At 45.1% G+C, this 57671-nt stretch carries 49 protein-coding genes (2 of these 49 running past the window's edge); 25 read left to right on the forward strand and 24 right to left on the reverse strand.

The features are described 5' to 3' along the window. Positions 1 to 110, reverse strand: partial view of an MATE family efflux transporter gene (locus AC1DCV_RS10710; protein ID WP_477023173.1) — the beginning only. The gene continues 1237 nt to the left of window position 1, outside the view; only the first 110 of its 1347 coding nucleotides appear in the window; its start codon is at positions 108 to 110; its stop codon lies beyond the left edge, outside the window. A gap of 150 nt (positions 111 to 260) precedes the next feature. After that, on the reverse strand, positions 261 to 1835 hold the full coding sequence (gene dnaB, locus AC1DCV_RS10715; protein WP_441573435.1) for a replicative DNA helicase: 1575 nt from the start codon (positions 1833 to 1835) through the stop codon (positions 261 to 263). A 554-nt stretch (positions 1836 to 2389) separates the two neighbouring features. Between dnaB and pheT the strand changes: the two genes are divergently transcribed. The 7 genes from pheT to AC1DCV_RS10750 all read left to right on the forward strand — a co-directional run bounded on the left by pheT (position 2390) and on the right by AC1DCV_RS10750 (position 9388). After that, a complete protein-coding gene (gene pheT, locus AC1DCV_RS10720) occupies positions 2390 to 4819 on the forward strand; it encodes a phenylalanine--tRNA ligase subunit beta (RefSeq protein WP_477023174.1) in 2430 nt (809 codons plus the stop codon). A 9-nt stretch (positions 4820 to 4828) separates the two neighbouring features. Next, entirely contained in the window at positions 4829 to 5137 is a 309-nt protein-coding gene (locus AC1DCV_RS10725) for a hypothetical protein (RefSeq protein WP_477023175.1), read from the forward strand. A gap of 13 nt (positions 5138 to 5150) precedes the next feature. Beyond that, entirely contained in the window at positions 5151 to 5447 is a 297-nt protein-coding gene (locus AC1DCV_RS10730; protein WP_477023176.1) for a cell division protein ZapA, read from the forward strand. Between the two features lie 171 nt (positions 5448 to 5618). Then, positions 5619 to 7184, forward strand: a complete 1566-nt coding sequence (gene rny / locus AC1DCV_RS10735; RefSeq protein WP_477023177.1) for a ribonuclease Y — start codon at positions 5619 to 5621, stop codon at positions 7182 to 7184. A 108-nt stretch (positions 7185 to 7292) separates the two neighbouring features. Continuing rightward, on the forward strand, positions 7293 to 7907 hold the full coding sequence (locus tag AC1DCV_RS10740; protein WP_477023178.1) for a 3-keto-disaccharide hydrolase: 615 nt from the start codon (positions 7293 to 7295) through the stop codon (positions 7905 to 7907). 14 nt (positions 7908 to 7921) lie between these two features. Beyond that, positions 7922 to 8710 (forward strand): SDR family oxidoreductase, encoded by a 789-nt coding sequence (locus tag AC1DCV_RS10745; protein WP_477023179.1) that lies wholly within the window; start codon positions 7922 to 7924, stop codon positions 8708 to 8710. Positions 8711 to 8761: 51 nt separating this feature from the next. Beyond that, entirely contained in the window at positions 8762 to 9388 is a 627-nt protein-coding gene (locus AC1DCV_RS10750; protein ID WP_477023180.1) for a hypothetical protein, read from the forward strand. Between the two features lie 73 nt (positions 9389 to 9461). Here the strand turns inward: AC1DCV_RS10750 and scpB are convergent, their stop codons facing one another. The 5 genes from scpB to AC1DCV_RS10775 form a co-directional block, all read right to left on the reverse strand. Continuing rightward, complete coding sequence (scpB, locus tag AC1DCV_RS10755; protein ID WP_477023181.1) at positions 9462 to 10727, reverse strand: SMC-Scp complex subunit ScpB; 1266 nt, start codon at positions 10725 to 10727, stop codon at positions 9462 to 9464. A 120-nt stretch (positions 10728 to 10847) separates the two neighbouring features. After that, a complete protein-coding gene (gene atpG, locus AC1DCV_RS10760; protein ID WP_477023182.1) occupies positions 10848 to 11732 on the reverse strand; it encodes an ATP synthase F1 subunit gamma in 885 nt (294 codons plus the stop codon). 168 nt (positions 11733 to 11900) lie between these two features. Next, complete coding sequence (locus tag AC1DCV_RS10765) at positions 11901 to 12482, reverse strand: DJ-1/PfpI family protein (protein WP_477023183.1); 582 nt, start codon at positions 12480 to 12482, stop codon at positions 11901 to 11903. A gap of 147 nt (positions 12483 to 12629) precedes the next feature. Next, positions 12630 to 14243 carry a RagB/SusD family nutrient uptake outer membrane protein gene (locus AC1DCV_RS10770; RefSeq protein ID WP_477023184.1) on the reverse strand — a complete coding sequence of 538 codons (1614 nt, stop codon included), beginning with the start codon at positions 14241 to 14243 and terminating at the stop codon, positions 12630 to 12632. A gap of 41 nt (positions 14244 to 14284) precedes the next feature. After that, positions 14285 to 17293, reverse strand: coding sequence for a SusC/RagA family TonB-linked outer membrane protein (locus tag AC1DCV_RS10775; RefSeq protein ID WP_477023185.1), 3009 nt, complete (start codon positions 17291 to 17293; stop codon positions 14285 to 14287). A gap of 252 nt (positions 17294 to 17545) precedes the next feature. On the opposite strand from AC1DCV_RS10775, the gene AC1DCV_RS10780 reads away from it, so the two are divergent. From AC1DCV_RS10780 to AC1DCV_RS10790, 3 genes are all read left to right on the forward strand, one after another. Next, entirely contained in the window at positions 17546 to 18913 is a 1368-nt protein-coding gene (locus tag AC1DCV_RS10780) for a 3-keto-disaccharide hydrolase (protein ID WP_477023186.1), read from the forward strand. Between the two features lie 115 nt (positions 18914 to 19028). Then, positions 19029 to 20819: a DUF885 domain-containing protein gene (locus AC1DCV_RS10785; RefSeq protein ID WP_477023187.1), complete on the forward strand. Its 1791-nt coding sequence runs from the start codon at positions 19029 to 19031 to the stop codon at positions 20817 to 20819. Positions 20820 to 21200: 381 nt separating this feature from the next. Next, positions 21201 to 21557 carry an MmcQ/YjbR family DNA-binding protein gene (locus AC1DCV_RS10790; protein WP_441573420.1) on the forward strand — a complete coding sequence of 119 codons (357 nt, stop codon included), beginning with the start codon at positions 21201 to 21203 and terminating at the stop codon, positions 21555 to 21557. Here the strand turns inward: AC1DCV_RS10790 and AC1DCV_RS10795 are convergent, their stop codons facing one another. The 6 genes from AC1DCV_RS10795 to AC1DCV_RS10820 form a co-directional block, all read right to left on the reverse strand. Continuing rightward, the gene (locus AC1DCV_RS10795; RefSeq protein WP_477023188.1) at positions 21558 to 22340 is read right to left on the reverse strand and encodes a sulfite exporter TauE/SafE family protein; all 783 of its coding nucleotides are present in this window, start codon (positions 22338 to 22340) and stop codon (positions 21558 to 21560) included. Positions 22341 to 22636: 296 nt separating this feature from the next. Next, a complete protein-coding gene (locus AC1DCV_RS10800) occupies positions 22637 to 23974 on the reverse strand; it encodes a Gfo/Idh/MocA family protein (RefSeq protein WP_477023189.1) in 1338 nt (445 codons plus the stop codon). A 164-nt stretch (positions 23975 to 24138) separates the two neighbouring features. After that, a complete protein-coding gene (locus tag AC1DCV_RS10805) occupies positions 24139 to 24744 on the reverse strand; it encodes a DUF6992 family protein (RefSeq protein WP_477023190.1) in 606 nt (201 codons plus the stop codon). 5 nt (positions 24745 to 24749) lie between these two features. Continuing rightward, a complete protein-coding gene (locus AC1DCV_RS10810; protein WP_477023191.1) occupies positions 24750 to 26117 on the reverse strand; it encodes an alkaline phosphatase family protein in 1368 nt (455 codons plus the stop codon). 170 nt (positions 26118 to 26287) lie between these two features. After that, the gene (eboE, locus tag AC1DCV_RS10815; protein ID WP_477023192.1) at positions 26288 to 27511 is read right to left on the reverse strand and encodes a metabolite traffic protein EboE; all 1224 of its coding nucleotides are present in this window, start codon (positions 27509 to 27511) and stop codon (positions 26288 to 26290) included. Next, on the reverse strand, positions 27511 to 28665 hold the full coding sequence (locus tag AC1DCV_RS10820; protein ID WP_477023193.1) for a 3-dehydroquinate synthase: 1155 nt from the start codon (positions 28663 to 28665) through the stop codon (positions 27511 to 27513). Before AC1DCV_RS10820 ends, eboE begins: the two co-directional genes overlap by 1 nt. Positions 28666 to 29263: 598 nt before the next feature. On the opposite strand from AC1DCV_RS10820, the gene AC1DCV_RS10825 reads away from it, so the two are divergent. Then, positions 29264 to 30307 carry a sensor histidine kinase gene (locus AC1DCV_RS10825; RefSeq protein WP_477023194.1) on the forward strand — a complete coding sequence of 348 codons (1044 nt, stop codon included), beginning with the start codon at positions 29264 to 29266 and terminating at the stop codon, positions 30305 to 30307. Positions 30308 to 30318: 11 nt separating this feature from the next. After that, entirely contained in the window at positions 30319 to 30957 is a 639-nt protein-coding gene (locus AC1DCV_RS10830) for a response regulator (protein ID WP_477023195.1), read from the forward strand. A 100-nt stretch (positions 30958 to 31057) separates the two neighbouring features. Here AC1DCV_RS10830 and eboC read toward each other — a convergent pair whose 3' ends face one another. The 6 genes from eboC to AC1DCV_RS10860 form a co-directional block, all read right to left on the reverse strand. Continuing rightward, positions 31058 to 31978: a UbiA-like protein EboC gene (gene eboC / locus AC1DCV_RS10835; RefSeq protein WP_477023196.1), complete on the reverse strand. Its 921-nt coding sequence runs from the start codon at positions 31976 to 31978 to the stop codon at positions 31058 to 31060. A gap of 54 nt (positions 31979 to 32032) precedes the next feature. After that, positions 32033 to 33019 (reverse strand): TatD family hydrolase, encoded by a 987-nt coding sequence (locus tag AC1DCV_RS10840; RefSeq protein ID WP_441573410.1) that lies wholly within the window; start codon positions 33017 to 33019, stop codon positions 32033 to 32035. A 20-nt stretch (positions 33020 to 33039) separates the two neighbouring features. Next, positions 33040 to 33933 carry an EboA domain-containing protein gene (locus AC1DCV_RS10845; protein ID WP_477023197.1) on the reverse strand — a complete coding sequence of 298 codons (894 nt, stop codon included), beginning with the start codon at positions 33931 to 33933 and terminating at the stop codon, positions 33040 to 33042. Positions 33934 to 34371: 438 nt separating this feature from the next. After that, on the reverse strand, positions 34372 to 35907 hold the full coding sequence (locus AC1DCV_RS10850; RefSeq protein WP_477023198.1) for an FG-GAP-like repeat-containing protein: 1536 nt from the start codon (positions 35905 to 35907) through the stop codon (positions 34372 to 34374). 141 nt (positions 35908 to 36048) lie between these two features. Beyond that, entirely contained in the window at positions 36049 to 37824 is a 1776-nt protein-coding gene (locus AC1DCV_RS10855) for a RagB/SusD family nutrient uptake outer membrane protein (RefSeq protein ID WP_477023199.1), read from the reverse strand. Between the two features lie 31 nt (positions 37825 to 37855). Beyond that, the gene (locus AC1DCV_RS10860) at positions 37856 to 41080 is read right to left on the reverse strand and encodes a SusC/RagA family TonB-linked outer membrane protein (RefSeq protein WP_477023200.1); all 3225 of its coding nucleotides are present in this window, start codon (positions 41078 to 41080) and stop codon (positions 37856 to 37858) included. Positions 41081 to 41802: 722 nt separating this feature from the next. Between AC1DCV_RS10860 and AC1DCV_RS10865 the strand changes: the two genes are divergently transcribed. After that, positions 41803 to 42177: a transmembrane 220 family protein gene (locus AC1DCV_RS10865; protein WP_477023201.1), complete on the forward strand. Its 375-nt coding sequence runs from the start codon at positions 41803 to 41805 to the stop codon at positions 42175 to 42177. Between the two features lie 112 nt (positions 42178 to 42289). Here the strand turns inward: AC1DCV_RS10865 and AC1DCV_RS10870 are convergent, their stop codons facing one another. Next, positions 42290 to 44536, reverse strand: coding sequence for an alpha-L-rhamnosidase N-terminal domain-containing protein (locus tag AC1DCV_RS10870; RefSeq protein ID WP_477023202.1), 2247 nt, complete (start codon positions 44534 to 44536; stop codon positions 42290 to 42292). A gap of 145 nt (positions 44537 to 44681) precedes the next feature. Here AC1DCV_RS10870 and AC1DCV_RS10875 point away from each other — a divergent pair, with 145 nt between their 5' ends. Beyond that, positions 44682 to 45224, forward strand: a complete 543-nt coding sequence (locus AC1DCV_RS10875; protein WP_477023203.1) for a DinB family protein — start codon at positions 44682 to 44684, stop codon at positions 45222 to 45224. An 85-nt stretch (positions 45225 to 45309) separates the two neighbouring features. Continuing rightward, positions 45310 to 46050 (forward strand): SDR family NAD(P)-dependent oxidoreductase, encoded by a 741-nt coding sequence (locus AC1DCV_RS10880; RefSeq protein WP_477023204.1) that lies wholly within the window; start codon positions 45310 to 45312, stop codon positions 46048 to 46050. A 53-nt stretch (positions 46051 to 46103) separates the two neighbouring features. Here AC1DCV_RS10880 and AC1DCV_RS10885 read toward each other — a convergent pair whose 3' ends face one another. Then, positions 46104 to 46634, reverse strand: a complete 531-nt coding sequence (locus AC1DCV_RS10885) for a DinB family protein (RefSeq protein WP_477023205.1) — start codon at positions 46632 to 46634, stop codon at positions 46104 to 46106. A gap of 185 nt (positions 46635 to 46819) precedes the next feature. On the opposite strand from AC1DCV_RS10885, the gene AC1DCV_RS10890 reads away from it, so the two are divergent. The 4 genes from AC1DCV_RS10890 to AC1DCV_RS10905 all read left to right on the forward strand — a co-directional run bounded on the left by AC1DCV_RS10890 (position 46820) and on the right by AC1DCV_RS10905 (position 51020). Further along, complete coding sequence (locus AC1DCV_RS10890) at positions 46820 to 49255, forward strand: TonB-dependent receptor domain-containing protein (RefSeq protein ID WP_477023206.1); 2436 nt, start codon at positions 46820 to 46822, stop codon at positions 49253 to 49255. 198 nt (positions 49256 to 49453) lie between these two features. Continuing rightward, positions 49454 to 49906 carry a MarR family winged helix-turn-helix transcriptional regulator gene (locus tag AC1DCV_RS10895; RefSeq protein WP_441573399.1) on the forward strand — a complete coding sequence of 151 codons (453 nt, stop codon included), beginning with the start codon at positions 49454 to 49456 and terminating at the stop codon, positions 49904 to 49906. Positions 49907 to 49969: 63 nt separating this feature from the next. Then, entirely contained in the window at positions 49970 to 50404 is a 435-nt protein-coding gene (locus tag AC1DCV_RS10900) for a DoxX family protein (RefSeq protein WP_477023207.1), read from the forward strand. A gap of 28 nt (positions 50405 to 50432) precedes the next feature. Continuing rightward, positions 50433 to 51020 (forward strand): YceI family protein, encoded by a 588-nt coding sequence (locus AC1DCV_RS10905; protein WP_477023208.1) that lies wholly within the window; start codon positions 50433 to 50435, stop codon positions 51018 to 51020. Positions 51021 to 51150: 130 nt separating this feature from the next. Here AC1DCV_RS10905 and AC1DCV_RS10910 read toward each other — a convergent pair whose 3' ends face one another. After that, positions 51151 to 52434, reverse strand: coding sequence for a DEAD/DEAH box helicase (locus AC1DCV_RS10910; protein ID WP_477023209.1), 1284 nt, complete (start codon positions 52432 to 52434; stop codon positions 51151 to 51153). 153 nt (positions 52435 to 52587) lie between these two features. After that, entirely contained in the window at positions 52588 to 53112 is a 525-nt protein-coding gene (locus AC1DCV_RS10915; protein ID WP_441573395.1) for a YceI family protein, read from the reverse strand. 171 nt (positions 53113 to 53283) lie between these two features. Between AC1DCV_RS10915 and AC1DCV_RS10920 the strand changes: the two genes are divergently transcribed. Then, the gene (locus AC1DCV_RS10920) at positions 53284 to 54039 is read left to right on the forward strand and encodes a DUF4184 family protein (protein WP_477023210.1); all 756 of its coding nucleotides are present in this window, start codon (positions 53284 to 53286) and stop codon (positions 54037 to 54039) included. Here AC1DCV_RS10920 and AC1DCV_RS10925 read toward each other — a convergent pair. Continuing rightward, positions 54015 to 54689 (reverse strand): SMI1/KNR4 family protein, encoded by a 675-nt coding sequence (locus tag AC1DCV_RS10925; protein WP_477023211.1) that lies wholly within the window; start codon positions 54687 to 54689, stop codon positions 54015 to 54017. The genes AC1DCV_RS10920 and AC1DCV_RS10925 overlap by 25 nt on opposite strands. 36 nt (positions 54690 to 54725) lie before the next feature. On the opposite strand from AC1DCV_RS10925, the gene AC1DCV_RS10930 reads away from it, so the two are divergent. The 5 genes from AC1DCV_RS10930 to AC1DCV_RS10950 form a co-directional block, all read left to right on the forward strand. Beyond that, positions 54726 to 55256: a DUF1697 domain-containing protein gene (locus tag AC1DCV_RS10930; RefSeq protein ID WP_477023212.1), complete on the forward strand. Its 531-nt coding sequence runs from the start codon at positions 54726 to 54728 to the stop codon at positions 55254 to 55256. Between the two features lie 62 nt (positions 55257 to 55318). Next, positions 55319 to 55792: an RNA polymerase sigma factor gene (locus tag AC1DCV_RS10935; protein WP_477023213.1), complete on the forward strand. Its 474-nt coding sequence runs from the start codon at positions 55319 to 55321 to the stop codon at positions 55790 to 55792. 2 nt (positions 55793 to 55794) lie between these two features. Beyond that, positions 55795 to 56334: a hypothetical protein gene (locus AC1DCV_RS10940; RefSeq protein WP_477023214.1), complete on the forward strand. Its 540-nt coding sequence runs from the start codon at positions 55795 to 55797 to the stop codon at positions 56332 to 56334. A gap of 94 nt (positions 56335 to 56428) precedes the next feature. After that, positions 56429 to 57493: a sensor histidine kinase gene (locus AC1DCV_RS10945; protein ID WP_477023215.1), complete on the forward strand. Its 1065-nt coding sequence runs from the start codon at positions 56429 to 56431 to the stop codon at positions 57491 to 57493. 5 nt (positions 57494 to 57498) lie between these two features. Then, on the forward strand, positions 57499 to 57671 hold the 5' portion of the coding sequence (locus tag AC1DCV_RS10950; RefSeq protein ID WP_477023216.1) for a LytR/AlgR family response regulator transcription factor. The gene runs 505 nt beyond the window's last position; the window shows 173 of its 678 coding nt (coding positions 1-173); the start codon lies at positions 57499 to 57501; its stop codon lies off the right edge, out of view.

Raw genomic sequence — 57671 nt, forward strand, 5'->3', positions numbered from 1 at the left:
CTATCCGATAATGCTACCAGGGTATGACCCAATTGAGAGATAACTACAGGGTAGGCTAAACTGAAATTGTCTTTGTAATGACCTTTGTATTTTAAGTACAGCTGTTTCATTGATTAATCTTATTATTCTTTATGTATTTAGGTTCCCATTTAAGTAAATACTTCTGCTGTATTTACTATGCTGACAGTTACGGGAGGGATAAAAGCTAAAAAGCCGGCGATCGATATCGATGCCGGCTTTTTAGCAAAATTTTTTATGCGCTAAAAGGGTGCATCTTCAAAGCCTTCATCGAAGTTCATGTCATTCATCTTGGATCCTTTCTGTATATACAGTTTGGCTTCATCGTTGCCGCCACCACCGCCTTGCTGCGAGCGACTGATACCTGCGAAAGGACTGCCACCACCACCGGGATTTTCAAGACTTCCATCATCTTCAAATCGTTGGTATTCCAGTACGGCTCTCAGTTTGATGGTGTCCAGCTGACCATTACGGTGCTTGGCTATACGAACGTGGGTTTCACCTTTATTGGATTCGCCCATTTCATTGGTGTTGATTTCATAATATTCAGGACGATAGAGGAACATTACCATGTCCGCATCCTGCTCGATCGCTCCGGATTCACGGAGATCACTCAACTGCGGCATTTTGTTACCGTCTTTTCGTTTTTCCACATCACGGCTCAACTGCGAGAGGGCGATAATAGGTACCTGTAACTCCTTTGCCAATCCTTTCAGGTCACGGGAAATTTTACTGATTTCCTGTTCGCGGTTGGATCCTTTACCATCACTGCTACCACTCATCAGCTGCAGGTAGTCGATGATGATAACGCCTACACCGTGGTTATGTACCAGTCTGCGGCACTTGGCGCGCAACTCAAAGATGTTGAGTGCCGGGGTATCATCAATGAAGATGGGTGCTTTTGCCAGGCGTTCAATACCGTGGGTCATCAGCTTCTTCATTTCATACTCTTCCAATTTACCACGGGAAATCTTTTCCAGCTTTATTTCTGACTCGGCCGAGAGAATACGTTGTACTATCTGACCGGAGGACATTTCCAATGAAAATACCGCGGCTCCTTTCGGGAAGCGGGGATGAAGCGCCGCATTACGCGCAAGGTTCAGCGCGAAGGCGGTTTTACCCACAGAAGGACGGGCAGCTATAATGATCAGATCCGTAGATTGCCAGCCATAGGTTACCTTATCCAGTGAAGGAAAACCGGAAGGCACCCCGGTAATATCATCTCCTTTGTTACGCAGATCCTCAATACGCTTCATGGTATTTACCAGTACGCGGTCAATAGAATCATAGTTTTTACGGAGGTGATTATTAGTTACCTCAAATAGTTTAGACTCCGCGCTGTCCAGCAGATCAAATACATCGGCCGTGTCTTCATAAGACTCCGTCAGTATTTCTCCGGAAATACGGATCAGTTCACGCTGTATAAATTTCTGGAGAATAATACGGGCATGTGCTTCAATGTTGGCCGAAGACACCACCATATTCGTGAGTTTCATCACGGTAAACGGGCCACCGATTTGTTCCAGGGAGCCCATTGATTTGAGCTCTTCTGTTACGGTGAGGATATCTACGGGCATTGACTTACCTGCCAGGCGGGTCATGGCGCTAAATATAATCTGGTGTGCTTCTACGTAAAAGCACTCCCCTTTTAATATCTCAATTACGGAGTCAAAAGCTCCTTTTTCCAGCATTACGGCTCCCAAAACAGCTTCTTCCAATTCTTTAGCCTGTGGTGGTATCTTGCCATACACCAAGGATGACACATCAATGGACGGTTTTCTACGCACATTGCGGTCCTTCTTAAGATTGAGATCCATTTATGGTTAGTGTATTAAAAAAAGTTAATAAAAGGTTACTGTCAATGGGCCCTTCCAGTTGTTTTTACAATCGATATCTGCATTTTTCCCGCATTCATCAGGGTGATAGCTACTTTAAGAAATTGTAAACTTTTGCAAGCCGTACAAACTAAGGTAAAGGCATTTTTTCGATTAACACCCTTCCGTTAGTTATTAAATTTATTAAGCCTCATACACAGGTTATCCACAAGCAAAATGTCAGTTATCCACTGACAGCATCATGGTTATCCACCAAAACACCAGAAATTCCCAAGCAAAGGTCCGATTATTCACACACATTGTGTAAAAAGATTTTCCACATACTGCAAAAACATCACACCATGGCAAAGGATAAAGCATAAAGGATAAAGCAAAAAGCTATTGTAGCGGAGATTTAAGGGGATCACAGAAAACTTTAGCTGACCGGAATATTCGCTCAAATCTCCGCTACAATAGCTTTTTGCTTTATCCTTTATGCTTTATCCTTTGCTCATTAGTTGTTAACTTTACGCCACTTATATAAACCGAGCAGATAAATGACGATTTCATACAACTGGCTATGTGATTATTTACCGGTGAAGCCTACACCGGAGGAACTATCTACCATTTTAACCAGAATTGGTCTGGAAGTAGAGAACCTGGAAAAATTTGAAGCTGTAAAGGGAAGTCTGGCTGGATTGGTGATCGGAGAAGTACTGACGGCAGAAAAGCACCCCAATGCGGATAAACTGAGACTGACCACCGTTAACACCGGCAACGGTGAGCCCCTGCACATTGTATGTGGCGCTCCTAACGTAGCGGTGGGCCAGAAAGTTGTGGTAGCCCCCATTGGCACCACCATCTACCCACTGGGTGGAGAACCACTGACCATGAAAAAAGCAAAGATCCGTGGAGAAGAAAGCCAGGGAATGATTTGCGCCGAAGATGAAATAGGACTGGGCAACAGTCATGACGGCATCATGGTACTCGATGCCTCCCTGCAACCCGGCACCCCTGCCAGCGAAGTGTTTAAACCTGCTAACGATTACATCTACGAAATAGGACTCACCCCCAACCGTATGGACGCAATGAGCCATATAGGCGTAGCTAAAGACGTATGCGCGTTCCTCAATAACATAGAAAATACGCATAAATACCAGGTAAAACTGCCGGAAATAAAGGCACTGCCTAAAGCAGCTACTCCTTTACCCATCAGCGTTACCATTGAAAATACAGATGCCTGCCCCCGTTACAGTGGTATATCTATTACCGGTATACAGGTGGCGCCATCTCCTGAATGGTTGAAAGCCAAAGTGACTGCCATCGGCGTTCGCTCTATCAACAACATCGTGGATATCACCAACTTCATCCTGCATGAAACCGGGCAACCGCTCCATGCGTTTGATGTGGCAGCCATCAAAGGCAATGCCGTGGTAGTAAAGAACCTGCCAACCGGCACACCATTTATTACCCTCGATGAAAAAGAAAGGAAACTGGACGCTACGGACCTGATGATCTGCAATGGTGCAGGCGAAGGCATGTCTATTGCCGGTGTATTTGGAGGTTTACATTCTGGCGTTTCCGATACCACCCACAGCATTTTCCTGGAAAGCGCCATTTTCAACGCCGGTGGTATCCGTACCACTTCTTTCCGTCATGGATTACGCACCGATGCAGCCTCCCGCTTTGAAAAAGGAGTAGATATCTCCAATGCCGTATTTGCCCTGCAGCGTGCGGCCGATCTCATCTGCGAACTCGGCGGCGGACAGGTAGCATCCGATATCATTGATATATACCCTGCCGTAAAAGTAAAAACACAGATAGAGACTACGTATAGCTATATCCGTAAGCTCAGCGGCAGCAACTATCCGGAAGATAAAATCAAAAACATCCTACGCAGCCTCGGTTTCGAGATACTGTCTGAATCCGCGGGAGGATTTCGTGTATCCGTACCATTCAGCAAACCGGATATCAGTCTCCCGGCCGACCTGGTAGAAGAAGTTATGCGGATAGATGGATTGGATAATATCGAGATCCCTTCTAAAATTGCCATTTCCCCCGCCCTTTCTGCCCAACCGGATGCAGAAAGTGTAAAGGAAAAAGTGGCCGATTATCTCGCTGGCAACGGTTTCAACGAAATTTTTACCAATTCCATTACTAACAGCAAATACTATACGCCGGAAGTACTGGAAACTGCGGTAAAAATGATGAACAGTCTCACTGTAGAACTGGACATCATGCGCCCTTCCATGCTGGAAACCGGTCTGGAAAGCATTTCACATAACCTGAACCGCAAAAACGAAGACCTGATGTTCTTCGAATTCGGGAAAACTTACCAGGTGCTGGAAAAAGGCTACGGTGAAAACAATCACCTGGTACTGTACCTGACAGGTAAACAAACGACCGAAACCTGGATGCATGCATCCAGGCCGGTAGACTTTTACTTCCTGAAAGGTTTTGTTATTAACATACTCAAACAACTGGGTTACAAGCAGCTAACCTGGGCAGAAAGCACCGAACCGGGCTTACAACCGGCCTGGGAAATCAAGGTAAAAAACCAGGTGGTAGTTACCCTAGGAGGCGTTCCCACAGCGAAACTCAAGCAGTTTGATATCAGGCAGGCTGTATGGTTTGCTACCTTCAATTGGGATAAAATACTGGGACTCTTGCAAAAAAGTGATAACTTTTACAAAGAAATCCCGCGTTTCCCGGCAGTTCGCAGGGACCTGGCACTCGTACTGGACAAACAGGTGAAGTTTGCCGCAGTAGAAGCAGCTGCCCGTAGCGTGAAATCCGGCCTGTTACAACAGGTGAATCTGTTCGATGTATTTGAGAGCGAAAAACTAGGCACTAACAAGAAGTCTTACGCAGTAAGCTTTACCTTCCTGGATGCTCAGAAAACACTCACTGACAAAGAAATTGATGGTGTAATGGAAAAACTCATCAAAACATTCGAAACGCAGTTACAGGCAGAGATTAGAAAATAAGATATTGAAATGGTTTTAGAGCAATACATTCAACGCGTAGAAGAGAAACTGCACCTGCTGGTAAAAAAGCTCCAGCAGGTGCAGGCGGAGAATGTATTGCTGAAAGACGAAGTTAAAGTACAACAACAGGAGCTGCAACAGCAGCAACAATCGTTACAGGTACTGGAGGACAGGTTGCAACTCATGAAAATTGCATCCACCGCCCAGGGAGGTACCACCATAGCAGCAGAAGACGAAGCTTTCAAAAAAGAGATTCGCGGCAAAATCAATGATTACATTAAAGAAATTGACCGTTGTATCGCTTTGCTGAACAGCTGATATAAAATCATACATGATGGAACAACTCATTCCTATTAACATAATCGTATCAGACCGCTCTTACCGGATAAAGATAAAACCGGAAGAAGAAGCGGAAGTACGTCGTATTATGAAAGAAGTGAATGAGAAAATTGTCGATTTTAAAACTTCTTATGCAGGAAAAGACCTGCAGGACTATATCGCTATGGCCCTTATCATGTACGCCACACACCCTGTAACCAGCGGCGGAAAAGCCCAGGCAAGCACTGCACCTTTTTTGCAGGAAAAGCTGGAAAAGCTGGAAGAAATTATCAACCAGGCATTGGGTTGATCACGTTACCCATTGCTAAACAATGAATTAGCTAATTGGCTAATTATCACGTATCAAAGACGCTTTAACTGCTATTTTTTTGTATTTTCGCGGGTCAGTTCTCGCCCCTGTTGTGTTTTAGCAGCGACATGGGTATGAGGATACTACATAAATCAAGTATAAATAATTCATATGGATGTTACACTTATCACGACAATAGCTGCAGTAGTGGCATTGATCATTGGGATTGTGCTAGGTAAGGTGATTTTTGCCAAAAATACACAGCATAAAATAGATGAAGCTGAGAACCAGGCTAAAAAAATCATTGCAGATGCACAGATTAGTGCGGAAAATCTCAAGAAAGACAGACTGCTGGAAGCAAAAGAAAAATACCTGCAATTAAAAAGCGAGTACGAGAAAGATGTACTGCTACGTAATCAGAAACTGGGGGAGTCGGAAAATCGCATCAAACAGAAAGAACAAGCCATCAGCCTCAAAAACGAGCAACTTCAGAAGCAATTAAACGAAAACGATGCTATCAAAGAAGGCTTGAACCGTCAGATGGAACTTGTGACCATTAAACGTACAGAACTGGAAAAACACCAGGAAGAACATATCCGCCGCCTTGAAAAAGTAGCCGGATTGACTGCTGATGAAGCGAAACACCAACTGGTAGAAAGTCTGAAAGAAGAAGCCCGCTCACAGGCACTCTCTCATATACAGGAAATCATTGAAGACGCTAAATTAAAAGCGAACAAAGAAGCCAAAAAAATCATCATACAATCTATTCAGCGTACTGCTGCTGAACAAACCATTGAAAATACCATCACTGTATTTACCCTGGAAAGTGATGAAATCAAAGGTCAGATCATTGGGCGTGAGGGCCGTAATATCCGCGCCATTGAAGCGGCTACTGGTGTGGATCTGATCGTAGACGATACCCCTGAAGCTATTGTATTATCTTCCTTCGACCCATTGCGCCGTGAAATAGCGCGTTTATCTCTGCAACGCCTGGTACAGGATGGACGTATCCACCCTGCCCGTATTGAAGAAGTGGTAGAAAAAACCAAGAAACAACTGGAAGAACAGGTAATGGACATTGGTGAAAGAACCGTGATAGAACTGGGTATCCATGGCCTGCATAAAGAATTGGTGCGCCTGGTAGGTAAGATGCGTTTCCGCTCTTCCTACGGACAAAACCTGCTTATGCACTCCAAAGAAACTGCGAATCTTTGCGCAGTGATGGCAGCTGAGCTGGGCTTAAACCCTAAACTGGCCAAACGTGCCGGCTTACTGCACGATATTGGTAAAGTACCTGATGAAGAAACTGAGCTGAGCCACGCCCTCTTAGGTGCTAAACTCGCTGAAAAATATGGTGAACATGCTGCGGTAGTTAATGCTATCGGCGCGCACCACGATGAAATGGAAATGCAATATGTCATTTCTCCGATCGTTCAGGCCTGTGATGCGATCAGCGGTGCCCGCCCAGGTGCGCGTCGTGAAATCATGCAAAGCTACCTGCAACGTATCAAGGACCTGGAAAACCTGGCCCTGGCTCATGATGGTGTGGAAAAAGCATATGCTATCCAGGCTGGTAGAGAACTGCGTATTATTGTAGAAAGTGATAAGGTATCCGATGGCGATGCCGATCGTTTATCTTTCGAAATTGCCAATAAGATACAAACTGAAATGCAGTATCCTGGCCAGATTAAAGTAACGGTGATCCGCGAAAAAAGAGCAGTGAACATTGCGAGATAATTTTCTGATTTAGAAATCCAGGAAATTGAACTTATATTGGAGTCCTCCGGTTTTACCGGGGGACTTTTTTATGAATTAAACTGGTCTTCAATCAATAAATGCAGTGTTATGAAAAAAACCTTCATTAAATTCCTACTGGGTTCCGCCCTCTTACTGGGCACGAGCCAGGTGTTTGCACAAAAAACGCAATCATTATTCAATGGTAAGAACCTGGATGGATGGAAAATCTATGGTACCGAAAAGTGGTATGTAGAAAAAGGGGAACTCATCTGTGAAAGCGGCCCTGACAAAGAATATGGTTACCTGGGTACCGATGGTCAATACAAAGATTTTGAACTGACGGTACAATTCAAACAGGAAGCTAATGGCAACAGCGGTGTATTCTTCCACTCCTCCCTGGATGGAACTAAAATTACTGGCTGGCAGGCAGAAGTAGCCCCCCCTGGCATGCATACCGGTGGTATTTATGAATCTTATGGTCGTGGATGGCTGATACAACCCGACAAGGAAAAAGAAAAATACTTGAAAATGGGCGAATGGAATACCATGAAAGTACGGGTGCAAGGCGACAACGTAACGACCTGGCTCAATGGGCAGGAAATGATCACCCTGAAAGACGATAAAATAGGCGCTGCCAATGGCCAGATCGCCCTGCAGATCCATTCAGGCGGTGGTATCAAGGTAAGATGGAAAAACATCAAGCTGACACCCCTGAAATCGTAAATCAAACTGCTTCAATGCATTTTAAGGATAAAGTAATACTTATTACAGGCGCCAGCTCGGGTATAGGCCATGAGCTGGCGCTTTTACTGGCAAAAGAAAAGGCCAGACTAATTCTGGCCGCTCGTAACCAGGCCGCCCTGGAAGCGGTCCGCAACCAGTGCCTGTTATACACTCCTTACTGCGAAATTGTATTGATGGATGTAACAGATGAAGCCCAGGTAAATGAAGGTGCCCACCGCGCTTTACAATTTTTTGGGAAAATAGATGTACTCGTGAATAATGCCGGCGTAACCCAACGGTCAAAGCTCATAGATACCTCTGTTGCCGCAGTCAGACAACTGATGGAAGTGAATTTTTTTGGCGCCGTCATGCTTACCCAGGCCCTGTTACCCCATTTCAGGGAACAGGCAGGCGGACAAATCATTATTATCAGCAGCATGGCCGGATTAATGGGGTATCCCTGGCGTTCCGGCTACAATGCAGCCAAACATGCCCTGCAGGGATACTTTGAAACCCTGCAAACAGAACAACCTATTCCCCATTTATATACCACCATCGTTTGTCCGGGAAGGATACACACCCCCATTACCTATTCTGCTATCACGGCTAACGGTGACGCCTATGGTAAAATGGATCCTAAACAGGCAAAAGGGTTATCAGTTGCTTTCTGCGCAAGGCGTATACTAAAGGCCATGCATAAACGAAAAAAAGTAGTGTTGATTGCCAGAGAAGAACGGATACTATTGTGGTTCAAAAGGTATTTACCGCCCCTGTTTTATGTGATTGCGCGCAAAGGAAATTGATTTGTACCCCTTTCCCTTATTCATCATTTATCCACTGCATAAAAAGTAAACATGTTACCCAAGAAGAATATCCTGTTATTACTGACTACGATCTTGTTTTCCTGTAATAACAACAGTACTGTCACGGAAGAACAACAGATAACAGATGTTCCCATGGCGTTTTCTTTCCTCAGTACGCGTCCTCCTTACGAAGAGGACATTTCCACTACTATTTTAAAAGTGCTCAATACCGGCAGTATTAACCATGCGGCGGCTAACCGGGAAGACAGTGCCCTGGTGTTTAAGGATGCAAATACTGGTGCGGTTCCGGTATATGCCGATATCTCTTTTTTTCTGGTGCAAAATAAAGACACGCTTGCAAAAGCATGTAGCGGCAGTTTTGGAAAAGAGGCGGACCTGGACAGCATCGCTGGCATAGATTTCAGCCGATATTTCACAATAGTTGTCACACATCCTCCTTCCGGGGAGCTGTCTTATTATGACATCCTTTCACAGGAACATCGGTCGGGGGACACGGTTTTTCTTTCCTTAACATCCCACCCTACAAACAATTCTGACGGATCTTCTGCGGTGGTAAATAATTTCTGGACCACCTGTGTGTATAAGACGCCAAAGGAGCATTACCGCTTATTGGCGCTTGCCTTCAGGAATGATACCACTTTTTATAAGTTGAAATAAACCAATAATTAAAAGCAACGGCTGCACCTTAAATCAGTGCAGCCGTTGCTTTTAATTACAATATAGTGATTCACTATTTCCAGAAGCCTTCATCTTCCTCCTCATCATCTTCCTCTCCCTTCTCTTTATCATCTTCTTTCTTATCTTTTTCTTCCTCTTCCTCCTCTTCTTCCTCATCCACTTCACTCCCCCCCACTACCAGTAGGTTTTCTCCAAGGATGACATCTTCTACCATGTCATCAGGATCCTTATCGCCGTCCTCATCATCAGCAGCATCATCTTCTTCTTCATCATCGTCATCCTCCTCTTCTTCAGCGGCTTCTTCTTCCAATGTCACTTCTTCTGTTTCTTTTCCGGAGATGCTATCCTCTACGATGCCATCCGGATCTTCGTCTCCAGTACCATCGTTTTCATCTGACACAGTATCCACTGGCGGTTCGGCCGGATCTTCTGTAGTCGTGATGTTATCTTCGACTGTATCCTGTTCTGCAGAAATAGTATCTGTTGTAGTTGTATCCGGATCTTCCTCACCACCGAGTTCTTCGTTTACTTCCTCTATGATATCATCAAAGCGAACGATTTCGTCGTCGGGTTCCACTTCTTCATCTTCTGAGGCAGGTTGCTCTTCCTCAGATGGCGTAAGGGTAATATCCAGTTTATGATCGGGGTCCAGTAGTTCTCCATCTTCAGACACCATCAGGGAATGTGCTGTTTCAGCGGCATGGGTGCTGTGTTCACCACGACCCAGGGTCGCTGTTTCATCGCTGATGAGGGTAGGTTGTACCATTTCTTCATCAAACAGTTCCTTCAGTTTAGGTAGATCTGCTACGGAGCTGATACCGAAATAATCCATAAAGGAGCGGGAAACGGCGTATAGCAGGGGTTTACCGGGCTGATCTTCACTACGGCCTGTGATAACGATGAGTTCTTTTTCCAGAAGTTTTTGAATAGAATAATCGGTGCTGACACCACGGATATATTCTATTTCCCCTTTGGAAATAGGCTGACGGTAAGCAATAATGGCCAATGTTTCCAGAGCAGCTGTTGATAAGCGCTTCAGGAATTTGTCACCATTCAGCTGGGCTACTGTCTGATAATATTCTTTTTTGGTAAGGAATTGATAGCCGCCGCCACTGCTGCGCACTTCAAATGCATAAAACTCAGAGCTGTATTTTTCCCTGATGGCCTCCATAGCAGCTTCTACCTGATCCAGGGTAGTACGGTCTTCCAGGAAAGCCAATGCATTGTTGAGCAGATCCACTATTTCCAGCAAAGGCAATGGCCTGTCGGCCGCAAAAATTAATGCTTCCACGTGCGGGATGATCTGTGATATTTCCATACGTTAACAGGAGGTGTGGATGTTACAAAAAAGGTCAAAGACCGAAAATACAGTCTTTGACCCTAATCTGAAAATATTAATTCAGTTGTTGACTTAGTGCTAAAAATTGCCTTACAGTACTTAACTTCCTAATGCTGCAGCACCGCTCACGATTTCCGTCAGCTCGGTGGTAATGGCTGCCTGACGTGCACGGTTATAAGAGATTTTCAGGGAACGCAGCATTTCGCTGGCGTTTTCTGTTGCCTTATCCATCGCAGTCATACGGGCACCATGCTCGGAAGCATGAGAATCCAGGATGGCTTTGAAGAACTGAGTATTCAGGATCTTAGGCATCAGTTCTGTAATCAGTGTATCTTTTTCAGGCTCGAAAATGAAGTCTGCTTTCAGACCGCTATTTTCCTGGTTTTCTACTTTTGCAATTGGCAGGAACTGTTCAGTAACAAATACCTGCGTAGCTGCATTTTTGAATTCGCTGTACACGATTTCAACTGCATCATAGGTACCGTCTGTGAAACCCTTCAAGGCTACAGCAGCTGCTTCTTTCACGTGATCGAAAGTCAGACTACCAAAGATCTGCCAGAATTTATCGTTTACTTTATATCCGTTCTGTACAAAATGATCGTAACCTTTTTTACCGATCGGCAGGATTTCTACATTGCCTTGTTCAAACTGCTCAGCATACTTTTCGCGGATAACGCGTTTAGCAGCCTTGATCAGGTTGGAGTTGAAAGCACCGCACAAACCTCTGTCTGAAGTAATTACCACAATCAGTACTTTTTCAACGGGGCGCTGTGCCGCCAGTGGCGTATCAATATTGCCTTCACTGTTGGAAACAATATTCTGCAACATTTCCTGGAGCTTTACTGCATAAGGGCGCATTAGCAGGATAGCATCCTGTGCACGTCTTAATTTAGCAGCACTCACCATTTTCATGGCTTTCGTGATCTGCTGACCAGATTGAATAGATTTGATTCGGTTACGAACTTCTTTAAGCTGTCCGGACATATATAAAAATCAATTACGAATTACGAATTATCAATAGCCAAAGCAGGGATAGCCTCCTGAATTTGGCTGCAAAGGTAAGCAATGACAGTTTAATTTGAAAATCCGTAGAGAGATAATTTAAACTTTCTTTAAACTATTGGTAATTATATTTTTATAAATAATTAAATACTAAAGTATAATGCTCGTTCCCAGTACCTGTAAAAAGGCTGCCATCCACTGCGGATGAGCTGGCCATGCAGGCGCTGTCACCAACTTACCGTCTACCACTGCCTCATAAACATTCACAGAAACATAAGTGCCCCCGGCAGAGGTAACTTCAGGTGCTACTGCCGGATAAGCCGTTAATTTTTTGCCCCTTACCACATCGGCAGCGGTCAGGATCTGTATACCATGACAAACAGCTGCTACCGGTTTATCCTCCAAAAAGAAATGTTTTACCAGTTCCAATACATTCTTATTTAACCGCAGGTATTCCGGCGCCCGGCCACCGGCTATTACCAGGGCATCATAATCGGCACCGGCAATATCATTAAAGGTGGCATTGAGTACAAAACCATGACCCGGCTTTTCGCTATAGGTCTGGTCACCTTCAAAATCGTGAATCGCTGTTTTGATCTTATCGCCGGCCGCCTTGTCGGGGCATACGGCATGTACATCATGACCTATCATCTGCAACATCTGGAAAGGAACCATTGTTTCGTAGTCTTCTGCATAGTCTCCGGTCAGTAACAATATCTTCTTCTGTGCCATATGATAAAAGGTTTGTTTATGATTAAAGATAAGGCTTTTTTGCAGTTAGCTTTTAGCAGTTAGCCATTAGAAAAAATGCAGCGGAGACCATTATGGATGATCTCCGCTGCATTACCAATAGCTAAAAGCTAATACCTGAAAGCATTATTAATATCCCGGATTCTGGGGAAATTCATTCGTAGTTCTGTCAATCTGATCCTGCGGAATAGGGCGCAATACATGGGTTGGCTTAATATTGTTCCGGGCCTCCTCATTATGCAGCTTTACTCTTTCCAGCAGCTTGTGGGTGCGGGTCAGGTCAAACCAGCGCATTTGTTCTCCTACCAGCTCCCGGGCTCTTTCATCCAGGATAAAATCGATGGTCATATCTGTGGCGGACACAGTCATAGCATCGCGGTTGGCCTGTGTTTCTGCCAGCGTAGCGCCAATACGGGCGGATCTCCAGCGGATCACATTTACGAGATCAGCGGCGGCCTGTTTTTTTCCATCCATCATCAGGGCTTCTGCTTCTATCAGGTAAGTTTCTGCCAGACGCATGGCTATAAAAGGCCGTACACCGGAAGCCTGGTTATCAGGACGCAGTGCATCTGCAAATTTATTCAGGGAAGGATACAGCTTTTCTGTATACTGTCTTGGAGGTACCAGCAGATAAGGCTTGCTGGCAATCACGGCATCAGATACATCATAACCGGGCAGGTAAACAGCAGTATCACCCATCTTCAAATTATCAATAGGTGCATTGGTTGTCCACAGTCTGGTGTAGAATTTCTCGTAACGCACATCATGTGTCCTGTCTTTATACAGCGTATCGATGAGGAACTTTGTAGGCCTGAAACGCTTCCATGGCGTACCATTTGGCAAATCACGTTTCATTCCTTTCAATACATCATACTGCATCAGGAAAAAGCGGCAGGCGTTGTTATCCGGGTAACCATAAATTGGATCGGTGGTATATTGCGCGGCAAAAATAGTTTCATCATTATTTTCTTTACCCTGTGCCCATACCTGTCCTACGTCGGTGAGTAACTTAAATCCGTAGTTCTTGATTACCATGTCAGCATATTTGGCAGCATTCGCATAATCGCCTGCCTTTGCCTGCGGAGAGGAAGCGCGGGTCAGGTAAACCCTTGCCAACAGGTGTTCTGCGGCTGGCTTGGTAGCGCGCCCCCATTCCGGCTGTGTGACAGGTAGATCAGTTTCCGCAGCCAGCAGGTCGCTGATCACCGCATCGTAGATCGCAGATACGGAATCGCGATGTGCCTCTCTTGAAATTTCGGTATTTTCGTGCAGGCGTAAGGGTACGGCACCAAATAGCTGCATCAGGACAAAATGATAATGCGCCCTGCAAAACAACGCTTCTGCTACTCCTTTTTTCCTGGAGGCTTCGTCCAGGTCGGCAATCTTGCCCGCCCGATCTATCGCTACGTTACAGGCGTTGATCGTTTGGTAGAAACTGTTCCATACTTCACGGATATGGTCATAACGGGAGTCCAGCTGTGAAGTATACTGGCTCGTAAATTTGAAGTTCCCATCGGAACCATTTGTAATAATATCTGTACCGGTTTCGGTGAGTGTCATGCCCCGTTCTGTGCTGTAAAAATTGCGCATAGACACATAGGAACCGTTTACAGCCGTCTGAAAGCCGGCCTTTGTATTATAGAAATCATCTGTTACGTTAGTGACTATCTTTTCATCCAGCATTTTATTACAGGAAGTAGCAGCAACGGCCAGCAGCATGATGACAGGAATTATATATCTCATAACATTTTCTTTTAAAGATGTTTAATCAGGACCGGTTGATTTTAAAATTTGGCACTTACTCCGAATTGCAACATCCAGGTAGCGGGAGCATCAATACCGATCACATTTACGTCTTCCGGATCAACTCCTTTCCAGGTTTGGCGGTAGGGCGCCAGGATCATTGGGTTTTTAACGCCCACGTTCACCCGCAGATCCTGCATCCGCATACTTTTCACCAGCGCATCCGGGAAGGCGTAGTTGAGCGTAATACTCCTGATCTTAAAGAAAGAGCCATCGAAATAACTCAGCGACTGGTAGTTGCTTGGTCTTTCCTGGTTGGCATTAGGCCGTGGAAAATCGTTGGTAGGATTAGCCGGTGTATTATAGTCGATATTCAGGTTGTTATAACGTCCAAACAGGGTGTTATAATTCTGGTAGAAATCACTTTTAATCATGCTTCCTACGCGTGCAAAGGCAACGATCGACAATTCAAATCCTTTATAGGAAAAACGTTGGGTGGTACCTGCAGACCATTTAGGCTCCGGAGATCCCAGGATCTGCCGGTCATTCTTAGCATCGATCAGCGTATCGTTATTCACATCTTCCAGCCTGATTTCACCTGGCTTCAGGTTGTAACGTTTGGCCAGTTGGGCATCTTTATCCTGCCAAACACCAACCTTCTTAAAATCATAGTATACATAAGTAGGCTGACCTACAAACCAGGCATTTCCAACATCTGCGGTTCTGCCATCGCCAAGCGACAGGATCTTCGACCGGTTAAAGAACAGGTTAGCATCCATTTTCCAGCTAAATCCTTTCGGATTGTCAATGATGGTAGCACTCACTCCAAATTCAAAACCACGGTTCTGGGAAGAGCCCAGGTTCATCAGCACTTCATTAAATCCATTGCTGAACGGGAGTGATTGAGGCATGAGCAGGTCGGTGGTATGTTGGTTATACCATTCCATCACACCGGTGATACGTCCATTCAGGAATCCGAAGTCAATACCAATGTCGGTAGAAGTAGTGGACTCCCAGGTAAGGTTTGGATTGCGCAGATCGAGTGGTACAAAGCCCAGTACACCTTTATTTCCGAAGGAATAGGGAATCCTGCTCAGGTTACCCTGTGTTGCATATGGGTTAATACCGGTGTTACCAATACGGCCGTAGCTTGCACGCAGTTTCAGGTTATCCAGGATATGCTGACCTTTCATCCAGCTTTCATTGATCATGTTCCATGCTACTGCCACAGAAGGGAAATAACCCCATTTTTTACCGGGCGCGAAACGGGAAGATCCATCAGAGCGCAGGGTAAGCGTAGCGAGATAGCGGTCATCATAGCCATAGTTCAAACGGCCCATGTAGGAAAGAATGGTCCAGGAACTGAGACCACTGGTTACTCCTGTTACGTTGAGTGACTGTCCAAGGTTGTAATACTGTTGTGATTCTACCGGTATACCTCTTACGTTGGTAGTAGAAAAATCGAGGTTCTGACGTTGAACACTGTATAAGCCGGTAAAACCGATCGTATGTTTTTTGATCTCTTTGTTATAGGTCACAATGTTTTCGATAGTGTACGCCATGGTAGACGCATTTCCCTTGCTAGCCGTAGCATCGCCACCGCCAATCAGCAGGTTGGTATTGTTTTTACCCTGGAAAAGGCCATAGTTGTAGTTCTGGATATCCGGCCCTACATTCAGGCGATATTTCAAACCATCTATGATTTCTACTTCGGCAAACAGGCTGGTGAAAATGCGGAAACGTTTCATCAATTCAACACGGTTGCCAGGCACATAATCCAATAGCGGATTAGGTTGCTGACTATCGCCGGTTGGATAGGTGATCAGTTTTCCGTTATCATCGTAAGGATTGGCAATCGGCAGCATCTTCAGCGCATTGTCGATCCCGTTATAGGTTTCGCCGTTACGTTCACTATAGGCGCCCAGGAGGGTAGCTCCTACGCGAACACGATTGCCGATCAGCTGGTCGATCCCAAAATTGAAATTATAGCGCTCATAACTTTGCAGTTTCAGTACACCCTGGTCCTTGAAGTAACCTAATCCTACAGTGTACTTCGTTTTATCTGTACCGCCGGCTACGCTGAGGCCGTGATTGGTTTGATATCCCGGAGAGATCATCAGTTTCTGCCAGTCTACGTTCGTACCTTTCTGGATATTGGCATATTCAACTGTGTTGAATATTTTTTTGTCTGATGCATCCGGATTGGCATCATCGTATTTGCCGATAGTGCGGTTAGCTTCCCGGCGCATATCAATGAAACGTTTGGCGTCCATCATATCTGATTCCCCCAACTGTTGTACATATCCGTAGGAGCCGGTGTAGGAAACCACGGGTTTTCCTTCCTTGCCTTTCTGGGTGGTAATGAGTACCACACCATTGGCACCTCTGGAGCCATAGATAGCCGTTGCGGAGGCATCTTTCAAAATATCCATCGATTGTATTACACCCGTACCGATATCGCTAAGGGTCCCTGCGTAAGGAATACCGTCAACTACATAGAGGGGATCATTACCTGCGCGGAGAGAGCGGCTACCGCGGATACGCACAGTAGGTTCATCACCGGGTTTACTACTGTTGTTGAGTACTTCCACGCCGGGTGCGCGGCCCTGTAAAGCCTGCTGGGGGTTGGTTACCGGTACATCCTGTATAGATTTTGTGCCTACAGAGGAGATGGAGCCGGTTACATCCTTTTTCTTTTGCGAGCCGTAGCCCACTACTACTATTTCCTCGAGTTTTTTACGGTCTTCCTCCATCACCACCGAAATAGTTTTGTTGCCGGTGTAGGGTTCTTCATGTGAAGTGAATCCGATAAAAGTGAATACCAGTACAGCATTGGCAGGCTCCTTAATTTGCAGGCGGTAATGTCCTTTGGCATCAGTTTGGGTACCGGTATTTTTGCCTTTCAGTGACACCGTAACTCCGACGAGTGGAGTTTTCTGGGCGTCCAGCACATTGCCTTCTACAGTAATGATGTTGCCCTGAGACATGGTAAGTTGATGGAATAGCAGACAGGCTACCATACAGACCATACGTGAAAAATACTTTTTCATAACGTTGTTTAATGTGATTGTGGAATAAAGGGTACTTAAGTTAGATTATTGGCTGTCTCTTCAGGTCCTTCCTGGTAGCCAAAATAAGATAATTTTAGATTATTGCAATCGTTTGCATGTATTATTTTCGTGTCAATTACTGCAAATGCCCCAGTGGCCGGATTATCATTCAATTAAAAAATAAAATCTTTTGCAATCGGTTGTAAAAATGAAATTCATTGATTATTTTGGACACCTTATTCCGTTTAAGTTATGAAAAAGACGATCCTTTTATGTGGCTCCCTGCTGTGCATGTACGGTAGCCTTTTTGCTCAGAAAGCCCAGTGGCAGCAGCTTTTCAACGGTAAAGATCTGAAGGGCTGGAAACAGCTGGGGGGTGAAGCAAAATATAATGTGCAGAACGGTGAAATTGTGGGTACTACAGTACTAAACACGCCGAACTCTTTCCTGGCAACGGATAAGGAGTATGGAGACTTTATCCTGGAGCTGGAATTCAAGCTGGGAAAGGAATTTAATTCCGGTATACAGTTCCGCAGCCAAAGCAGATCCGATTATCAGAATGGCCGTGTATTTGGCTACCAGATGGAAATAGATCCTTCCGACCGTAAATGGAGCGGAGGTATATATGAAGAAGGTCGCAGGGGCTGGCAATACCCTATGGAACTGAATCCCGCGGGGCAGAATGCATTCAAAAAAGATGGCTGGAATAAATACCGTATTGAGTGCCGGGGTAATGAAATGCGTACCTGGGTAAATGGTGTACCTACCGCTCACCTGGTAGATACTGCGCTGCCAAAGGGTTTCATCGCATTACAGGTGCATGGTATCGGTAAAAATGCAGCAGATGACAACAAAAATATCTACTGGAAAAATATCCGCCTGATAGAAAATCCCGCGGCTTCCCAGTATTCTTCTTATGACAACATTTACGTAGTCAATAATGTAGACAATACCATTTCCGGTCAGGAAAAGAAAAATGGGTACCAGTTATTGTGGGATGGCCAAACCAGCAAAGGCTGGAGGGGTGTTTACAAAAAGGATTTCCCTACCAAAGGCTGGCATATGGAGAATGGAATATTAACCATTGGCCATTCTACGGGAGATGAGGAAGGCAGCGGCGGAGACATTATCACCGATAAACAATACGGTGCTTTCGAGCTGGAATTTACCTTCAAACTCACGCCAGGTGCGAACAGTGGGGTAAAATACTTTGTAAGCGAAACCTATGAAACAGGGGGGAAGTCGGCCATCGGGCTGGAGTACCAGGTACTGGATGACGAAAAGCACCCGGATGCAAAATTAGGACGCGACGGAAACCGCACGTTAGCAAGTCTTTACGACCTCATGACAAGAAAACAGGAAAAACGTGCCATCAACCCTATTGGAGAATGGAACAAAGGTCGTATTATTGTGTATCCAAATAATCACGTAGAACATTGGTTAAACGGGTTTAAGGTGCTGGAATATGAGCGGGGCTCCCAAGCCTTCAAAGATCTGGTGGCGATCAGCAAGTATAAAGACTGGAAGAATTTTGGCTTGTGGCCCGAAGGGCATATCCTTTTACAGGATCATGGTAATGAGGTTTCTTTCAAGAGTATTCGAATAAAAATTCTTAAATAATATTTTTTATCTTTTTTTTCATTGTTCACTGTTCTAAATAAGCATTCCGATTCTTCGGAATGCTTTTTTTCTTTAGAGAAAACGGTAAATTACTCCTTATTCACAACCCATCATCATGAATATGTTACAACAAAAAGGCTACCTGTTCCTGCTGGGAACCCTGCTTGCGGGCGCATGTCAGCAACAAAGCAGCCATAGTAATGCTTCGGCTGTGCAAGACTCACTGCACCAGCTGGCCGCCCGTTACTATGACGAAAACATGGCCCTCAATCCTTTGCAGGCCACACAAAACGGGGAAAATCAGTACAATGATCAGTTGCCTATAGACATCAGCGAAGGATTCCGCGCAAAAGCAGATTCCTTCTATGCCAGCTACCAGCAAGCCATCAAAGCCATTGACACTACTGCACTTTCCGGCAATGACCGCATTACCTACGACATGTTGCAACGGGAGTTCAACATTAACCGGGAGGCACTGCGCTTTCATGATCACCTGATGCCGGTACAACAGTTTACCTGTTTGCCGCTTACCCTGGCGCAACTGGGCTCCGGATCTTCAGCCCAGCCTTTTAAAACGGAAAAGGACTATCACAACTTCATGCACCGTATGGAACAATTTGCCATATGGACAGATACCGCTATTGCCAATATGCGCCGGGGCATTGCCACCGGGTACGTGTTGCCTAAAAGCCTGGTGCTGAAGGTTATTCCCCAGGTAGCCGACCTGGCAAAGAAAGATACCGCCAACAACGTATTCTATGCTCCTATAAAAACTATTCCGGATTCACTGGGCGCTGCTGTAAAAGCGGGTCTGCATACTGATTACGCCGCTGCCGTTGAAAAATACATTCTGCCATCTTACGCTAAACTGCGTGATTTCATGCAACAGGAGTATCTGCCTAAAGCCCGTACCAGCAGTGGCATTGAAGCAATTCCGGATGGTGTGCCATACTATGTGTTTCTCATAAAAAGCTGGACCACTACCAATATGAAACCTGAGGAAATTTATGCCCTGGGTGAAAAAGAGGTTGCCCGTATCCGTGGCGAAATGGAAACCGTAAAAAGCAGCACCGGGTTCAAGGGTGATCTGCCGGCCTTCTTTGCATCTGTGCGTTCCGACAAAAAGCTGCGCATCTTCAAAACCCCTGCTGCGATCCTGGATTCTTTCAAAGCAATTGAAAACAAGATCATGCCTGGCGTCAAAAAGATGTACGGTCATCTCCCAAAAACAAAATTCGAAATCCGTCAAACGGAAGCTTACCGGGCTGCTTCTGCCTCTGCTGAATATATGCAGGGTAGTGCAGATGGTACCCGTCCTGGTGTATTTTACGTGCCCATCCTGGATGCGGCTACGTTTTCCTACACTGGCATGGAATGTCTCTTTTTGCATGAAGCTATTCCCGGTCACCATTTCCAGATCTCTTTGCAGCAGGAAAATGACTCCCTGCCTAAGTTCCGCCGTTTCTCTTGGGTTGGTGCCTACGGCGAGGGATATGCCCTGTATTGCGAAAGTTTAGGAAAAGAGCTGGGCCTGTATACCGATCCATACATGTACTTCGGCCGGTTAACCGATGAAATACACCGCGCTATTCGTTTAGTCGTGGATGTTGGTTTACATGCCAAGGGCTGGACCCGCGAGCAGGCCATCAAATATATGATGGACAACGAGCCGTTATCCGAACAGGAAGCCACCGCTGAAATAGAGCGCTATATGGCTATTCCGGCGCAGGCCCTTTCCTATAAAATTGGTGAGCTGAAGATCCGTGGCCTGCGAAATAAGTATACCAGCGAATTAGGCGGTAAATTCAACTTATCTTCTTTTCATGATGAGTTGCTGAAAGATGGTTGCGTACCACTTTCTGTGCTGGAACAAAAGATGGCCCGCTGGGCAGCAACACAACATTAAGCATAAAGCTAAAGGCAAAAAGCAAAAGCCATTGAAGTGGATATGGAACCCGCTTCAATGGCTTTTGCTTTTTGCTTTACGCTTTAAGCTCTTCAATAACTGATTAAATTTTGATTAAGAAAAAAATCGGTATTCCGGCAAAAGGCGCACTGATTAAGGGTGACACTATTCTCTTGCCTGCAAACTGTTAGTTTTTAACATTCAGTATTGCGTTTTATTTCCTATTTTTATAAGGCAGTTTCATTCACTATTTACAGCGTAGATTTACCTAAACCACACATACTTCATATTTTAATATGTTAGTCTGTGCATGTAAACTATTCGGCAAACTTGTCGTTATAAAAAAACGGCGTTATATAATATTCTTTAAAACCTGCTGCTATGTTTGATCACACCCTCGATTTATGCCGGTCACTCCCGGCGGTCATCACTGAAAAAAAGTGGGACAATGAGCTGCGCTTCTATGTGGGCGAAAAATTATTCTGCATGATTTCTCTGGAGCCACCGCACCGGGTGTCATTTAAATGCAGTCAAACGCAATTTCATCAATTGATTTCAAGGCCTGGCATAGTGCCTGCACCTCATCTGGCGCGGTATCACTGGGTACAGTTGAAACAGGAAGATATGTTGCCGGAGCCGGAGCTGGAAACTTTTCTGCATAACGCTTATGAGATCATTGTGAGCTCCCTGCCACCATTTGAGCAGGAAGCCATCCATAAGATGAAGGCACATGCCTGATTATTTCCAGATGGTAAAGAAGATATCGTATACGCCGAATACGATAAGGGTGAGTGCAAATAATTTTTCAAGGGCAGGTGTTTTCATCTTAACGGCCGTTTTGGCGCCCAGGTAAGAAGCCGGAAAAGCAGTAAGCGATAACAGCAGTGCAATATTCCAGTCTATATGCCCCAGCCACCAGTGTGTTAATGCACCTGGTACCGATAAAACAGCCGACAACACTACTGCACAGGCAAGTGCCTGTTTGATCGGCATTTTCAATTTTTTAATAAAGAAGGAGCTGAATAAGATACCTCCTGCATTTGCCAGCAATCCCGACAAAAAGCCGATGAACAAAGCAGCTATGATCAGTTTACCCGCTGGCACATCTCCACTTTCCACCCGTACCTCTCCAACAGGTTTACCCCGCATAAAGGAATACATCAGGGAAAGGCCGGTAGCCATAATAAACAGGGCAGTCATGATCATCAGTGATTTCCCGGGCAAATAACTACTGAGCCAGGAACCGATAATCGTGGCAGGGACGCCAAAAGCAGCCCCCAGCAGGATCACCCGCTTGTTGAATAACTTCTCTTTGCGGTACACTGCAGTAGCAGACAAAGTACTGGTAATAGACGCCGGTAAAGGAGATGCCAGTGCAAAAAAAGGATTAACGCCGGCAAATATCTGCAGGGCAGGTGTGCTGATGGCACTGCCTCCTTTACCCAATAAACCAGATAAATAGCCTACTACTAAGCCTATCAGCAATACTGACAGGTATTGAGATTGTTGTAAAAACTCCATTCAATCATTCCTCCGGGAACGCGCAACTTCGTGGTTGGTGTGGTTGGTTATAAAAAATTACAGGTACACCAAAAATAGGTTAACATCATTCCACGAACAAATAATACGGATAACTAAAAGTTATGGGAGATAACAAGATATTATATTTATTGCTAGTCTATAAACGTAATAGGAGAAGGGGTTTGAAGATATGTGAAGATACAGAATTTTGAGATCCGACAATTGAAAGGAACAGTAATTTTTTCAAAAAACAACTTTTACTTTCTTATCACCGACACTCAAAATTCCGTCATTATTTATGCTTTGGGCGTCCAGCCTTTTTCATATTCTCTTTCCCACATTTTCATGGCTTCTTTATCATTGAGGATATGACCATTGGTAGGATCAGTATGAAGAATACGGCCTGAACGCTGTGCGATATTCCCGAGCAAACAGAGCAGGGTACTACGGTAACCGATATTGATTTCGGAATTAAGCGAGGCATTACCACGAATGCTTTCCAGGAAATTACTGATATGCACGGCATCGTAGAATTCACCGGCAGGACTAACAGTATTGGTTACACTCTGATTAGGATTAGCTGCCTGTTTTACTTCTTTGATCACTTTGCCTTTAGGATCGATGAGTTTGTAGCTGTCGCCACCTGAATTATACAGACTTCCGTTTTCACCGAACAATGCAAATCCGCGGCCACTGCCTTCCAGGTTAAAAGGGCTGCAGCTGCGGCCTTCCCAGGCAATTGCCTTGCCGCCTTCAAATTCGAAGTTGAGTGTTTGTGTATCTGGTGTTTCCCAATCGTCTTTCGGATAAGCATAACGCCCCCCTGCAGAAGTTACTTTTGTCGGAAACTCCACGTCCATAAACCAACGAAGACAGTCCAGTTCGTGGGTAGCATTATTGCATGTTTCAGAGGTGCCCCAGTTCCAGCGCCAATGCCAGTTGTAATGCACAATATTATCCAGGTAATCGCGGCGCGGCGCAGGGCCCTGCCATAAGTCCCAATCCAATGTAGCCGGCACCGGGATCTTTTTACCGATACCAATAGGTTCCCGGCTATTTACATACCATCCCCTTCCATAATATACTTTTCCCAGTACCTGTTGCTCTTTTACTTCCTTTACTGCCTGTTGGAGGTTAGGCCAGGAACGGCGCTGGTTCCCCATTTGCACGAGGCGATTGTATTTTTTGGCGGCGGCTAACAGTATTTCTCCTTCGCCGGGATTGTGTGCACAGGGCTTTTCCACGTATACGTGCTTACCTGCGGCAGTAGCCATTATGGCTGCTGGTGCATGCCAATGGTCTGGTGCAGCTACTATCAGCGCATCAAAATCTTTCCGTTCCAGTAATTTGCGGATGTCTTTAATAACAGTGGGCTTTCTATCCTGCGCGCCTGCAACAGCTTTGAGCCCCTTTGCAATAGCACCGTCTTCCACGTCGCAGATATAGCCAATTTCAGCACCAGGCAATTTGGCCGCACATTGTGCCAGCCAGTTTCCCCTGGAGTTGACGCCCATTACTCCCAGCACCAGTTTATTACTGGGTGCATTTTTCCCAAAAACAGGGAAGTTGAGTATGGTGAGCCCTGCTCCTAAACCGGCCATGCTACCGGTTTTCAGAAAATCTCTTCTTTTCATAACGGACAGATATTTATTCTTGGTTGTTCGAAAAAGCAATCGGTTGCATGAATGTAGAAAATTAATTCCCGGAATTATAGAAATTTTGATGAGAGGAAGGAAAGGGATTTTTTAATGATCAGTGTAATCATGAAAATCGGGAGAAGTCAACATCCATCGCCGTACTAAAAAGTTAAGTTCGTGGCAACACGCCCCGGTACAAAGGTCACCTGCATGGCATCAAACTTTTGATAGAGGGCTTTTCCATGACGATGATGGATCCGGAGGTTCACTACATCATATAACAGCAGGAAACCGCCTTGCAGGATGATAGAGGTACCATAGCCTTTCCAGCGGTCCTGTTCTTTACCGGTTTGATTTTTTCCGTATTCCCGGGCGTAGAGACCACCCAGGATGTAAGCAACGTCCAGTGCGCCGTTTACCACGTATATCTTTTCTATCTTGTTTTGTTCTTTAATGCTGCCCTGCATATTATAGTCAGCGGGATTGAGTTTGCGGTTGCCGAGATAACCAGCGGTGGCAATACCCAGGTTCACTGCATTCCAGATGGCATTCATCTGATGAAAGTATTTGGCTTCCCCACTGGTTTGCCCCATGGCGATCAATCCCGTAGCAATATTGGCGACAGACCAACCTCCCAGTACGATCATGGCGGTTTTGGTGGTTTGTATGCGTTCCCGGTTAAATTTTTCCAGGTACAAACTATCCTGCGCCATTAGCCTTACAGCCAATAGCAGCGCGATTATCAGGGTACCACCATATTTATGCATACAAATTATTTACCTGTCAACTGATTCCATATCACCTCATATACGTCAGTTGCCTGCAATTGGGTTTTGGAAACAGGATTAGGGCTGATGACCACTGCATGGTAGTCAGGATTCTCCTCCAGGCGGCCGTGGGAGCCTTTAATCAAGGTAGCATCCAGCGGTATCACATTCATCAGGTAACGGAAGCCCAGTTTCTTTTTCAGGAGCTTGCCGGCAGCCTTCAGTTTGATAAGCGGATCTGCAGGATTCATGAACATCTCCACCGGATCGTAGCCTGGTTTACGGAAGATATCCACAATACGCGCAAAGTCAGGTGCTTTGGCATCATCCATCCAGTAGTAATAAGTAAACCAGCTGTTGGCATCTGCCACGGCAACCAGGTCACCAGTACGGGCGTGGTGCAGCTGATGCTGACGTTTACCTTCCCTGTCCAGCACCAGTTGTACGCCAGGCACATTTTCCAGGATGGTACGTACTTTTTTATAACAGGATGGATCGTTGATATAGATATGAGCAATCTGGTGATCCGCTACTGCAAAAGCTTTGGAAGCACCTGCATCCAGCAGTTCCAGTCCATTTTCCACGCGCAGCGCCAGGAGACCTTCTTGTCTTAAAATCCTGTTCAGGTGGATAGGATTATTCACATTCGTGATTCCGTATTCAGACAATACGATCGGATCACAATTCTGCTGCTGATAGTAGGTGATTAACTGTTTAACTACCGCATCTATTTCGCTTAATTCCTTTGCATTGCGCACCGGATCCTGTCCGAATTTCTGTAAACAGTAATCCAGGTGAGGCAGGTAGATGAAAGTAAGAGTAGGATTATATAATTTATCGGTGAGAATAGATGCATCAGCTATCCACTGGCTGGATTTAATGCTTGCTGTTGGGCCCCAGTAGTTAAACAGGGGGAACTTGCCCAGTTGTTCCGTCAGGTAATCCCTTAGGGTAGCCGGAGAAGTATAACAGTCTGGTACTTTACGGCCATCAGAAAGATAGTTGGGACGTGGTGTGAGAGAGTAATCCACATTGGCATACATATTATACCACCAGCACATTTGCGAACAGGTAAAGGAAGGATCCAGCTTCCTGGCGCGATCCCAGATCTTAGGTGCGTCTACCAGTTTGTTGGATTGTTTCCAGAACTTTACTTCCGCATCTGTTCTATCGTACCAGCCATTGCCTACAATTCCGTGCTCACTGGGCCATTGGCCGGTAAGATACGTACTTTGCACCGACGTGGTGAGTGCCGGTAACATGGGTTTCACCGTAGCCAGGTGGTGCTGCTGAGTATAAGCCTTTATAAAAGGCAGGTGCTCCAGCAGAGAAGCGGAGAGCCCCACTACATCAATTACTACTGTCTTTCTCATAGATTCAATCGCTGTTACAATTCCGGCATAAAGCTATCATTCCCGATGGACAATTCCAAGAGGCGGTTGCCTTAGTAGCTTTTAGCCGTTAGCTTTTAGCTTTTAGCTTTTAGCAAAATGCAGCGAAGTTGATGACCTATAATGTTGTCTTCGCTGCATTTTGCTAAAAGCTAAAAGCTAACGGCTAAAAGCTGCTCCTTGATCCAGTTTAGTTCCCGGGAAACAGATAGTGACATCTCCTGTTTTAATTCAGGTGGTAACACATCCCAGGTGTATGTTTCTACTTCCAGGTGCGATGTAAAAGGTTGTTGTTTTTGTAACGCCAACACTTGTTTAATATCTTCCTGGGTAGATTGCAATACTCCGAATTTATCAAGAAATACCGGGACATGAAAATGGGAGCGCCATTCTCTTACGGCCGGATTATCCTCGTCAGCCAGGGCTTCCGGCAGATCAGGATAATGAATAAAGGTGCCATCATTTTTTCTGGCAATTACCTGGTGCAAATACACCGGCTCATTAAATTTACGAAAAGCGTTGGTTACCACTTTTCGTGCAGCCGTATCCGTTGGCATATCGGCTTTCAGTGCAGCACTGATCTGTAGCTTACCTACTTTCAGCCCGTGGTGCTGCAGGCGCTCCAGCACACGATGCGGTGGTTCATATACCAATGCAAAATGACAAACATCATAGCACAATTGAATATGCGATTTGATGATATCTGCTGCCTCCTGGTCTTCTACGTTAAATTTCTCCTTAATAAACGGAATACCTGCCGGCAATAATTCTTCGAAATACCAGCTGATATATTCGCTGGTATTTTCCATCAGTCCATCTGGCTCCGGTTCTACATCGAGGTGCATCAAAGGCCCGCCACTACGGTGAATACGCACCAGTTGCTCCAGTACCAGCAGCATATTTAAAGTGGCGCTTTCTGTAAAGGAGTTTTTCTCCTCTTCACAACGGTTACACCAGAATTTATAGGTAAGGGGGTTGGTAGAAATACCACCTTCCATACCAGCAGGTAATAAAGCAGCCAGTATGCGAAACAGGCGAATGGTATAGGCAACACGATCGGCGCTGGTCCAGTCGGGTGCATGTACCTGGTCTTTCACCACTACATTATGAAAGCCGCCGTACGGAAAACCATTCATGGTAAACACGTAACAATCTTCTTCCTTCAGCCATTGCTGAAAGGCCCTCAATTGCTCTTCCTTACTCAGTTCCAGGCTGGCGGTATTGGCCAGGCGAAGGCCTATGCCGAAAGGCTGATCAGGAGAAACCTGTTGTTTAATAGCAGGTATAAAATTTTTCAATTGCGCAAAATGATCGCCCCAGTTTTCGCCGGGATGAATATTTGTGCAGTAGGTAAGATGCCCGGCTGCTGTTTTCATTATTGATTATTTTTACAGATATCCACTGCTTTGTATAGCAGCTCCAGATCCATTTCGTGTACTTCTTCTCCTTTACCGACAGCACGCAACAGGGAAATTGTTAAGCGTCCTCCGAGGTGTTCACGGAATTCTTCCAAACCCACTACAACCGGAGACGGTTTGCCATCATGCTTTTCCAGCAATGGATGCCAGATAGGCAATTTCATGTTTTTTAATACTATGAGAATGCGCTGCATGTCTGATTCCGGCAGCCAACCTAACAGGAACGAATATACGCTGTCAACCGCAATACCAATAGATACTGCTTCCCCATGACGTAATTCGAAGTTGGTCAGTTGCTCCAGTTTATGTGCACTCCAGTGCCCGAAATCCAATGGACGGGAAGAACCGCTTTCAAACGGATCACCAGCGCCACCAATATGTTGTACGTGGAGTTCGGCGCAACGATAAATCAGTTCCTGCATAGCAGGCATATTACCGGCGGTCATCGCCACCGCATTTGCCTCTATCCGGTTAAAGAAAGCCGCATCTTTTATGAGGGCCACCTTCACCGCTTCCACCATACCAGAGCGCCAGTCGCGGGAGTCCAGCGTGGTTAAAAATACGGGGTCATTAAACACCGCAGCCGGCGGCGCAAAGGAGCCCAGGAAGTTTTTCTTCCCCTTATAGTTTACGCCGTTTTTTACGCCTACCCCCGAATCATTCTGTGATAATACGGTAGTAGGTATGCGAATATGCTTTACCCCGCGATGCGAAATCGCCGCCGCAAATCCTACCAGGTCCAGCAGAGAGCCTCCACCAATGCCGATCACATAAGAATGACGGTCAATACCATATTTATCGATGGCATCTACCAGGCTGAAAAGCAATGGTAGATCGTTCTTTACGCTTTCTCCACCGGTGATGGTAACAATTTCCGGGGCCAGCTGAAAGCCGCGCACCTGTTGGAAATAAGTGTTGATTTGCTGTGTGAGCTGTGGGTGGTGTGCCGCTACACCTCCGTCTAATATTACGAGTAACTTTTTAACATACGCTTCTTCTGCTTTGGATTCCAGAAAAGAAGCTAAACATGTATTGGCAGGATCGAATAAATTACTGCTAAAGAAAACTCCGTAAGAAAAGTTTACATTGAAATTTTGTTGAATATATTCCATGGCTTATTCCGCATCGTCTGACTTAAAAAAACTATAGCTTTTAAAAGTACATAGAAAAATGCGATTTTTCATAAAGAATAAGGCTCCGGGAACGGAGCCTATTCCTTGGGGTTAGCCGGTAGAATCTTTTATCGGTATGCAAAGAAATCAGTTTTTAGCCCGATAGCCAACAGTACAAACCGTCATTTTACAAATTGCGTAGTTCTACTGACATAAACTATTAGTCGAAAAATGCTTTACTACAAAGGGTTTCAGCATCACTATCCTCATATCATTCCTGGTACCCATAGCCGTTCAGCCATACCCTATTGCGTATTAAAACAGAATTAATGAACTTTATGCCACTGTAGAATAATTGTCAGTTATACAGCCCAAAAATTAAATTGTTTGACCCAAAACCGGAACATGGTACTCCCATGTTGTACCCCCTGTAACATTGGTTGTTATTTACATCTTTTGTTGCATGCTGAGTATTTGTCGCGCACCACGCTGACAGGGGATTGTTATTCGATCACCTGCCGGGATTATTTATTATGCTAACCAATAAACATTGGATTATTAACAATGCAACCCCCGTGGTTGTCAAAGTGTATCAGAGATGCGGAGAATATTATTATTTGTTTGTTGTATTGCCTTATGTAGCAGGCAGCTTTTATCGGCACAATCGCCCGACAGCATGTTGCGGATGCACAAAGCGTATAAAGCGTTCAACGATTCACTGACAGGAAATGTGATGCGCAGCAATGTGCAACAGCTGGAAATGCTGTACCAGAGCGAGAAGAAAGATCGTGTCCTGGCGGTAAAAAAATGGCAGTTGGCACAAAAAGATCTGCTCCTGCAACAAAAGAATACCTGGATCGGTGTTTTCCTTTCAGGAGGACTCCTATTACTCGTGGCAGCCCTATTGATATGGCAGAAGTTACATCACCGGCACCGTTTGCAGCAGCAGCAATTACAGACGAGGGAAATAGAAAAAACGGTGCAGGTACTGGAAGCCATGATGCAGGGTGAGGAAAGGGAACGTATCCGGCTATCAAAAGATCTGCACGATGGGATAGGCGGTTTATTATCGGCAGTGAAGATGCATTTCTGCGCACTTAAATATGAACGTACTTATCTACAGCAGGACAAAGGATTTAATCATGCACTCGGAATGCTGGATGATGCGATTGGAGAAGTGCGTAAAACTGTTCATAACCTCATGCCGGAAATACTGGCGCGTATGGGGCTGGCCGGGGCACTTGAATTTTTATGCAACAACGTAAGCCACTCCCGTCAGTTACAGATCAGTTGCTATACATCCGGTAATATGCAACGGTTCAAGGGAAATTTTGAACTTTCTGTTTACCGGATTGTGCAGGAACTGATCAACAATATTATCAAACACGCACATGCCACGGAAGCCCTGGTACAGATAACGCAGCATGATCAGCTGCTCAGCATTACAGTAGAAGACAATGGCGTTGGCTTTGAAAATATAGCGAAAAGTACAAATAGTATGGGATTAAAAAATCTGCATACAAAGATCAAGTCATTAAACGGACACTTCACCCTGACTGCTGCACCAGGTTGCGGAACTACCGTGTACATAGAATTTAACATTGCCATTATGCAATTGATAGAAATGGAGCCTTCGTTTTAATACCAGATGATATGCAAATCAAAATCGCTATTACAGATGATCACCTGTTGGTTATCAGCGGACTAAAAGCCATGCTGGCACCTTATTCCCATATTTCGGTAGTATATGAAAGTAATATGCCGGGTGCGCTGATGGCTGCATTGCCGGCCGCACAACCGGATGTGTTGCTGCTGGATATCCAGATGCCGGAAATAGACGGCATGGAATTATGCAGGCAGGTAAGAAAAACGCATCCGGCCATTAAAATTATTGCACTGAGTACTTTTATGGATTCGCACTATATCAGGCAGATGATGCGCAATGGAGCTACCGGCTATTTGCTGAAAAATACCGACCCGGACAAACTGGTTAATGCTATTGAGAAAGTGAATGCAGGGGAACAATTTCTGGACGACCATATCCAGCATCAATTGCTGCAGGAAATGATTACGGGCCAAAAGCGGTCGGGGTACGACATTCCGCTTACCCGCAGGGAAAAGGAAATTTTAAAACTGATTGCAGAAGAACATTCCAACCAGGAGATTGCCAACCTGTTGTTTATCAGTTTACGTACTGTAGAAACGCACCGGCTTAACCTGACACAGAAACTGGCCGTAAAAAATACAGCCGGCTTAGTAAGAGAAGCGATAAAAAGAGGAATAGTGGAATAGCTGTTAGCCATTAGCTTTTAGCTCTTAGTGCTTCATATCAGCATTGCTGACAACTATACGCTAATGACTAAAAGCTAAAAGCTAATAGCTAAAAGCTGTATCATGTTACTGCGAAAAGTTTCCCCAGGACCAGTGATACCGGCAGGAATAATAGTACAATCAATGCAAATGGTAAAGTAGCAAAAGCAGCAATCCATGCGGCATTCATGGCAATAAGTGCAATGATGCCTCCTTTTACGGCTTTTCCTATATTAGGGCCGGAAGGATCTTTCATTGCTTTGAACAATGGTACATTGATCATTATTGCAAAGAGCAGAATGAAAGGCAGGGCAGTCCAGATGCGATGATGGAGGAAGGCGAGCAATCCCATAGTAATGTATACTACGGCATAACCAACAGCGGTGAGGCGTAGGCTTTTCACGCTGCCACCATGTACTTCTCCTCTGCTGATATTGGTAACGGCCGCAATGTACAGAATGGGAATAAAGCCCATCCACCAGTAGGCTTGCAGTGCATCGGGAACGATGCTGATGCCCAGCAGCAGATTAAGCCCGCGACACAGCCCCATGTTAAACGGGCCTAAAAAATGATGATGTTTTCCCCATTTATTATATACGAGGGCGCTCGCCGCCACACCTATGGCCAGCCAGCCGGAATAACCGGTGAGGCGTCCTACTGAAAAAGCCGCCAGTATACCTACCAGGAGTAAATAACTACCGAGTATAATGGCCTGTGTTTTAGATATCACACCACTTGGAATGGGTCTTTCAGGGCGTTCGGTACTATCCAGTGTTGCATCAAATACATCATTGAATACTACGCCACCGCCGTAAAGACCAATGGTGGCCAGGCAAAGACAAACTACGGGCAGTGTAAAATCCAGAGTGAGCGTGTCGAACGAAACATTTATGAAATAGCCGGATATAGCTACGCCCGCCAATATATCTGCAATTGCAGTGACGATATTGGCTGGTCGCATCAGGCGCAGGTATCCTATCAATTTGCTAGCAATATAACTCACCGTATAATTAGGTTTTCATGGTTCATTGCCAGCAGAGACGAATCTGTCAGGCCTTTACCGGATGATGGTCGTGTTTTTGTTAATTCGAGGTTGCTGTCCTCCACGTAATACAGAGCTTCCGTTGAATTTCTCACTTTGATCAATATTTCCTGCAATTTCAAAATCTGCTTCATTAATCTGGCCGCTCTGTGCAAAGGCTTTTACAGCATTGGTGTAAGTTACCAAATGAATATCATTCAAGTCAATACCACTTTCGTGCATTAAGGCAGCGGTTTTAGGAACCGCCAGCGGATCGCTGATACCCCAGTCTGCAGCGGAGTTGACCATGATACGTTCACTTCCGTACTGCTTAACCACCGCTACCATGCGTTCATTCCCCATTTTAGTGAATGGATAGATGGTAAATGCAGCCCAGAAGCCACGATCGAGTACTTCTTTCACTGTTTCCTCGTTATTATGATCTACAATGATCATGTGAGGCTCGAGTCCATGCTCCAGTGCGATATCCATACTGCGCTGGGTTCCTTTTTTCTTATCGCGGTGAGGCGTATGGATTTGTACTGGTAAACCCGCTTCCTTGGCAAGTTCCAGCTGAGCACGATAATATTTTTCTTCCAGGGGAGTCTGATCATCAAAGCCAATTTCGCCTACACCCACTACGCCTTCCTTGTAAATGAACTGCGGGAGTATTTCCATTACAGCTTCCGCCAGCTTTTCATTATTGGCTTCTTTGGAGTTAAGTCCAATGGTGCAATAGTGTTTAATGCCAAACTGGGAAGCGCGGAAACGCTCCCATCCCAGCAGGCTGCTGAAATAATCACGGAAGGTATCTACACCAGTCCTTGGTTGTCCTAACCAGAATGCAGGTTCAATAATAGCCACTACACCAGCATCGGCCATGGCCTGGTAATCATCGGTAGTACGGGCAGTCATATGCACATGCGGATCAAAAAAACGCATGCCTTTTATTTTATCGAGGAAAGCAGGTGTATAAGTGAGGGGTTGAAGATCTTTTTCTGTTAAATCATGAATTCCGCACATATCAAATCAATTTTATTATTTTATTTTAATATTTTTTGCGCCAGTGTGTTCCAGGTAAGGCTACCATCCTGAATTTCCGCCTGCAATGCGGGCGATTGTGCCAGTAATTCCTTTGCAGGAGCGTAGTTACTTTGTGCACATACCAGTGCTGCAGCTTCTTTTTCAGTACTATTCAGAGAATGCCAGATGCGGGTAACATCTCCCAGATTATCTTCATTTACAAAATTTACCAGTAAACGCCACTGCATAGGGTCCACGGTTCTACCAGCGGCCCAGCGTTCGTGGGCAAAATCCACGAGGATGTTTACCAACGGCAAGTTAGCCCGTTCATCCAAACCTGTAATGAGGTGTAATGGTTTATCGGTGAAGATCGCCTTCATAACCAGCTGGTTCCAGGCTGGTTCCGGGAGATATTTTGCGGGATAGGGATTACGCAGCATGATAGCTTCCTGTACAATACCTATATTAGACCTGATCCCTTCGGAGGTGCGGGCAATCCACTCTTCCGGCCATGGGAGCAGCGGCAGTGCACTGTATAAAGCGGCCAGCTCATTCATTTCAGCAGCATTAAACAGTTTTTCCAGGGTATCCAGGTAAACCGGCTTATCTGTTACCGGTAGCTGAAGAAGCCACCAGGCACGCGCAAGGCGATCTAACGTCCACCCCTCTACGAAGAATGAAGGCAACAACTGTTGCAACTGTTCATTTTCCAACGGTGAAAGTGTAATGATTTCTTTACCTGTGAAGCGTGGAATAGCTGTAAAAGTTTGATTGAACTGAGGGATACCACCGGATTGTTGCTGCAATTGCAAGCGTTGCTGCAGCCAGATATTTGCTTTCTCGTTACCCTTGTTCTTAATGATCGTACTAAGCAGCGTGCTCACTTTATCCTGATCGTATACATATTCAGCCACTGATATATCCTGTTTAAAATAATAATGCTGATTTCCCACTAAAATTAACCCCTAATAATGGGATTTTCAGAATTCGCCCGCTTTTTTATGATAGGTGGCAAAAAAAGAATATTAAACCGTTTACCTGAGCGGTTGAGCGATGGGTATATAAAATAAAAGAGAGGCATTACTGCCTCTCCTTCCGCCATTCTAAAACCTGATTATGCATCAGGATTTCTTCATATCACCGGGCCTTTGACGGCAGGCACAGTGCAATAAGGTGTATGTTGGGAAAACGCTGATCAAGAACGACTGTACATTATTAACTAAAAAACATATGAATATTATTCCCTAGCCTCTGATCTCAATAAGCAATATTGTATGTAGCAAATAAAATACGGCCGTAAGATACATATTTCTGCTTTCATTCCAAATAAACAAACCATTTTTACGTTGCAATTAATGCTTCGAATTATTCTGTAATACTATAAAGGGCTGATATTCTTTCCAGTCCGGCTTATAATGATCGAGTATAATGAATCCCCTCGCATAGTTTCCTAGTACTATATCAAGGTCTCCATCATGATCATAATCCTTTACATCCATACAAATCCACCGGCCTTCTTTTTCAATGGGCGGCGCATGTGGTGTAAATGTAAGTGGTGTTTTGCCTCCTTCAAAAAAAATAAATTTCTCCGATGGATTATGTTGAAAATCCGCGAAAAAGGCTATGGCAGCGATATCTGGCTTACCATCCTGATTAAAATCTCCTGCTACAGCTTTGGTACTTCCATTGACCGGATAGTTCCAGGCTAGCCTGTATTTATTATTTCCTTCATTTACATAGACGTATAAACCGTGATAAGGTTTAAGCACCATAGAAAAATCCATGTTATCTCCACAGGTATATAGTATATCAAGTTGTCCATCTCCATTAAAATCCATCAGTTGAAAACTGGTAGAACCATTGAGTGGCGGAAATCTCAGGAGATTCTTTGATATAAAGCCACCTTTTTTGTCATTTTCAAATAACCAGATGCCTTCGTCACCGGCAGCAAACAAAACCATAATGTCCGTATAGCCGTCATGGTTAAAATCCCCTGTTTCTGCATGAATGGCCCCCGGTACCTCCCATATAGGTAACTGTTTCCAGTGATGGTCCTGTAATTGTTTCAGCCAGTATAAGCCACCCTGATTATGCCCAAATGCACATACCAGCAAATCTTCCAGTCCGTCTTTATCAAAATCTGCAGATAAAGTTTGTACCGGACGTTTCAGGAATGGCATGATGTCGGCCTGTTTACTTTGCGGATCATCGGGGTTAATACTGGTAATAATTCCAGCGGGCACATCCAATGCACGCAGATTGCCTATTTCTGTCAGGATTGTCTGCGATCTGCCGGCAGTGTCTTTTGTGTATAGTACGTCTGTAGCGGGCGATGGTAGTTTCCGTGTATTTACTGCCGTCAGTGCTGTATCCCATCTTGTCAGGGTATTATTCGCATCGCTTGTCAGCAAGCCCCCACTGGGCAGAAACGACACCATGGTAGTAGCCGCCACCACATGGCTGTCTTTCTGCGCCGGTAATTTCAGCGAAAAAACAGCCCAATCATGCTGTAAAGGAACTGAAGGTTTGGCTGGTGTCAGTTTTTCCGGAGCGGAACGTTGATAGTACTCTACCAGCTCTGTCCATTCTTTAATGGAAATAAGGGCCGGTTTATCGCCCGGCATTGGCGGGTAGTATTTGCTTCCGCTCCACACTTTGATGCCTAATTTGAGGGCCATTTCGGGCAATACGTGCTTTGTCCAGGTTTCCTTATCCAATAAATCAGGTGAAACGGGTAAATGGCAACTGGAACAATATTTATCCGCCAGGGCTTTTCCTTTTTCATCCGGGGTAGGTGTATGACATCCGCTATTGAGTAGATAGCAACAGGTCGTCATCAGGAATAAAGCAGCGATAGACAGTTGCCTTGGTTTTGGTTGATCGGGCATTGGTTCTTTTTTCTTCTAACACAATATAAAGCATTAAGAATTACGAATTACGGAGTTGTGAGAAGATAGTAAACGCGATAATCAGCATTCTCTATTATCTTCTCACAACTCCGTAATTCGTAATTCCTAATTCGTAATTAATTAATAGCCCTTATTTTGTTTGAGGACCCGTTGTCCTGCTTGTAGCGTCAGATCTATTTGTCGCTGTGGTATAGGGAAATATTCATTTTTCCCCTTAGTAAACACAGCACCATTCAAATCCGTAAAACCGGCAGCCTTTTCAGACGCATAATACGCTGTCAGTACCTGGTCTGCAATATCCCAACGGGAGAGATCGAAGAAGCGATGACCTTCAGTAGCCAATTCCAGTTTACGCTCAAAATAGATAGCCTTTAACGCAAATGTTTTACTGGCAAACACCGGATAGTCACCTATTTTGTAATTAGCTGCGGTAGTCCCCGGAATGAATTGCTTGGTAACGTCATCATATTTCTGGAGCCATTGGTCAGGATTATTTTTCATCCTGTCACGCACCATATTCACCATGCTGGTAGCTACTCCCAGGTTATTAATTTGTGCAGCTGCTTCTGCATACATCAGTAACACGTCGGCATAGCGGATCAGGTTTACATTAATAGCGGAACCGGGTGCCCAGCTATGGGCATCATGGTATTTATCCTGATCTTTCTGCCAGTACACCATTTTTTTCGGAGAATAGGGGCCACCATAACTCTGGTCACGTTGCCATTTTGCGCCGGGATGATTACCCCAGTCATGATACGGAATGCCGCGACGACCAACAGTCCAGTCGAGGCGGGGATCCAGCAATCCGGCATCAGGTGTAAACGCAGCATCACTGTTGATGCCTTTATCAGATTTCACCGCATGATCATTATAATCATCCAGGTAAGGCAATCCGTTGGCATCTACGCGGAAAGAATTGACAAGATCCTGTGAAGGCTGAAAAAATCCACAGCAGCCAAATGGGCTCGGGTCATACGGGAAGTTCAGCATTTCACCGGAATTGGCATTGGCAATGGTGTTGGTACCATCATTGGCTGTCATTTCAATATAAAAAACGGCCTCAGGATTACCTGTTTTCTTAGACGCATCAAAATTATCCTCATACCGGTTTGATAGTCTGTATGGGATACCCGCACTGGTTCTGCCATTAATAGCGGTGGCAAATAAAGTAAAGGCATCCTGGTATTTTTTCTCGTACAGGTAACATTTGGCGAGATAGATCTGTGCAGCAGATTTATTTGCTCTTGAAACATCTCCACTGGCCTTCCAGTCATCAGGCAGGTTATCTACTGCATTTTTGAAATCTGCTTCAATGAATGGCCATATATCCTTATCATTAGCCACTCTCACATCTACCGTAGTATCAGTGATATACGGCACATTGTTATACATTTTCTTCAGCTCAAAATAATAATGTCCACGCAGAAACCTTGCCTGTGCTTCTATCAGCTTACGTTCTGCCGGTGTTAAATCTGTGGCTTCACCCATTTTCTTCAGCGTAAGATTACAGCGGTTTACACCTTCAAACACCGCTTTCCATTTGGTATTAAAAAAAGTGTTGGCAGCAGAGTAGGTGCTCTTGGCGATTTCGTTGATAGGTTCCTGATCACCGGCATTACTGCCTTTATGTGCTTCTCCTCCTACTACAGTACCATAAATCCAATTGGTAGGCGATGCTTCCCAGGGGTTGCCACCACCCAGTGCGGCGCCATTTCCCTGTCCATCCAATGCAGCATATGCACCAACAAGTAAATAATTCACACCATCCCTGTTGGCCACAATTTCTTCTGTAAGCGTACCCTGTGGGGCGCGCTCCAGGAAACTTTTCTTGCAGGCTGTAAATGCTATTGCCAGCAGTATAATTACCAGACTTGAATATCGTAATGTTTTCATTTGTTTCGTTTTTAACAGTTCAACAAAAGAATCAGAATGCAACGTTCACTCCCACCAGGTACTGACGCTGATTCGGGTAGGCCCCTTCATCCAATCCGAACGACTGTGAGTTACCTGCCACTTCAGGGTCTATACCGGAGTATTTAGTGATGGTAAACAGGTTAGCTGCCTGTACATATACCCTGAATTTCTCAATACCAACACGTTTCAACATGTAAGTAGGCAGGGTATATCCCAGCTGCATATTTTTAGCGCGCAGATAAGAACCGTTTTCTACGAAATAGGAATTCGGTGAGCCGGAAGTACTTGGAGTAGAGCCTATTTCCTGTATGGGCGCTTTGGCATTCTGATGTTCTGGTGTCCAGGAATCATACAACGCGGTTTTGCTCTTTGCACTTACGAAAGAAGGATAAAAGTCTGTCCACCATAATACCTGGTTCCATATTTTGTTTCCCTGTACACCATAGAAAAATGCAGAGAAGTCGAAGTGTTTATATGTGAGCCCGATATTTAATCCATATGAAAATTTCGGATTGGGATTACCGAGGTAAGTACGATCATCCGCATCCACTTTACCATCACCATTTGTATCGGCATATTTGAAACGGCCGGCGCCGGCACCCAGCTGATATTCTTTCAGATCAGGATACTTTGCTTTGGCGCTGGCGTTGGCGGCTGTCACTTCTGCAGCGCTGTTCCAGAAACCAATGATCTTATAACCATAAAATTCGCTGATGGACTGACCGATGGCATTGCGGATAATGGGTGATCCAAAGCGACGGCTTTCCAGGTCGAAGTAGGGTGCAGATTCAGAGATCGCAAGGATTTTGTTATTGTAAGTGGTTAAGGTTCCCGTAACATCCAGTTTCAGGTCTTTTGAGAGATCCTGTTTGTAGGTAACAGATGCATCCCATCCTTTGTTTCTCATTTTAGCCACGTTGGTGAACGGAGCTGTAGCGGCGCCATATACGCCGGCGAGTTCTGGATTGTACAACAGATCTTTCACTTCTTTATGGTACCAGTCTACCGTAAATTCCAATGCACCTTTAAACAAAGTAGCATCTATACCAATATTAGAATTCGTGTTGCTTTCCCATTTTGCAAAAGGGTTACCAATCTGTGTTCTGATAAATCCTTTACTGGTGGTAGGGTTACCGTTGATACTATAGAAAGAGGAGGTTCTGTCAAAACCGTAGGCAATAAACTGGTTGCTGGGTGTTACGTTAATCTGATTACCCATAATACCCCATCCTCCACGTAATTTCAGATCAGAAATCCAGGAGACTCCTTTCATAAACTCTTCCTGTGATATGCGCCATGCACCGCTTATTGCCGGGAAGTTACCATACCGGTTGGCATCACCAAAGCGGCTGGAACCATCGCGGCGGATGAGTGCACCGATGAGGTAGCGATCTTTATAGGAATAATCTGCCCTTGCAAATAAGGAGAAGAGACCATCTGTACCAAAGCCACTACCGTTAGTAGGCGTGCCTGTTCCGGTACTGAGATTGGTAAAATCAGGATTAAAAGAAAAATAATCGGTGGTAGTACCGGTTAATGTACGGAAATGGTTATCATATGCTTCCGTACCTATCAGTACTTTCAGATCATGTTTCTGACTGAAATTTTTGTGGAAAGTCAGCGTATTCGTCCAGGTCCAGTCGTAGCCGTTGCCGGTTGTTTCTGTATATTGATTAACTGAATTGTTCTCTGCATTTTCATATTCCGGTAGCGTGAAACTGTTATTATCGAAATTATAAATTTCGCCACCGAAGCTGGTTCTCAGGGTGAAGTTTTTGAGGATGTCTGCTTCTGCATACACATTACCGAGCAACCTGTTAGCCAGGGCTTTGGTTCTGCCGAAGCGATCCTGAATAGCAACAGGATTACGGGCATTCCCCAGATCTTTTCCACTGGAGCCGGAATAGTTTCCTTTAATATCATATACCGGTATAATGGACAATTCGCGGAAAGCCATACCAATACCGCTGCCTTCCACGAGTGTACCGATCTGCGGATTATTGATGATGGAATATTCCAGGTTTTCGCCTACCCTGATATGATCTGTTACATTGAAGTTGGTGTTAGCACGTACTGCATAACGTTTGTTGTACGTGTTGGTCAGCGTACCCTGCTGGTTGAAGTAGTAAAACGAGAAGAAATAATTCCCGATATCGCCACCACCGCCAACAGATATGTTATGGCTCGTAATTGGGGCTGGTTTAAATATTTCATGAAACCAGTCCGTTCCTTGTTTATTTGCTTTACTGATGCGATAAAATGTTTTGAGGTCCGCAGCAGATTTATAGTTTGGATTCACAAAATAGAGATTGGGATTGGTGCGTGGGTCTCCTTCTTTCAATCCTTCCGGTGCGATATAATCAGGAATTACCGGTGTGGTGCCGTTACCATATTGTGCGTCTTCAAAGGGAGTGCCGGGAGAGTTTTTAATGGCCAGCCATTTCAGATTAGCCTGTTCCTGGGGGTTCAGGATGTTCCATACATTGCCACCCTGGGGCTTTTGCCGGCCGTAGTAACCATCGTAGGTGACCTTCACTTTACCGGTCCCTCTTTTGGTGGTGATCACGATTACGCCGTTGGCAGCGCGGGCGCCGTAGATAGACGCCGCACCTGCATCTTTCAGTACCTGCATGGTTTGTACATCATTGGGATTTACGTCCGTTACGTTGGAAACAGGCACTCCATCGATAATGTAGAGGGGAGTGTTGTTACCGAAGGTATTGATCCCTCTGATTTTTACCTGTGGTTCCTGACCAGGCTGACCAGAGCCGAGTACAGTAACGCCAGATACTTGTCCCTGCAACTGGCTGGCGATTTGCGAGGTAGGTTGTTTGGTCAGATTCTCCACTTTTACAATGGATACCGATCCGGTAAGGTCTTTCTTTTTCTGGCTGGCATAACCGGTTACGACTACTTCTTCCAGTGATCCTACTTTTTCACTGAGCGCAACATTCAGCGGGCCGGAGCCGACTACTACTTCCTGGGGATCGTACCCGACAAAAGAAAAGATGAGTGTTTCTCCTGATTTTGCCTGCAGGGAAAAGTTTCCGGCGGGGTCTGTAGCAGTACCGCGGTTGGTACCTTTTATAGACACTGTAACACCGGGGAGGGCGTTGCCTGAGGCCTTGTCAGACACTTTTCCCGTAATTTTCGTTTGTGCGTAAACGTTGCTGCCGGCCAACAGCAACAGGATGCCACATAGCGCGGCGATGGCCTGGTAGAGTTTCTTTTTCATAACGTGATTTAAGCGTAACGTTTAAGAAAAATTGTTTAAAAAAAGGGTACCTGTGTGCATATTTCTGTTGTTGTACAGATACGACATTGCATACGAACTCCTACCCCGCTATGAGGTGTTCACAGCAGGTTCATTTATACAGCCAGTATATTAAGCATAGGAATTTCAGCCCCGTTATGATGTGGTCATAGCAGGTTAATTTATACAGCTGGTATAAAGCGTAAAACCCCAGCCCTGTTATGATGTACTCATATCAGGTTAATTATACAGCTGGTATGTAAAGTATTAGTTACCCATCGCCTGTGCAAGATGCGCTACACAGTGAGAATAAGAAATAAGTGTCCGCACAACAGTTAAAATATAACGATTGAAAATGAATAAGAAGACTAACTAATTGTGCCTTGATCAGATGATGATTAAATCATATCAGCTCATAGTTTAATTGTTTACAGATATGTATTCGAATCAATAATGGTGTGAGAAACTTTGTTGCTTGTAACAAACATTTTCAAACTCAGATTTTGGTTCTCACGTGGAATTGTGCTATTGATTTCGAATATATAACAATATTTTAGCCCAGACAAATGCTCTTTTAACATTTTCTTCAAAAGTGCCAAATTTGCAGGCTGTCATTCCACTATTCCGCACTGTTGGGATAAAATAATATAAGGAATATGCTTTTGAAATAGTTTTATGTATGTTTAAGCCCTAATTGTTGTGTCATGAAAATATTGAATATTGTCTTTTGCCTGATGTTTGTCGTGTTTGCGGGCTTACAGTACAATGATCCCGATCCGTACGTATGGATGCCTATCTATCTTTATTCCGCGGCACTCTGCTGGCTGGCAGCCCGTCACCGCTTCTATCCAAAATGGTATCTGGCCGGCATAGCGGTGTACCTGGCCTATGCTATCTATAAATTTTTTGATCAGAATGGCGTAGAAGACTGGTTTACCCAACACAATGCGGAGAACCTTGCAGAAACCATGAAGGCGGCCAAGCCCTGGATTGAAGAAACCCGGGAATTCTTTGGGTTATTTATCTGTATTGGTGCATTGGGGATTAACTATTTTTACAGCAAGCGGAAAAGAGCGTAGGTTGTCTTTTTTCCCGATTGCTATTTTCTGATTCTGAAAGATTTAAAAAAGATGAAGGGAGATATGAGCGGAATTGTCCGCATATATCTCCCTTCATCTCTTTATCTCCACATTACATATTGATCTTCTGAGGTCCTCCATTTAGCGTTACTTCCTTACCTCTCCAGCGGAACCGTCCGGTTACGCCAAAAGGCAGCTTAACGGTACCGGTTACACGATTATTTATGAAAGACAGGTCTACTTCCATGAGTTCTCCATCCGGATGTACCATCGTTGCTTTCACATGTGGAGAGGCTCCCGGATCCGGCGCTATCAACACTGTTCTGAAGTTAGGTGAAGTGGATTGAATGCCTGCGGTTATACCCAGCAGGAAGAGGTTTGCGACAGCAGCAGCTGACTGATACATGACTACACTGTTTTGTTCTTTCAAAGCGGACAGCTGTTGTAGCTCTGCTGCAAAAGTGCCGGTTACACCGGTTTCCTGCATCGCCTTAAAGATGTAGTACTTTTCACGCAGGGATTCTTCCGGAGATGGCTTTTCATTTAGCAAACGTTGCATGATGCTTTTCACCTGCCGCGGCGGCACGGCCTGTGCCAGTACAGCCATCGCGTTGGTGTAGCGGGAAAAAGTTTTCCTGGCAGGAGTTTCTGCATACCATCCTTTTTCTCCATCAAAACACTGCTGATACAATACCTCCCGCAGCTTGTCTGCCGTGCGACTCCATGACAGGGAGTCGGCGGGTTTATCACAATAACCGGCGATGGTAGATGCCTGCCGGAGCGCATACAGGTACTGACCTGACAAGGGTGCCAGAGCGAGACTATCTCTATAAGGCATATCTCCTGGCAAGCCCGTAACCGGGTCCTGGTAACGATCTACCCAATCGAGAATACTCCGTACACCGGGAAACAATTGTTTTGCCAGTACTTTATCTCCTTTATACAACAGGTAATCCTGCAAGGTGCCGATCCAGGTCAGGGCATCTGTAATATTTAGGAGGCGGTCGTCTGACGGGTAGCGGGAACGGATTAAGCCTTCCGGAATGCGTGACTGGTCGGCCTGTATCAGTGCATTTCTCAGCAGTCGGTCATCTCCCGAAAAAAATGAAATGGCCAGCCCATGTATATGGGCATCCTGTATATATTGTAGCTGCTCTTTACAGGGATCATTATACAAATTATCCTGGGCGCCCAGTAGTGCAGCACGTTTACCATTATCCCACAGCGAATCGGCTTCGGCATTTGCCGTGAATACAGCTTTGTCATCCAGCAACGACTGCGTATATACGTTATAGTAGTCCAGCAGGGTAAGTGGTGCTTTATCTGTTTCGATATCCACTTGTGCATAACGGAAGGTACGATAGCCCGTAGTGGTGAATTTCCGGCGGGCACCACCATCCGGACAGATAACATCCTGCACGGCGTTTTTTGTGTCGTAACCTGCCAGGTACGTAATTTTTATGTTGGCTCCCAGTCCGCCGCTGATCAGTATTTCCGGAAAACCAGTTGTTTGCTGTCCGCAGTCGAGCTGTAACCTTACTTTTCGTTTAGCCGGTATAGTTATAGGCGCCGTTCCTTTCAAAAATGCGGCATCTACAGTGGCGCCCTGGGATAAAAGAACAGTTTTGAAATTCTGTCGTTCCTGACTCAGCTGGCCGATGGGTCTTGGCGATAGTAAGCGCCAATCGTTGGAACTACTGCCCCGCAGGGCCACGCCAGCGGTAGCTACCGCCGCTTCCCAACAGGTATCTTTAAAAGTAGTTTGCTCCCAGCCCCAGGGATGGTATTGTGCAGTGATGCTATCGCCTGCATAAGCACCGTAGAAAGTGCCATCTTTCGTTTTTACGGGTAGCACCTGGAAAGCATCATCTTCCATTACCTGCCAGGGGGTAGTTCCGGTGTTGATAATAGCGGCTTCGCGGGAGGTATGTCCTTGTATGAGCAATCCCGTAGCAACGGTTAGTTGTCCGCGGGGCTTGCTGCTTCCGTAATTCACCACTTCAGCAGCGAGTACATTTTTGCCATATTTCAGATAGGAACTGATATCTATTGTTTCATAGTACCAGTTGGAGAGGTCGCCGCGGGCGGGTCCTATCCCCACCTGGTGACCATTCACATACAAGCGGTAACGGTTATCCGCAGAAATGTGAATAATAAACGAACCTGAATAATTCAGTAGTTCAAATTGTTTGCGGAAAAGGTAAACGCCAAATGCTGCCGGTGCGGCGGCCCCATCGCTGATCCACCGTGCATCCCATTGCTGTGGTGCTGTATAGACTCTTTTCGGCGGCTGTGCTTTCCCGGCCATGCTCAATCCTATGAGTGCAGGCAGTAGTACACATCGTTGCAGATATTTCATAGAAGGGTGGTTGTAGATAAAACTGGTCGTCAGGATATGTTACTTACAAATATATTAAATATTATAATAAGATCACATAACTGTCTTTAGTGGCCAGATCGCGGAAAGAAAATGTTCGTATATTCATCTCCCTTAAACTCACCATATGAAAAAAAGTGATATCCAAATTGACCCGGGATATTATACCCGTTACATTAGTCTTGTACCGGATACCGACCTGAACACTGCGCTGACAGCGTCCTTACAGACCCTGCAGTCGTTAGATATTGTACAACTGGAACCTTTGGCGGACTATGCATATGCACCCGGCAAATGGACCTTGAAAAACGTACTGCAACATATTACAGACACAGAACGGGTTTTCACCTATCGCGCCATGATGTTTGCACGTAAGGATCCGCAAATGGCCCCCAGCATGGACCAGGACGTTTATGCCGACAATGCGGAAGTAGATGACCGCAGTCTGGCGGATGTACTGGCGGAGCTAATCGCCCTGCGTACAGCCACCATTGCGCAATTCAGTGGCTATTCTGATACCACCTTGTCCAGAACAGGTATGAGCTGGAAAACAGAAATGTCGGTGTTAGCCCTGGGATTTACCACCGTAGGACACCAGCTGCATCATCTGGATATTATCCACAAGCGATACCTGCAGGATCCTCCGGAGTACTCCCCAGCGCATAACTAACATAGAGGTTAGTAGTTAACAATTAGCACACCTCTTCTTTAAGCCAGTAGCCCGGTCTAGCTTTGCAGACATAAAATCATTACACATGAAACGTCTGGAAAATAAGATAGCCCTGGTAACAGGAGGAAGTCGCGGTATGGGTGCTGCTATTGTAAAACGTTTAGCAGAAGAAGGTGCTACGGTAGTATTTACCTATGTAAAAGGCGCCACCCAGGCTACTGCCCTGGTGGAAGAATTAACAGCAAAGGGCCAACAGGCATCTGCGGTAGCCGCAGACAGTGCAGACCCGAAAGCGGTTATTGCAGCAGTAGACCATACCGTAAACGCACATGGTCGCGTAGATATACTGGTTAATAATGCAGGTACTGCCGTGATGAAACCATTTTCAGAATATACCCTGGAAGATTATGAACACACCATGGCCGTAAATACCCGGGCGGTATTTGTGGGCACACAGGCAGCCCTCAATCATATGAGCAGTGGCGGCAGGGTGATCACTATTGGCAGTTGCATGGCAGACCGCGTAGTAGGTCCTCATGGCACACTGTACAGCATGAGCAAATCAGCCCTCACCGCTTTTAATAAGGGGCTGGCACGTGACCTTGGCAATCGTGGCATCACCACCAACCTGGTACAACCTGGTCCGGTAGATACCGACATGAACCCGGCAGATGGCCCCCATGCTGATTTTCAACGGCAGCACATTGCCCTGGGCCATTATGGTCAGGCTACCGATGTAGCCGACCTGGTGAGCTTCCTGGCAGGACCGGAAAGCGGCTATATCAATGGTTCAGCGCTGACCATTGATGGTGGGTTGAACAGTTAAATTCTACTGATATTCAGTATAGAGAAGGGGGCTCAAATGGCCCCCTTCTCTATTTATCTGGCGAGCAGGTGCCAGTACATATAATCTGTCATCGGCGCATCTGTTATCCCTGCATGGCGGCCGATAGTCACTACCTGCCCACGATGGTAAGCACTGTGATTAGCTACATGTTGTATCATTTCAAAACGGGGGATGTCGAAATCACCTGTAAAAGGAATCGCTACTTTGCCCGTAGCGGTCCATTCCTCTTCAGACAAAGATTCGCAATAGGCAACCAAACGTGCGGATGATATCCTCAATCCTTCTATCGTTTCCTCCACACTACCGGTATACACTTCCCCAAAGGTGAAGGCAGGTTCCTCTCCCAGCAGAGCTGCCATCCACCAGTCCTGCACGTTCCAGATATGACGGAGCGTTTTGCGGACAGAAGAAAAACTCGAGGCGACTTCCATATCCAGTAACTCCGGCGACTTTGTTTCGAGCCAATCCAGCAGTGTGGTATTGGCCCAGCTATTCCAGGCAACATTGGCATTTGCCATGCCTGACAGAGAAGTACGGGAAGTGTTGGTAGCAGTGTGTATCATAGTCGTTGTTGTTTTATAATACAAAGAAACAACCGGTATATGACAACCCTATGTCAACAGGGTTGTCATATATTTTTCTCCTCACTAAAAAGAAAATTATTTCACTTTACACAAATCCCGTTCATGATTAGTTTAACTAATGGTTTTTTAGTGTAAACTTGCGGTGCAATCAACTTTAGAGCAACATGAGCCGGAAATTCTACTACCTGAGCATCACCTACATCTTCCAAATCCTGTTAAGCATCACAAACGCCTATGCCTTCGAGGCGGACAAAGGTCATATAAAAGGCCTGGTGACTACCACAGATGGCAAACCAGCCGCCCATGTATCGGTGGATTTAGTGGGTACTTCAAAGAAAACAGTTACCTCCGCAGATGGCGCCTTTACGCTGCGGGATATTGCCGCCGGCAATTATGAAATACGTATATCGCTGGTAGGCTATCAGCGCCAAACGCAGCAGGTGACCGTAGTAGCGGGTAAAACCAGTAATATTGATATCCGCCTGAATATATCTGACCAGCAGCTACAGGAAGTGATTGTATCCTCTACCCGTAACAAGTTTAAAACCAGCAGTAGCAAGGATGTAGCCAAATTACCTTTGGCTAACCTCGAAAATCCGCAGGTATATACCACCATTAACAAAGAGTTACTGCAGGAACAAGGGGTATTTACCGCAGATGATGCGATCCGCAATGCACCGGGTATCACCAAGCTATGGGCCGCCAACGGACGCGCCGGTGATGGTGGTGCTACCTATACTATGAGAGGGTTTACCACCGCTGCCAGACTCAGGAATGGTATGGCTGGCCAGGTAACCAGCACGGTAGATGCTATTAACCTGGAAAAAATGGAAGTGATCAAAGGTCCTTCCGGCACCTTATACGGCAGCACGCTGGTATCTTATGGCGGATTGATTAATCGTGTTACCAAACAGCCATATGACCACTTTGGTGGTGAAATAAGCTATAGCGCAGGCAGCTATGGCTTAAGCCGGGTAACTGCAGATATCAATACGCCCCTCGATAAAGATCATAAAGCTTTATTGCGCATTAATACCGCTTATAACAGCATGGGATCTTTCCAGGATAATGGGTTCAGCAAAAATTTTGCATTTGATCCTTCGTTCTCCTATAAAGTAAACGACCGGTTAACGCTCTCCTTTGAAGCAGAAATTAATTACCGCAAGGCTACGATGCCGGCACAATACTTTTTTTATACTACCTATGCGCAACTGGGCGTAGACAGGGCTGATCAGCTGAATGTGGATTATAAAAAATCTTACCAGGCCGGCGACCTTGTTCAAACCAGCAACAATACCAACTTCTATGGTACGGCTATTTATAAGATGTCTGACCAATGGAAGTCGCAAACAACTTTCAGTACCACGCAAGGCAGTTCTGATGGCGCCAGTCCTTACTTTTTCCTGATGCCCGGCGACTCCACCATCAAACGGATGATATGGACATTGGATGGTAATACCAGTAATATACAGTTACAACAGAATTTCACTGGTGACTTCCACATAGGTAGTTTGCGTAACCGGATGGTCGTAGGACTGGATTACCTGAATCAGGTTTCCAATATCCGGTATATTAACCCCATGCCCGCGGGCGGTCCTGCTTTATTTGATACCATTCCTGCCAGGGGCAAAAATCCTGCTTACTATAATTTCAATAAAGACAATGTAAATAACCTGTATCAAACGCAGCCAAAGGCTTACACCTACAACTACACCCGCTATAATATCTATAGTGTGTATGTATCTGATGTGCTGAACCTCAGGCCCAACCTGATGGTAATGGCGAGTATCAGAATGGATCATTTCAACAGCCAGCCGGTAAATAATCCTTTGGATGACAAATCCACTCAAGGCTTTGATCAAACTACCTTTTCTCCCAAGCTGGGTATCGTGTACCAGGTAGTAAAAGATAAAGTGTCTTTATTTGGTAACTACATGAATGGATTTACGAATCCGGGATATAAAGCCGTTGCTAACGAAACAGGGGGGCTTACGAATAAACTGTTCAAATCGGAGCAGGCCAATCAGTGGGAAGCCGGCGTAAAACTGGACGTATGGGATGGCAGGTTAAGCAGTACCCTCAGCTATTACGATATAGAGGTGAGGAACAAAGCTATCCAGGGCAACATACCAGGTTCGTCTATTCAGGCTGGTACGCAGTGCAGCAAAGGGTTTGAGGCGGAAGTAAACGCCAATCCTTTTACCGGATTCAATATAGTGGCAGGCTACGCTTATAATGATAGCAAATGGAAGAATGCCGCTGCCTTATACGCAGGCAGAAGACCTACAAGTACAGGTCCGTTGAATGCTGCTAACCTGTGGCTCAGCTATACACTCAGCACCACTGCTGCGAAAGGGCTGGGTATTGGTTTTGGTGGCAACTATGCCGGTGATAATATGGTCATAAACAACACTATTAATGGCGTATTTACCTTACCTGCCTATACCGTGCTGAATGCAGCGGTTTATTACAATCAGTCGAAATACCGTATAGCCATCAACGTTAATAATCTGTCCAACCGGATGTACTGGACTGGCTTCACCACTGTGGATCCGCAGATGTTAAGACAGGTAACCGGCACGTTGGCTTACAAATTTTAACCCTGCTCAGGCGGGATATTGAACGGGTGCGGGGACGGAAGTTCCCGCACCCGGCGTTTATAACCGTTTGTCATTCAATGGCGCTGGGTCAGCTTCCCACTTTTACAGACCATATCCTGGTTAATTTTCTCTCAAAAATTTGGTAAAATGAAAAATACATCTACCTTTGTTGTATAAACAACAGTTGTAATTGTAATTATGAAACTGGAAGAAGAACTGAAGCAGACCAGGTTTAAGGACGAATACCAACGTGCCATGTTAAATATAATATTTACCGGTGGCTGGCTGGAAGTAGGTGCTTCTCATGTGTTGAAGCAATACGACTTATCGAGCCAGCAATTCAATGTATTACGGATACTTCGCGGAAGTGCTCCTAAACCATTAAACCTGCTTGACATACAGGAGCGGATGATGGATAGAATGAGTAATGCGACCAGGCTGGTGGAGAAGCTTCGTCAGAAAGGACTGCTTACCCGCAAACAATGCGATTCGAACCGCCGTAAGGTAGAAATTGAAATTACAGATAAAGGTCTGACTTTATTAAAAGAGCTGGATCCGATCATGGAAAAGAATCACAAGGAACTCACAAAGAAACTTACAAAAGAAGAAGCTGTTATTTTAAATGAATTGCTGGATAAACTCCGGGATTGATTTTTTTTGCCCTAACAGTTGTATATACAATAAAAGTACAAACACTAACAAACCTACATTATCATGTTTAAGAGATTACTTCAAACAGATGACAGCCTTACCGCCTTTATAGTGCGTATCACCTTAGCATTCGTGATGTTACCACACGGTGCACAAAAATTACTGGGCCTGTTTGGCGGCTACGGATTCAAAGCCACCATCAACTACTTCACTTCCCAGGGCACCCCGGCCATCCTGGCTTTCCTGGTGATACTTACAGAGAGCATTGGTGCGCTGTTGATTCTCTTCGGATTTACTACCCGGCTGTGGGCAACCATGCTGACCGTTATTATGCTGGTAGCGATTTCCATACATCAGGCTAACGGGTTCTTTATGAATTGGAGCGGAACGCAAGCTGGTGAAGGATTTGAATACCATTTACTGGTTATCGGTATCAACCTTGCATTGATCATCAAAGGCGCCGGACGCTGGTCCGTTGACCGTCAACTTTCTAAATAAATAATACTTAAATTCAATAAAAAAAATCATGAAAAAAGGTTTCTTTTTCACCACCCTCCTGGTATTAGCCAGCATCGTTAGTTTTGCACAGGTAAAATGGAATGCTGATCCTGCACACACCAGCATCATCTTCGGTGTAAAACACTTAGGTCTGAGCTATGTGCAAGGCCATTTCACCAAATTCAATGGTACCATTGAAACTGCCGACAGCACTAACTTCCAGAATGCTAAAATTGATTTCACGGTAGATGCTTCCAGCATTTCCACCGGGGTTGATCAACGTGATGGTCACCTGAAAACAGACGACTTTTTCAATGTAGCAGAATATCCTTCTATCACCCTGAAAAGTGTTTCCCTGAAGAAACTAGCAGGTGACAAATATGTATTGTTGGCAGATCTTACCATTCGCAACACTACAAAACGTGTAACCTTTGACGTTACCTACAATGGTGTCATCAAAGATCCATGGGGTTTAAGAAGAGCCGGATTTATTGCCAAAGCCACTATCAACCGTCTTGATTTTGGTGTAAAATATGCAGACAAATTACCTTCCGGTGTATATGCAGTAGCACCTACTGTTGATATCACCGTGAATCTGGAAGCAGTTAAGCAATAGTTTACAGATTATAATTAGTGTTTGAGTACGGTCCCGCGGTGTAAGCCGGGACCGTTTTTTGCTTACGAAATACCTCATAAAAAAATGGCCGTTCCATCCGGAACAGCCACGCTATAATTTTCGATACTTTTTATTTCTTCTTCGCTTTCTTTTTCACATTAGCCGCGGCTCTCTTCTTCACTTTTTTCTCTACTTCCGCCATTTCTTTGTTGTGCTCATCCAACAGCAGTTGCCAGTTATCATTAGGGATATCTTCGGAAAAGCTGATGGTTTCGCGGTAATCATCTTTGTTGATCTTCATTTCCGTGATAGGCTTACCGAGGAATTTCTGAATTTCATCCAGGATAGGTTTTTCTTCTGTGGCGCAGAAGGAAACTGCCTGCCCTTTCTGTACACCACGCCCAGTACGACCTACACGGTGTACGTAATTTTCCGGCACGTCTGGTAAATCGTAGTTTACCACGTAATCTACGTTTGGAATATCAATACCACGTGCGTTCACATCGGTGGTTACCAGTACTTTGACATCTCCTTTTTTGAATATATCCATCACTCCGAGGCGATCATCCTGTTCTTTACCTCCGTGCATGGTAAGCGATTTGATGCCAATACGTGCCATGGCCGCCATTACACGCTCTGCGCGTACTTTGGTACGTACAAATACCAGGATTTTGCTTTCCGGAAACTCCTTGATCAGTCTTTCCAGGAAAAAGCGTTTATCATCCATCTCCACATATGCTACGGCGTGGCTAACGTTCTTAGCGACCGGATCTTTGGGAGATATTTGTATGCGGATAGGATTATTTACGACGGAATACGCCAGGTCTTTAATGTCCTTGTTCAGGGTCGCTGAAAAGAACAGGGTCTGGTGTTCGCGGGGAATATGCTTGATAACATCGCGGATGTCGCGGATAAAGCCCAGGTCCAGCATGTGATCGGCCTCATCGAGTACGAGGGTTTTCACCTGGCTCAGGTCTATATGTCCCTGATTGATCTGGTCAAACATACGGCCGGGGGTGGCAATGAGCACATCCACGCCTTTTTCCAGCACTTTGATCTGGGGGCCCTGCTCTACGCCGCCTACCAGGGCGAGTATTGTCAATTCGGTGTATTGTGCAATCGCCTGAAATACTTCTGCTATCTGGATGGCCAGTTCACGGGTAGGCACCATTACCAGACATTTTACCTCGTATTTGGCCTTCCGGTATTTACGGTCCTGTTGTTGGAGACGGTGCAGGATAGGTATAGCAAAAGCAGCTGTTTTGCCGGTTCCTGTCTGTGCGATAGCCATTACATCATCTCCGTTCAGGATAGATGGTATTGCCTTAAATTGTATATCTGTAGGCTTTTTAAAGCCCATTTCTTCTAAACTGTCCTTTATTTCAGCCGAGATATTGTATTGTTCAAATTTCATGTGATGCCGTTAGAAGGCACAAAGATAGCATAAAGCGGAAAGCATAAAGCATAAAGCGCCTGACATGGAGATAAAAGCGGATATATCATATCACATAATATCCGCTTTTATCTCCATGTCAGGTGCTTTATGCTTTATGCCTTTAGCCTTCCCTTATTGTTTAATCAGTTGTATTTCCATATTCAACTTCACCTCATCACTGAGTACAATACCACCAGCTTCCGTGGTGGCATTCCAGCGCAGGCCATAGTCTGCGCGATGAAGACGCCCTTTAAGGGCAAAACCCGCCTTGGTTTGTCCATAAGGGTCTACTGTTACACCTGCATGCACTACATCCAGTTCTATAGGATGCGTTTCGCCCTTAATGGTAAGCTCTCCAAGTAATTTGTACTGCTCGTCATCAATCTTTTTTACTTTTTTGGAGACGAAGCTGATTTTAGGATGATTGGAGGAATCGAAAAAGTCGCCATTCTTCAGATGCTCGTCTCTTTGCCTGTTCTGCGTATCAATACTATCCGCCGCCGCTTCGAAGGTGATAGTTGCGTCATGAAAATCCTCGCTGTTCGTTTGAATACTTCCGGTAAAACGCGTAAAATATCCACTCACATTCGTAATCATGAGATGTTTAACTTTGAATCCGATTTCGCTGTGTGATTCATCAATTTTCCAATTTGTCATAGCACATTGTTTTTTATGTCTTCAAAGACCTAATAAAAATACGTGTTATCACATCATAAAACTTGGACATTTTGCTGGAAATGATGGACGATTCTAACATTAACATTTCTTTATAATAACCATATTATTTATTATAATTAAATTAAATTTATACCCAATTACCATTAGAAGATGCCATTTACGATATCACATGCAGCTATAGTTGTTCCCTTTTCCGACACTTCCCGCAAATACCTTTCTGCCACCGGTTTAATCATTGGCAGCATGGTACCGGATTTTTTATACTTTATTTTTCTTAACCCCTATTTCAACCTGGGGCACCTGTGGTGGGGTATTTTCGTATATGACATTCCGTTAGCACTACTACTGGCATACCTGTATCATGGCGTCGTAAAACCAGTATTGTTACCCTATCTTCCGGAATGGATGCGTGGCAGACTACAACTCTTCCGGCCTTTCAACTGGAACAACTATTTCAGGCAACATTACGTGGTGGTCCTTTCTTCCATCGTCATTGGAATATTGACCCATTTTTTTCTGGATGCATTTACACATGAAGATGGCTTTTTTGTTGCCTGCTCCTCTTTTCTGCAAAGGAATATCCAGGTAGGGAATCATCCTATGAAAATGTGGTACCTGATGCAATACCTCAGCTCTATAGCAGGGCTGTTGCTTCTGTTTTATTTCTTTCTGAAAATACCCTTTGTAAAAAACAGTCCAACGTTGAGCACCCCACGAAAAATAGGTTTCTGGATCATAACGGCGCTGCTGAGCGGCGGGGTACTCCTGGTAAATGAATACTTCCATCATATCGACTGTAAAGGCATGGACTACCTGGCCACCGCCCTGGGCGGAGTTTTCTACGGGTTAATTATCACGGTGCTGGTATTCAGACCTAATGCTTATTCATCACGGTCCGACCGGTAACACCATTCCATATTAAGGGTGTGGATTATTTCATTATAGCGTGCTTCGTTATTGGTACCTATGTAAACACCATTTACAGCGCCCTCCTGCTCCGTAGTGAGTACGAGAATGTCTTCGTAATCATTGGTGAAAAAACGCAGCAACTGGTTGGAAATACCTTTCTGTTCTTCCCATTTGCCCGTAATCGCAGTGATATGTTCCGGCGTCAGGTCTTCCTCCAGATCCGTGAAAGCGGTGTGGGTAAGTCCGCCCAGCGCACCATTCCACCATGCCATTGATAGCAGGAAATGTTCTGTGGTATCGGAGTCAGTAAACCATTCTTCCCGGGCGCTGTCATATGTACCATATACCGCAGGATTATCCTGTTGTAATTCAGCCTTTGCGATTCCCCATAATACTACGGCCTGGTTTTCTTCATAAAAAATCAGGTGTTCATCTTCCGAAAATCCTATTTCACCTAATGAGGTTAAGCGATTAAAGCTATCGTTTACCGCTTTATTATTACCCAATGAAAGATAATACTGCCGCAGGGATGCCGGGAGTTGAATCTGTAACCTGGCTTCCAGCGCAGCGATGACCGCCTCCGGATAACCATGATTGGCGTCTTCAGCTAAGTTGTATAATTTGTGTATGATTGCTAAGTAATGCATGATAAAACAAACTTACAAAGTAAACCTGAAAACCTTATGACCAAATACGTAGCTTTTCTCAGGGCAGTGAATGTGGGTAAGCGAACCGTTAAAATGGAAGACTTGCGGCAGCTGCTGGATACTGCCGGCTTTAAAAATGTAAAGACGTACATCCAGAGTGGCAATGTGATGTTTGAATCAGGGAGTGCTAACGCCGCCGTATTATCTGACAAAATAGAAAAGCTGCTACTGAAAAACTATGGTTTTGAAGTGCCTACCATCATCAGATCTGTTGCACAGCTGGAGGCAGTGGTTAAACATACTCCCTTCCCCGGTATTGTTCCGGATAAATCGCGGCAGATATATGTATCCTTTCTTTCCGGCCCTGTTGGTGCACATGCGGTCCAGGTAATTGCCTCACTGCAGTCGGCAGCAGAAACACTGCATATGACGGCGGGCGAAGTATACACCATGATAAAAAAAGACCTGGAAATCAAGCCGCTGGATGTGGTAGCCCAACTGGAAAAGAAGCTGGGTATCCCATGTACCACCCGCAACTGGGCCACTGTAAATAAAGTAATCTGGTAAATATTTTTGTGCCCTGTAAGTTTTTAGTCCTTTGATGCAACTAATCTCTTAAAGCAATATTCATGGATCAACCGGCATTTCTCGTTACCATACAGCAGCACCAGGGCATCTTACACAAGCTTTGCCGGCTGTACCGGGACAGCCCGGAAGACCGGGAAGACTTATTCCAGGAAATGATCTACCAGCTATGGAAATCGTTTCCTTCCTTTGAAGGGAACGCCAAAATCAGCACCTGGATATACCGGATTGCCCTGAACACCGCGCTGGCAGGCTTTCGTAAACGAAGCATCCCGGTTACTTACACAGATACGCTACCAGATGTGCCTATGGTGCCGGAAAACAATACCACGCTCCAACAGGATCAGCTTTTTGCTGCACTTAAACAGCTCTCTGATGCAGAGAAAGCTATTATCGCATTGTATCTTGATGATATGAGTTACCAGGAAATTGCGGGTATCATTGGCATAGAAGAGAATTATGTAGGTGTAAAACTTAACAGGATTAAAACCAAGCTCAAAAATATTTTAAACTTATAAACATGGATCCTTTAAAAGCAGCCTGGGATAATACGCCCACGCCATCCAGAAATACCGCAGAACTCGCGGTCATCGCCAACAGACAAGCCTCCCCTGTAATGAGAGGGATCAGGAAACAACTGATCATAGAACTGGTGGGGTATACCCTTTTCCTGGTGGCCTACTATGATTTTTTTGACGGAAATAAAAAGCCGTTTTATCTCAATGCCTTACTGGTAGTTTCCGTGTTGTTTTTGCTGGCACATAACGTGACCGGCTACACGCTGGCAAAAAACCCGGCTATTGGCAGTAGTTTACTGGAGAATATGCAGCAGCAGTTACAACAGCTGAAACGATATGCGCTGGTCTCCGTTTCTTCCAGGGGATTAGCTTTTGCTGGTATCTTTGCCTTCTTCCTGGCCAATATACACTGGGATAACAGTAAATATATGGCAGTAGCTGTCATTGTTATTATATTGCTACTACAACAATTTTTTCTCCGGAAAATATGGGCTGGCAGAATTAAACGACTCAGCAATACTATTGCCGCATTAAAGGCATAAATATTCGTCCGTTTATTTCCATTGTCTGTCATCTTTTTGGAAAGGTTGGTCCTAATGATTTATCTTGTTAAGGGCACTTGCGGAGATTTGATGTATGAAAACAAAAGCGACCACTTTAACAGCACCATTAGACGCACCTGCAGGCAGGTGGCTACTCACCGCCTTTACCACGGAGAAAAGATGGCCGCACATTCTTTTTCACCTGGCGGTGATGACAAGCGGCTTGCTGGCCATTTTTTTCTATACCGGCCACCTCAATGGGAAAGATACCACGTTCTGGATTTTGGTCCTCTATCAGTTCATCATGTGCGTGTATGCCGGCGGACGAATGTGTACCAAACACCTGCTTCGCGGACAACCACTGCTTTTCAGTATATCCTTTCTGCTTACCGTGATGATATTAGCGGCGACTTATGGCCTCACCCTTCATTATGCTTATGATATCACGTTTCATGAGTCCATCCTGTTAACGATCCTGGCGGTAACGCCTTTTCCTGTCATCGGTATGGGCTTGGGTATTAGCCTGAAGTTATTGCGCCACACTATCCGGCTTCAATTTACGCAGGCCACACAACGCAAGAGCGAATTAGACCTGCTGTTATCACAACTCAGTCCGCATTTTTTATTTAACACGCTCAATAATCTCTATGGCCTTTCCCTTACGCAGAGCCAGCGTATGCCGGAGCTGATCCTTAAATTATCAGACCTGTTGCGCTATTCGGTGTATGATGCCAAACAAACTTTTGTACCATTAAAGTCGGAGCTGGCCTATATTGACAACTACATAGAACTGGCGACCACCAGTATTGGCGACCGGCTGATATTAACTACGGACATAGCAACGGTGAATGATCCCGCTATCCGGATAGCGCCTATGTTGCTGATTGTATTTATTGAAAATGCCTTTAAACATTCGCAAAACTCAGCCGCAGCAAATATTTATATTAACATCCGTTTATCAATTTCCGGAGAACGTATACACTTTACAGTTAGCAACTCCTACGATGAAAAAGAATCAGACACCATCCGGGAAGAAGGCGGCGTAGGCATTGCCAATAGCATTAAACGATTGCAATTATTGTATGACAATACGTATGAATACCGACATGAAAAAAAGGACGGATTTTATACCGCTACCTTAACGCTTCAACTGAAATAGTGATCATGATTAATTGTCTTATTATCGATGATGCGCCAATTGCCCGGGAAATAGTGGCTGGCTATTGCAGCCACTTACCCTTTCTGCATATTGCAGGTTCCTGCGGCAATGCGCTGGAAGCCAAAACCATATTAGAAAACACCACGATAGATTTGCTCTTCCTGGACATTAATATGCC

Source organism: Chitinophaga sp. 10T418, from assembly GCF_056394125.1.

Excerpts from the sequence above, each read along its gene's own strand:
- AC1DCV_RS10920 (WP_477023210.1), top strand. The coding sequence starts at position 53,284 with ATGCCATTTACGATATCACATGCAGCTATAGTTGTTCCCTTTTCCGAC.
- AC1DCV_RS10905 (WP_477023208.1), top strand. The coding sequence starts at position 50,433 with ATGAAAAAAGGTTTCTTTTTCACCACCCTCCTGGTATTAGCCAGCATC.
- atpG (WP_477023182.1), bottom strand. The coding sequence starts at position 11,732 with ATGTCCGGACAGCTTAAAGAAGTTCGTAACCGAATCAAATCTATTCAA.
- AC1DCV_RS10790 (WP_441573420.1), top strand. The coding sequence starts at position 21,201 with ATGTTTGATCACACCCTCGATTTATGCCGGTCACTCCCGGCGGTCATC.
- AC1DCV_RS10915 (WP_441573395.1), bottom strand. The coding sequence starts at position 53,112 with ATGACAAATTGGAAAATTGATGAATCACACAGCGAAATCGGATTCAAA.
- AC1DCV_RS10935 (WP_477023213.1), top strand. The coding sequence starts at position 55,319 with ATGGATCAACCGGCATTTCTCGTTACCATACAGCAGCACCAGGGCATC.
- AC1DCV_RS10895 (WP_441573399.1), top strand. The coding sequence starts at position 49,454 with ATGAAACTGGAAGAAGAACTGAAGCAGACCAGGTTTAAGGACGAATAC.
- eboE (WP_477023192.1), bottom strand. The coding sequence starts at position 27,511 with ATGAAAACAGCAGCCGGGCATCTTACCTACTGCACAAATATTCATCCC.
- AC1DCV_RS10750 (WP_477023180.1), top strand. The coding sequence starts at position 8,762 with ATGTTACCCAAGAAGAATATCCTGTTATTACTGACTACGATCTTGTTT.
- AC1DCV_RS10875 (WP_477023203.1), top strand. The coding sequence starts at position 44,682 with ATGAAAAAAAGTGATATCCAAATTGACCCGGGATATTATACCCGTTAC.
- AC1DCV_RS10850 (WP_477023198.1), bottom strand. The coding sequence starts at position 35,907 with ATGCCCGATCAACCAAAACCAAGGCAACTGTCTATCGCTGCTTTATTC.
- AC1DCV_RS10765 (WP_477023183.1), bottom strand. The coding sequence starts at position 12,482 with ATGGCACAGAAGAAGATATTGTTACTGACCGGAGACTATGCAGAAGAC.
- AC1DCV_RS10910 (WP_477023209.1), bottom strand. The coding sequence starts at position 52,434 with ATGAAATTTGAACAATACAATATCTCGGCTGAAATAAAGGACAGTTTA.
- AC1DCV_RS10795 (WP_477023188.1), bottom strand. The coding sequence starts at position 22,340 with ATGGAGTTTTTACAACAATCTCAATACCTGTCAGTATTGCTGATAGGC.
- AC1DCV_RS10805 (WP_477023190.1), bottom strand. The coding sequence starts at position 24,744 with ATGCATAAATATGGTGGTACCCTGATAATCGCGCTGCTATTGGCTGTA.
- AC1DCV_RS10860 (WP_477023200.1), bottom strand. The coding sequence starts at position 41,080 with ATGAAAAAGAAACTCTACCAGGCCATCGCCGCGCTATGTGGCATCCTG.
- AC1DCV_RS10725 (WP_477023175.1), top strand. The coding sequence starts at position 4,829 with ATGGTTTTAGAGCAATACATTCAACGCGTAGAAGAGAAACTGCACCTG.
- AC1DCV_RS10830 (WP_477023195.1), top strand. The coding sequence starts at position 30,319 with ATGCAAATCAAAATCGCTATTACAGATGATCACCTGTTGGTTATCAGC.
- AC1DCV_RS10770 (WP_477023184.1), bottom strand. The coding sequence starts at position 14,243 with ATGAGATATATAATTCCTGTCATCATGCTGCTGGCCGTTGCTGCTACT.
- AC1DCV_RS10840 (WP_441573410.1), bottom strand. The coding sequence starts at position 33,019 with ATGTGCGGAATTCATGATTTAACAGAAAAAGATCTTCAACCCCTCACT.
- AC1DCV_RS10780 (WP_477023186.1), top strand. The coding sequence starts at position 17,546 with ATGAAAAAGACGATCCTTTTATGTGGCTCCCTGCTGTGCATGTACGGT.
- AC1DCV_RS10810 (WP_477023191.1), bottom strand. The coding sequence starts at position 26,117 with ATGAGAAAGACAGTAGTAATTGATGTAGTGGGGCTCTCCGCTTCTCTG.
- rny (WP_477023177.1), top strand. The coding sequence starts at position 5,619 with ATGGATGTTACACTTATCACGACAATAGCTGCAGTAGTGGCATTGATC.
- AC1DCV_RS10925 (WP_477023211.1), bottom strand. The coding sequence starts at position 54,689 with ATGCATTACTTAGCAATCATACACAAATTATACAACTTAGCTGAAGAC.
- AC1DCV_RS10745 (WP_477023179.1), top strand. The coding sequence starts at position 7,922 with ATGCATTTTAAGGATAAAGTAATACTTATTACAGGCGCCAGCTCGGGT.
- AC1DCV_RS10930 (WP_477023212.1), top strand. The coding sequence starts at position 54,726 with ATGACCAAATACGTAGCTTTTCTCAGGGCAGTGAATGTGGGTAAGCGA.
- AC1DCV_RS10945 (WP_477023215.1), top strand. The coding sequence starts at position 56,429 with ATGAAAACAAAAGCGACCACTTTAACAGCACCATTAGACGCACCTGCA.
- dnaB (WP_441573435.1), bottom strand. The coding sequence starts at position 1,835 with ATGGATCTCAATCTTAAGAAGGACCGCAATGTGCGTAGAAAACCGTCC.
- AC1DCV_RS10940 (WP_477023214.1), top strand. The coding sequence starts at position 55,795 with ATGGATCCTTTAAAAGCAGCCTGGGATAATACGCCCACGCCATCCAGA.
- AC1DCV_RS10855 (WP_477023199.1), bottom strand. The coding sequence starts at position 37,824 with ATGAAAACATTACGATATTCAAGTCTGGTAATTATACTGCTGGCAATA.
- AC1DCV_RS10775 (WP_477023185.1), bottom strand. The coding sequence starts at position 17,293 with ATGAAAAAGTATTTTTCACGTATGGTCTGTATGGTAGCCTGTCTGCTA.
- AC1DCV_RS10825 (WP_477023194.1), top strand. The coding sequence starts at position 29,264 with ATGCGGAGAATATTATTATTTGTTTGTTGTATTGCCTTATGTAGCAGG.
- AC1DCV_RS10885 (WP_477023205.1), bottom strand. The coding sequence starts at position 46,634 with ATGATACACACTGCTACCAACACTTCCCGTACTTCTCTGTCAGGCATG.
- scpB (WP_477023181.1), bottom strand. The coding sequence starts at position 10,727 with ATGGAAATATCACAGATCATCCCGCACGTGGAAGCATTAATTTTTGCG.
- AC1DCV_RS10870 (WP_477023202.1), bottom strand. The coding sequence starts at position 44,536 with ATGAAATATCTGCAACGATGTGTACTACTGCCTGCACTCATAGGATTG.
- pheT (WP_477023174.1), top strand. The coding sequence starts at position 2,390 with ATGACGATTTCATACAACTGGCTATGTGATTATTTACCGGTGAAGCCT.
- AC1DCV_RS10800 (WP_477023189.1), bottom strand. The coding sequence starts at position 23,974 with ATGAAAAGAAGAGATTTTCTGAAAACCGGTAGCATGGCCGGTTTAGGA.
- AC1DCV_RS10785 (WP_477023187.1), top strand. The coding sequence starts at position 19,029 with ATGAATATGTTACAACAAAAAGGCTACCTGTTCCTGCTGGGAACCCTG.
- AC1DCV_RS10890 (WP_477023206.1), top strand. The coding sequence starts at position 46,820 with ATGAGCCGGAAATTCTACTACCTGAGCATCACCTACATCTTCCAAATC.
- AC1DCV_RS10820 (WP_477023193.1), bottom strand. The coding sequence starts at position 28,665 with ATGGAATATATTCAACAAAATTTCAATGTAAACTTTTCTTACGGAGTT.
- AC1DCV_RS10740 (WP_477023178.1), top strand. The coding sequence starts at position 7,293 with ATGAAAAAAACCTTCATTAAATTCCTACTGGGTTCCGCCCTCTTACTG.
- AC1DCV_RS10900 (WP_477023207.1), top strand. The coding sequence starts at position 49,970 with ATGTTTAAGAGATTACTTCAAACAGATGACAGCCTTACCGCCTTTATA.
- AC1DCV_RS10880 (WP_477023204.1), top strand. The coding sequence starts at position 45,310 with ATGAAACGTCTGGAAAATAAGATAGCCCTGGTAACAGGAGGAAGTCGC.
- AC1DCV_RS10865 (WP_477023201.1), top strand. The coding sequence starts at position 41,803 with ATGAAAATATTGAATATTGTCTTTTGCCTGATGTTTGTCGTGTTTGCG.
- AC1DCV_RS10730 (WP_477023176.1), top strand. The coding sequence starts at position 5,151 with ATGATGGAACAACTCATTCCTATTAACATAATCGTATCAGACCGCTCT.